The sequence below is a fragment of the Agrobacterium sp. YIC 4121 genome (genome assembly GCF_002008205.1).
GTDB classification, from domain to species: Bacteria; Pseudomonadota; Alphaproteobacteria; order Rhizobiales; family Rhizobiaceae; genus Agrobacterium; species Agrobacterium leguminum.
Map to the genome: position 1 here is coordinate 56,486 of NZ_MRDI01000027.1, position 55,314 is coordinate 111,799.

A 55,314-nucleotide genomic window follows, 5' to 3' on the forward strand; every position below is an offset into this window, starting at 1 on the left:
CGGGAATCGAAGGGCGCGATATCGCCCTGACGGTCCTTGGCTTCGGCCAGCGCCTGTTCCAGTCGCGGCTTCTCATTGTCATGAAGCACGGTCTCAAGCGCGACGCCGCGATCGATATCGTCGCGTCCGACAACGCCGGAGAACAATTTCAGGAAGGGCGCGTTGATGCGCAGGATGCGGCCTTCGCCGTCGAGCGAGGCAATCGCCATCGGCGTGTTGTTGAAAAAGCGGGTGAAACGCATGGCGGAGGAGGATTCCGTATCCTCCTGCCCCTTTGGGCGCATCAGGACGATGGTGCGGCTCTCGCCGGGCGCGCCATCCTTCGAGGTGACCTGATGCACGAGGCGGGCCGGCATGCTCTGGCCGTTCACCCGTCGCATGTCGAGATCGAGGATTTCAGTGCGCTTCGCCGTGCCCTGCGGATGCACCGATTCGATCAGCGCCATGCCCTCGCCGGCGACGATATCGGAAACGGTCATAGAACCGGGTGAGAACTGCGCCAGATCGATGCCGAGCCATTCCGACAGGGTGGCGTTCAGATAAACGATCTCGCCCTTGCGCCCGGCGGAAAAGAAACCGGCCGGGGCGTGATCGAGGTAATCGATGGCATTCTGCAATTCGCGGAAGAAGCGCTCCTGATCCTCGCGCTCCGGCGTGATGTCGGCGATCTGGAAGACGTGCAGCCCCTCGCCGCCCGCATCCTTCAGCACCCGGCCCTTCAGCCTGTACCAGTGCGGGCCTGCATTGGAATCCTCACCCAGCGGCTTCAGCAGCCGGAACTCTTCGTAACCGTCGCGGCCTTCGCGCAGCACGTTGATGAGCCGGTAAAGCGCTTCGGTTGATTCCCGACTGCGCGACAGAAGCGTTTCGAGGCTCTGGATATCGCTCGCCTTGGTGGTGCCGCTCATCCGGCAATAGGTGGCATTGGCATAGACCATATGCCCCTTGGCGTCGGTGATCAGCGTGCCTTCAGGGTGAGCAGAGAGAAACCGGCGGGCAAGCCCGTCGGATTGCGACTGCGGCATGACCTCGATGAAACCGATGATCGATGAGACCAGAAAGAAGATGCCCATCATGGCCAGCACGCCGAGAATGCCGAGCACGATTTCGTTTTCGAGCGAATCCTTGAAATAGACGAAGGCGGCAGCGGCGGCGATCAGAACCAGCGCCAGAAGCAGAATGCGCAAGACCGTGCCGGAACGGGCGCGCCTGTCCACCAGCGGAAGGTCGTTGTCGCTTGTCTCGCGCACCCGTGTCATCTTGGCCTCGCAGTCGTGCAGGTCGTCATTCGGTCAGCCCCATCTCCCTGACGGAATCGGGCAGTAAAATTTCTTGTAGCAACTCGCTTGACCGGCAAAAAGCTCCGCCAGGACACAAAGGCTTAAAAACGCACAGCGAAAACGGCCTGAAAGGTGTATAAATGCCTTAAAAGACTACGGCCTTGTACAGGTCAGCTCCTTCACCTGACATTGAATGCGCGGCGCGGAACAGACGATCTTGCCGTCAGCGACAGTGCAAACCGAGCATCCGTCCGTGAAGTCGACGCAGGAAGGATTGTCGCGCACGAACTCCGCCATGGTCGCGGCGTTGTCCAACACCTTGTCTTCGGCCCAGGCCATCGAATACGGAAACGCGAAAAACGGTGGCAACAGCAAAACAACACGCATCAAATGCCGTGCGGGGGAGCCGTTAATGCGCAATGACTGGAACATTCCGGAACGCTCCTTCGGCAAAAGAATTGCAACTTTCACTGTCTTTCAGCATTGAAGGACGAGATATGGCGCTTTGGTGGCGTCGTTACGGTTGAGGCGGCAATCCTGTGGGGCGAAATGAATAAACCTTGTATCGCGCCCAAAAAAATCGTCTTTTCCTGCTTGACGTTCACTTTATAAGAACCACGGCAATATTAATTGCCCAAGAAACGAAAAAGCCAAAAAATCTGAAGGGATGATCTCCATGATGGAAGATTTTATCGGCGCTTATGGAAACCGTCTCATCGTCGCGGTTGTCGGTGTGGGTGTGGCCCTGCTTGTTCTGGCGATTGCGCTGTGGCTTCTGCGCAGGCGCAGCGGTTCTGCCCCTTTCATCCGGGGCGGGCGCAACCGGCAGCCGCGACTGCAGGTTCTCGATGCAACGGCCGTGGACGCACGCCGCCGTCTGGTGCTGGTGCGCCGTGACAATGTCGAGCATCTCGTCATGATCGGCGGCCCAACGGATATCGTCATCGAAAGCGGTATAGGCGCGATCCCCATTGTCAGGGACGTGCAGGAGCCGGAATTGAAGGCGCTGCCGCGCCAGGAAAGCGAGCAGAAGAGAGCCGAGTCCGCGATCCAGCAGGAGCGTCGCTCCGCCCTGCCGCAACAGCAGCCCGTTGCAGCTGCGGCTCCCGTTTCCGTGCCTGAAGAACCCGTCAAGCAAGCACAGCGGCCGGAGCCGCCGGCACCTGTGGCGTCCCCGCGTCCAGCACCCATTGCGGCGGCCGCCGCTCAGGTTCCGCCACGCCCATCGACCCCGCCGCAACCCGTACCCACGCCTTCTACGGCGCGCGAAACCGCGCCGCCGGCAAGACAGGCGGCACCCGAGCGGGAGATAGCGCGCCCCACGCCACCGCCAATACCGGTTGCAGCGGCTCCGGTCGCTGCGGTCTTGCCCCTGGCGGCGGCATCGCTCGATATGGCTGCGGCCCGAACGGAACCCAGGCGTGCCGAGCCCGTCGTGCCCGCTCCGGCTCCGGCACCGGTCGCACCGCCGATCCCTGCACAGGCGCCGTTAGAGGCAAAGGCGGAAGAACGGACTGCGGAATTCGCTCCGCCGGTCTTTGCCGCGCGCGAGCCGGTGATCGACCAATCCATCGCCGCCGATTTTCTCGACGCCGCACGGGAGCGCGTTCTTCCCGACCTGAAGCCGGGACAGACAACGCCGCCCGCACCTTTCCCGCCCAAGCCTGAAAATCCGGCTGTGGCTTCGAACGACGCCGAGCCGAAATTTTCCGACGAGCTCGCCAGTGATTTCGAAAGCTTCCTTGAGGCGGAGATCGCCAAGAGCAAGGAGGCGGATAACGAACCGTCCATCGCCCCTGTCGCGGAAAAGCAGATCAAGCCGCAGCCAGCTTCCCCGCCTGTCACCGGCGCTTCACCGGATGGAGACATGCAGAAGGAAATGGCGCGTATTTTCGGAGAGCTTTCCGTGACCCGCGACCGCTGACGCGCGCGGGTCTTCCGACAAGAAATTAGAAATAGAATAAGGGCACGGAAACGATTTCCGTGCCCTTATTATTTGTCATGTGATTTGCCGACCTCTCGGCCGCAGCGCCTTATTCGTCGCGATAGACTTTTTCGCGACGCTCGTGGCGTTCCTGCGCCTCGATGGAAAGCGTTGCAATCGGGCGGGCGTCCAGACGCTTGAGGCCGATAGGCTCGCCCGTTTCCTCACAGTAACCGTAAGTACCGTCTTCGATCCGCTGAAGAGCCGCATCGATCTTGGAAATCAGCTTGCGCTGACGGTCGCGGGCGCGAAGTTCGATCGCCCGGTCCGTTTCGGAAGAAGCCCGATCGGCGAGATCGGGGTGGTTGGCGCTTTCTTCGGCGAGATGTCCGAGGGTCTCGCGCGCTTCTCTCAGGATGTCATTTTTCCAGGCGACCAGCTTCGCGCGGAAGTAAGCCCGCTGGCTGGCATTCATGAACTCATCGTCTTCCGAGAGCACATATTTGCTAAGATCGATCTTCTCACTCAACGCGATTCTCCTCGAAGAACATCTCAATGCGGCGGTGTATACTCCAATGATAGTGGCCGATTCAAGTCTGCAGATCAGTTTTCAGGCATTTTTAAAACTGACACAAAAATCATCTAAATGACTAATTTTTATCCTTTATTCGTATTGAAACGAACTCTTCTTCAATCACTTCAACGCGACTTACCAACAGGAAAGAGGACTTGCGGTCCTGCAACCCTATCCTGTAGCATTCAACCCGTGCCCTGACATTCGAACGCCGGTCCCCGCCCTTGACAGCATCTTCCCCGAGCCGAGTTTATCTTCTGCGCCACGCCAAGGCTGCCTGGGCGGCGCCGGGAGAACGGGATTTCGACCGGGGATTGAACGAAGCGGGTTTTGCCGAGGCGGAGGTCATCGCCGACCTTGCCGCCGACCGGCATTACCGCCCCGATCTGCTTCTGTCATCCACGGCTGCGCGTTGCCGGCAGACCACGCAGGCCTGGCAGCGGGCGTTCAACGAAGGCATAGACATCTTCTACGTCGATGAAATGTATAATGCGCGCAGCGAAACCTACCTCTCCCTCATCGCCGCGCAGGCGCAGGCGCAATCGGTGATGCTGGTGGGCCACAACCCCACCATGGAGGCGACGCTGGAAGCGATGATCGGCGAAGATTTGCTGCATGCCGCCCTGCCCTCGGGTTTTCCGACATCGGGCCTTGCGGTTCTCGACCATGATGACAGCGCCGCAAACGGTAAAAACAGCTGGCGGCTGGTCGATTTTCTCGCGCCGGGCAAATAATCGCTGCGGCCCTTCCTACGAATTTTGCAAAGCCGCCCTGCTGAAAATCCGCTGGAGCGCTTCTTTTTTGGGCAGCCATACCTTCCTATATTGCAGCCGTGACCGTTAAACACAGCCAGGAAACTGCCATTGCCGCCTTCTCTTACGTCCCTGACAGACAGCGCGCTTATCGCATTCGATAATCTGGCCGACCGTGCGAGCAACCTCACCCACCCGACATTGCGGCTTGGCGTCACCGGCCTTTCGCGGGCGGGCAAGACGGTTTTCATCTCTTCCCTCGTCCACAATCTCCTGAACGGCGGCCGGCTGCCGCTGTTCGAGGCGATGCGGTCCGGACGTGTCTCGAATGTGCGGCTGGAGCCGCAGCCGGATGACGCCATTCCGCGTTTTCAATATGAGGATCATATTCAGGCGCTGGTGCGCGACCGGCTGTGGCCGGATTCGACACGGGCGATCTCGGAACTCAGGATAACGCTGGATTATCAGAGCGCCAGCGGCTGGGGCCGATGGTTTTCGGCCGGTAAGCTCTCCATCGATATTGTCGATTATCCCGGCGAATGGCTGCTCGACCTGCCGCTTCTGTCGCAGGACTATAAACAGTTCAGCGACGCGACCGTCGCCCTTGCCGGAAGCGGCATCCGCGCCGAACTGGCGCAGGAATGGCTGGCGATCGCCTCTTCGCTCGATATCAACGCACCGGCCGACGAGATGACGGCCCGACGTCTGGCCGAAAGTTTCGCAGCCTATCTGAAGGCCTGCAAATCCGATGAAAGATCGCTTTCCACCCTGCCGCCCGGCCGTTTCCTGATGCCCGGCGATCTGGAAGGGTCGCCCGCGCTGACCTTCGCACCGCTTCCCGCCCTGACGGATGAGAAAGCGCCGAAAGGCTCGCTGCGCGCCATGATGGAACGGCGCTATGACGCCTACAAGTCGATTGTGGTCAAACCCTTCTTCCGCGAGCATTTCGCCCGCCTCGACCGGCAGATCGTTCTGATCGACACGCTGCAGGCGGTCAATCGCGGCCCTGAAGCCGTGCAGGATCTGGAGCGGGCGCTGGGCGATGTCCTTGCCTGTTTCCGCCCCGGCACCAACAGTCTGCTGTCGTCGCTAATTGGCAGGCGTATCGACAAGGTGCTGATTGCCGCCACCAAGGCCGATCACCTGCATCACGAAAGCCACGACCGGCTGGAGCGCCTGACCCGCCGTCTGGTGGACCGCGCCATCACCACCATCGGCATGAATGGCGCCGGCATCGAGGTCATGGCGCTCGCTTCCGTGCGCGCCACCAGAGAGGCGAGCGTGCGACAGGATGGCCACGAGCTGCCCGTTATCGTCGGCACGCCCATGGCCGGTGAAACCATCAATGGCGAGACCTTCGACGGCAATCGCAAGACGGCGATCTTTCCCGGCGATCTGCCCGAGGATCCGGAACCGCTTTTCCGCAGCATCGACAGGGATGGCGACAAGGCGTCGCTGCCGGACGTCAATGTCGTGCGCTTCCGCCCGCCGAATATAGACGAGCCGGGCGGCGGCGGCATCCGCCTTTCCGTTCCCCATATCAGGCTCGACCGCGCCATGCAGTTCCTGTTCGGAGACAAGCTCGCATGAAGCTTCCCACACAAAACGATCCGCAGGCGCGCCGCCCGGCCGCTTTCACGCTTGAAACCGAAGAGACGGCACGACCGTCCGCCGCACAGAAACGCGCGCCGCGCAGCTTCGACGCCGAGATTTCGCTGACGCCCGACGAGGACGATCCGTTTCTGGCGCCTGAGGAGATCGATGCCGCCGCGCTGCCGGTGGCGTCTCCGAAGAAAAGCCGCTTCTCCTTCGGCAAACTTGCGCTCGGCGCGCTTGGCGTCCTGTTCTCGCTCGCCTTCGGGCTCTGGGCGGATCAGCTCATCCGCAACCTGTTTTCCCGTTCCGACTGGCTGGGTTACACGGCCACTATCGCTCTTATTGTGGCGCTTTTCGCCGTTCTCGTTCTCGTCGGCCGGGAAGTCTTCGGCATCATGCGGCTTAACGCCGTGCAATCCTTGAAGGCCGATGCCGAGACGGCGAGCCTCGACAAGAGCCCGAAACCCGCACGCGCCATCGTCACCCGCCTGAATGCCGTTCTCTCCCACAGGGCCGAAACGGCCAAGGGGCGTGCGGCGCTGAAGGAAACGGAAAACGATGTGATCGACGGCCCGCATCTGATCGAGCTTGCCGAACGTGAGTTGCTCGTTCCGCTCGACAGGCAGGCCCGCGCCCTCATTCTCAATTCGTCCAAGCGCGTCTCAGTCGTCACCGCCGTCAGCCCGCGCGCGGTGGTCGATCTCGCTTATGTGCTGTTTGAAGTGACGCGGCTGGTGCGCGCCATGGCGGAGCTTTATGGCGGCCGTCCCGGCACACTCGGCATGCTGAAGCTGCTGCGCGATGTCGTCGCCCATCTTGCCGTCACGGGCTCGATCGCCGTTGGCGACGGGCTCGCCCAGCAGGTTCTCGGCCACGGTCTTGCCTCGAAACTCTCGGCGCGACTCGGCGAAGGCGTCATCAACGGCCTGATGACGGCGCGAATCGGCATTGCCGCGATGGATCTGTGCCGTCCGCTGCCGTTCAGGGCGGTGAAGCGGCCGGGGATCGGCGATTTCATGTCCGACCTCACACCCGATTTAAGCGGTGGAAAAACCGGTGAAAAAGCCTGATTACCCGGGCCTGGGCGGTTCAAAAGGTTACGAACGAAGCCGCAAATGAGAGCGAAATAAACCAAGCATTAACCATTCCGCCGGTAGATTGCAGCCTATCGAACAGGCATCTTCGCCGGGGAAAGTATCATGTATTCGCGCTTCTTTTCGCTTGTGGGCGGACTTGCCGCCATATTATCCGTCAGCGGCGGTTTCGGCATGTCTGACGTCCATGCCGCATCGCGCGATCGCGACGACGTGTTCTTCCGCTCCGTGGCCGGTGTGTGGAAAGGCCCGGGCGAAATCGTCGCTGGCAAATACAAGGGCACGAAGTTCACCTGCGATCTGACCGGCGAGCCACTCGACGACAAGCAGACCGGCATCAAGCTCGGCGGCACCTGCCGCGTCGGCGTCTTCAGCCAGCCCATGTCTGCCGTCATCAGCCAGAAGGGCAACTCTTACGAGGGCAAATTCCTCGACGGTGCTGAAGGCAAGGGACTGGACATCACCTCCGGACAGGTTAGCGGCGACAAGGTCGTCGTCGGCATCAACCGCGCCAAGCTCAACGGTGCAATGGTCGCCCGCGTCTCGAACGACAATTCGATGAACATCACCATTTCGGTAAAGGTCGCCGACCAGATGATCCCGGTCATCGGCGTGACGCTGGCGCGCGATATCGACCAGCTCGCCGTTGGTTCGATCAAGCCGTAAAAGCCATACTCTTCTCAGCCATCGCCAAGCGGGAGTGTCCACCACTCCCGTTTTTCGTTTGCGCTGACAATGCCGGTCTTGTCCGCCTGCTGAAGCCATTCCCGCACGGGCTTGCCTTTTACCTCAAGGTCGGGCGCGATATCGGCAAGCGGCATCAACACGAAAGCGCGCTCCGTCATGCGCGGATGCGGCACTTCGATGCTTTCCGTTACGAGAGATTCATTCCCATAGGTCAGCACATCGATATCGATGGTGCGCGGCCCCCAGCGCTCCGTGCGCACCCGCTTCATACCCTTTTCAATGTCGAGGCATAATTGCAGCAGCGCAGGCGCTGAAAGCGAGGTTTCGACCAAGGCGCAGCAATTGAAAAAATCCGCCTGATCCGTCTTACCCCAGGGCGGCGTGCGGTAAAGGTCGGAAACGGCCAGCAGGCGGCAATCGTCACGCGCATCGAGTTCGCGGAGCGCCCTTGACATGGCTGCGGCAGGATCGCCGATATTGCCGCCGAGCCCCAAGGCGGCGACGGTCAATTTTTCAGGCACGGTGTTCAACGCTCACCTGCGCATAATCGAGAATGCCCGGAACCGGTGCCGAAGGTTTGCGTACCGTTATCCTGAGCCAGACGATCTGCGGATAACGGGCGCGAAGCGCCTTGGCGATGTCGTTCGCCAGCGCCTCGATGAGATAACGGCGTTGGCCGACGACGATTTTTTCGATGACGGCGAACGCCACGCCATAATCGACGGTGTTTTCGATATCGTCGGTTTCCAGCGCATCACCCGCCTCAACTTCCATCTCGGCATCGACGAAAAAGCGCTGGCCCAGCACCTCCTCCTGCTCGAGAAGGCCATGACGGGCGAAAAAAGAACAGTTTTTCAGGATGATGGTATAGCGGCTCATCGCATCGCCTCCATGGCAGGACTGTTTCGCCAAAAAGCCGCGCCACCTTCCGGACACGGCATTCCGGCACTCGTTGATCTACGCATCGGCCTTTGCCGACGTTTTGGCAAGAACCGCATCGGCGATTGCCAGCGCATCGCGGGTTGCGGCGACATTGTGCACGCGAAAAATCGAAGCGCCGGCAAGCCGCAGGATCGCGGTTGTCGCAGCCGTTCCGATATCGCGTTCATGGGCCGCATCCCGGCCCGTCAGCGACCCGATGAAACGCTTGCGCGACGTACCGGCGAGAACCGGCAGGCCGAAGGCGGCAAGTTCGCCGAAACGCGCCATGAGCGCGACATTTTCGCTCTCGTCCTTGGCGAAACCAAAACCGGGATCGAGCACGACGGCGTCGCGGGCAATACCCGCATCCTCGGCGATCTCCAGCGAGCGATTGAGGAATTCGAACTGGTCGGCGATGACATCCGCAAGCTTCTGCCGGTCGCGGCCGGTATGCATGATGCACACGCCGGCGCGGGTGGCGGCGACCACACCGGCCATATCCGGGTCTTTCTGCAGGCCGAAGACATCATTGACGATATGTGCGCCTGCCCCGACCGCCAGTCGCGCTGTCGAGGCGCGATAGGTATCGACGGAAATCAGCACATCCGTCTCGCGGCGCAATTTTTCGATGACGGGAAGCACCCGGTCCTGTTCTTCGGCTTCCGTTACCGCAGCCGCTCCCGGCCGGGTGGATTCGCCGCCGATATCGATGATGTCAGCGCCCTCTTCCACACAGGTCAGCGCATGGGAAAAAGCCGCATCGACGGCGAGATAACGGCCGCCATCGGAAAAGGAATCGGGGGTTGCATTGACGATGGCCATAATACGGCCACGCCCATCAAGTTTCAGGGAGCGGCCATGGGCCGCTTGCCACGCGTTGCTGCCGGCTGTTATCACGTAACACGCGCCTTTCGGGAATAACGGAGTGTTATGCCAATTCTTATAAGTTCCGCTCCGCCTATGCAGCAAACCTTTTTCAAGTTCAACCGGAAGGCCGGGTCATGACCAAATCATCACGTGCTCTTTGCGCCGCTTTAGCGGCCGCGGTGGCACTTTCCCTACCCGGATCGGCTTTTTCCGAAACCATCGTCCGCAAGACCTATTCCTATTTTTCGATCAGCGGCAAAACCGCCGCCGACCTCGACCAGCAGCTTTCCAGGCACGGCCCGCTGACGCGCAATACCGGCGCGCGCCATCCAGGCGCCACCGAAATCAAATTCGGCGGCGAGCTCACCTATGTCGAGAAAAACGGCCTTTGCAGCGTCGGTACGGCCAAAGTGGTGCTGAATACCCGCATTCTCCTGCCGCAATGGAAAAACCGCCGCCGCACCACGGCGGAACTGGCCTTCATCTGGGATACGCTGCTTGCCGATATCAAGCGCCACGAGGAGCGCCACGCGGAAATCGCCCGCACCCACGCCCGCTCGCTTGAAAGACAGCTGACGTCGCTTCGCCCGCAGAAAAGCTGCGAGACGCTGCAGGAAATGGTCGGCAAGATCACCCAGGCGGTGATGGACGAGCACGACCGCGATCAGATGCGCTTCGATGTGGTGGAGTCGAAAAATTTCGATGCCCGCATGACACGGCTTTTGAAGAACCGGCTCGAGCAGGGCCAGAACCGCCGCTGAGCGGTCTTACACCCCATCTCATTCCCTTAACATCAAGCGCGGACATGACGTTACGTCATGTCCGATATCACCCGTGAATTCTCGTGATGGTGCCGTCGCCAAGACTCATTGTACGTTCTTCGTACGGTATCGGACCATTCGGCCAAGCGGCTTGAGGGCTCCAGCCGTCTCCGGTTCTCCCGGTGCGCACTTGAGGGCTCGCAGGTGTTTCCTCCCTCGCCTGCATGCTGCGTACCCGCCTCGCCCCGCTCCCCGCTACCAGGTGAGCGGGGCTTTTTCTGCGTTTAGCAATGACGAAAGATGTCAGCCCTGACGTTCGGGAACATGAACGACGAGACCATCGAGCTCATCGTTCATCTTGATCTGACAGGAAAGGCGCGAGGTGGGGCGCACGTCAAAGGCGAAGTCCAGCATATCTTCTTCCATCGGTTCCGGGCCGCCGACGCGCTCGGCCCAGGCGTCGTCGACATAGACATGACAGGTCGCACAGGCACAGGCGCCGCCGCATTCCGCATCGATGCCGGGAATGGAGTTGCGCACCGCATTCTCCATGACGGTGGAGCCGTTGCTCACGTCGAGTTCATGGGGCGTGCCATCAAAGGCAACGATGGTCAGTTTTGTCATGCCGGAAATCCAAAATGTGATCTAAGAACTGTTCTAAACACATAGAAAGGCCGGTCCGCCTTGGCAACCCGCTTCAAGGGCGCACAGACGCAACCGGCCTTGCAAAATGCCAAATTTGATGCGTTACGCCTCAGCGGCAGAGCTTGAGGATGAAATTTTCGGCCTCGACGATGGTCGCCGCGAGTTTTGCGATCGCCGCGCTGTCATTGCCCTTGTCCTCCACCACGGCTGCGGCCGCGGAGACGGCCGAGGCGCCGACGGCCTGCGCAGACCCCTTCAAACGATGGGCCGTCGCCATGACAGCCTTGTCGTCGGCGCCTGCCATTTCATGCAGAGCGGCGCGGGCGTTGCGGCTGAAGAGTTGCAGCACTTCGATCTCCAGATCCTTGTCGCCCATCGTCTGCCGGGCGAGATGATCGAAATCGATCGGTTTTTTACCGGCGGCGGGCGCACCGCCGCAATTGTCGGGAGCTTCGAAAGCAATACTGACCGCTGCCATGGCTGAAATTCCTGTCTCGCCGTTTCCTGTTTCGTGTCACATCTGTGTCGTATTCACGCATCCGGGCCGCTGCTATCGGCTTAAATTACGGCGTGACGCAGGCGAAAATCTTCTGCTATGGTTAATTTATGTTAAACTTATGCGAAACAAGGCGTTCAGCGTGAAACTGAGGTTTAAAAACTGTTAAAAAGCCGACACTTCGCCACCGCCGCAAATCCGCATTAATTGTTTCGAACACCTAAATGTGTCACTACGGTACTGCCGTTCCCACGAGGCTTAAGCTCAAGCTTTGTTATTGCGGCACAGTGATGTAATTTCGCCCGAAAGCTGGACCACCAGCAATTCGGGATTTGGTAAATGGCGGAATTGTTCTCTCTTCAAGGGATAATGTTCCGCTGGCATGATGGCGGCAGTCCGCTTGCGGAACGCAAGTGGTCAACGGCATGAAGCCGGGCGTATGTGTAACGAGGCGTAACCGCATGGCGAATAACAAGATCAGCGACTCTGTCGACGAGACTGCATTTCAGGCGTTGGAAGATGCCCTGCAGCTTGGTGCTTTCGAAGAAAAGCCGGAGACGCGGAAAACTGCAGCGCCGAAGCAGCCGGAGGCCAGATTGAAGGAAGCAAGCAGACCGACCCCTGCTCCCGAGGCCGCCCGCGCGCCTGCCGAACAGACGCCCAGATCGCCCAATCTCGAAGCGGCCAATGACGGCTCCAAGCGCAGCCCGGCCATGATCCTGAAATCGCTGGAAGGCGGCTCCATCGGCGGCGCGCTGCGCAACGCCACGATCATGTCGGTCATCTGGGCGCTCGGCGGTCTTGGCATCGCTCATCTTCTTTATGGCAACGCGCTGTGGAACATCGCTTCACTGGCCGATCTCACCGCGATCCCCGGCCTGATGGCTATCGTCGTCGGCATCCTCCTTCCCATCATGCTGTTCTTCGCCTTTGCGATCATGATGGCGCGCGCCCGCGATCTGCGCAACGCCGCCCGCTCCATGGCCGAAGTCGCCCTTCGCCTTGCCGAGCCGGAAACGGTCGCGTCCGATCGCATCATGTCCGTCGGCCAGGCGGTTCGCCGTGAAGTCTCGGCCATGAATGACGGTATCGAGCGCACGATCGCCCGCGCGACGGAACTCGAGACCCTCGTGCATTCCGAGGTCAACGCGCTTGAGCGCAGCTATGCCGACAACGAACTGCGCGTGCGCAGCCTCGTGCAGGAACTGACCGCCGAGCGTGACGCCATCGTCAATCACGCCGAGCGTATCCGCTCCTCCATCGTCGGTGCGCAGGAACAGATCAAGGAAGAGCTTTCCATCGTCGGTGAAGAGCTTTCGATGCGGATCGCCACGACCGGCGAGGCCTTCGCCTCGATGATCGACACCCGCTCGGCCGCGCTTTTGGAAAAATCGCGCGCCTCGACCGAAGCGATGGGCAGCCTGATCGCCGCCAAGACCGAAAATCTGCTTCAGGCGCTGAATTCCTCCGGCGCGACGCTGTCCAATGAATTCGACATGCGCCTGCACAACCTCACCTCGACGCTGGATGAGCGCGGTGAAGTTCTGCTCGAGCGTTTCGCAATCCATGCATCGACGCTGGATAGCGGTGCGGAAAGCCTCAACAGCGCGCTTGAAGAGCGCACCCGCCAGCTCAACGAGACGCTGTCCACGCGCACGCTCGAACTCAACCGCAATATCGACCGCGGCCAGCAGATCATCGGCGGTTCGCTGGATACCGTTCTCGACAAGCTGTCCACGACGCTTGAAGAAAAGGGCCTCTCCTTCCGCCAGAGCCTGCAGAGCACGGCGGACGATGCGATCATGGATCTCGACCTTCGCTCCGGCCTCTACGAAGAGCGCATGCAGGCGACGGTCGGCCAGGTCAACTCCGCCTTCGACGAGCATGTCGCGCAGTTCGCCAGCGCCTTCGACCAGCGCGCCGGCAGCCTCGACAGCAAGCTGATGGAAAGCCTCGCCCGCATCAACGAAACCGTTGCCGGCGGCTCCGAAGCGCTCGACACCATGCTGAGCGCCGGTCTGGAGCGCATCGGCACCACCATGACCGATCAATCGCTGGCGCTCGCAACCGCGCTCGGTACGGGTCAGGAAATGCTGGAAAGCGCCCTTGAAAGCCGGACACAGGCCTTCAGCGACGCAATCGGCCAGCGTACCGCCGAAATCACCGATGCCTTCACCAGTTCGCACGAGAAGATCGACGCCGTGCTGGCCGAACGCAGCAATGCCCTGTTCGGCGCGCTTTCGGCCAGCCAGAACCGTTTCGACGAAGCACTCGCCAGCCGTTCGATGGCGATTACCGGCTCCGTCTCCGGCACGGCCGAACGTCTCGCCGCCATGCTCGACGAACGTGCCGCCGCGATCAATAGCGTCGTCGCCGATGTCGAGCGCCGTCTTGCCGAAACGCTCGAAACCCGGGCAGCGGCCATCACCGGCGCGGTTTCCGGCATCGAGGACCGCATTTCCGACACGCTGGAAAGCCGCACGGCCGCCCTGCACGACGTCGTCTCCGGCGCGGAGAGCCGTATCGCCGATACGCTTGACGGCCGCACGGCCGCGCTTTCCAGCGCCATTTCCGGCGTCGAGGAACGTATTGCCGACACGATGGACAGCCGCACGCTGTCGCTCGACATGACCTTTGCCAATGTCGAGGAAAGACTTTCCGAGACGCTCGACAACCGCACCTCTGCCCTCACCGGCATTGTCGCAAGTGCTGAGGAAAAGATTGCCGGCGCGCTCGACAGCCGCACGGCCACCTTCGGAGACGTGGTCGCCGGTGCTGAAACCCGCATCGCGGAAACGCTGGATGGCCGCACCGCAGCCCTCAACGCCGTTGTCTCCGGTGCTGAAGAACGCATCGCCGATGCGCTCGACAGCCGTACCATGGCGCTCGACATGGCATTCTCCGGCGCGGAAGAAAAAATCGCCGAAGCGCTCGACACCCGCACCGCAGCCCTTGGCGAGCTGGTTGCCGGCGCCGAGACCCGTATTGCCGGGGCGCTCGACAGCCGAACCGAGTCGCTGAAGACCGTCGTTTCCGGCGCGGAAGAGCGCATCACCGATGTGCTCGACAGCCGCACCATGGCGCTCGATATGAGCTTCTCCGGTGTCGAGGAAAAGATCGCCGATATTCTCGACGGTCGCACCACAGCGCTGCAGAATGCCGTTTCCGGTGTCGAAGACCGCATTGCCGGCGCGCTTGACAGCCGTACTGCGGCCCTCTCGGGCATCGTCTCCGGTGCGGAGGAGCGCATCGCGGACGCGCTCGACAGCCGCACCATGGCGCTCGACATGGCGATTTCCGGCGTCGAGGACCGTATTGCCGAGGCCATGGATGCCAGAGCATCGTCGCTTTCGCTTGCGGCGGCCGGCGTCGGCCAGCGCCTAGAAGCCACCGCATTCACGCTTGAAAACGCGCTTGCCAGCGGCCACGAGCGGCTCGAAACCATGCTCGGTTCGCAGGCTGAACGCATTGCCGGATCGCTGGAGCGCAATAGCGGCCTGATCGAGCAGAGCGTCTCGGGTGCGGCCAACCGCATCGAAAGCGTCGTTGAAGACGGCAGCACCCGTTTTGCCCAGACGGTGGAAGAAGGTGTGTCCCGCCTCGAAAGCAATCTGTCGCAATCGCATGAGGATATTCGCACCGCGCTCGATCAGCGCCAGGCAGATCTTGCCGCGACGCTCAGCTCCGCCACGACCCAGATGGGCGACATGCTCTCCGAACAGGCGATGATGATCGGCACCACGGTCGCCTCCAGCGCCAGCATGCTCGAACTGTCTCTCGAAACCCAGCAGGAAGCGCTGCAGAAGGCGATCGACGGCAGTGCGCAGACGCTGGAAGAGCGCCTGCGCAACAGCGCCGGCGACATCGCCGTCAAGATCGGCGAGGCTGCCCGCGAAATCGGCGGTGCGACGGATGCCCTGTCCTCGAAAATCGAGACCTCCATCGGCAATGTCACCACCCGTCTCGACGAGACCGGCGCCCGTATCGAGACCTCGCTCGATACGCTGCAGGCTCGCGTCGGCGGCGATCTGGCCAATGTAAACACCTCGATCGAGGACGCCGGCCGCCGCTTTGCCGAAGCGCTGGAAGACAAGACGGCCGTGTTCGCCCGCGCCAGCGACGAGGCGGCCGAGCGTATCACGGGCATTCTGGACGAACAGACCACACGTGTCGCAGACACGTTCGAAAACCGGACCAGCCGCCTGGCAGAAACCTTCGATACCGGCACGGCCCGTATCGATGAACGCCTCGGCACCATGGACCGGGCGTTGACCATCGGTCTTGAAAACGTCAACCGCACCATTGAAGGCAAGGCGAGCGATCTCGCCGTCAGCCTGCGCGGCGCGGTCACCTCCGCCACCCAGAGCATCGGCGAAGAAGCCGTGCGCTCCACCTCCATTCTCGCCAAGTCCGGTTCGGAATTCGCAGAACAGGTGCAGGCGCAGAACGAAGCCTTCACCAAGGCCATCGAGGAACGCTCCGGCGAGATCGTCAACCGCATTTCGGATGCCCAGACCCGTCTCTCCGGTCAGGCCGCCGCCGTCGCCCAGACCTTCTCCGAGGCCGGCAACATCATCGTCAACAAGGTTGCCGAGGCTGAAGCCGTCGTTCGCTCTCAGGTCGGCGTCATTTCCGAGACACTCACCAGTGTCGAATCCGCCCTCGACGCACGCGGCGAATCCATCCGCTCGGCGCTGGACAACCGCACCCGCGAACTCAACTCGATGCTGGCCAGCCGCTCCGCCGAGCTTTCGCGCCTGATCGAAGAGAAAGCCAAGCCTGTCGTCGACGAATATGCCACCATCGGCCGCGAAGCCGCCGAAAAGATCGTTTCCGCAGCCCAGCAGAGCGCGGACCTTCTGTCGCAGAGCAACAGCGGCATGGTCGGCATGGTGGAACAGGCGATCAGCGATTATGCCGCTGCCGGAACGGATGCGGCAAGCAAGCTCGTCGCCGCGACCCGCCAGAGCACCGACATGCTGTCCGAAACGCATACGGCCATGGCGGACGCCGTCGAACAGGGCATCGACAAATATGCCCGCGCCGGCAGCGATGCGGCCAACAAGCTGGTGGCCGCCACCCGCCAGAGCACGGATATGCTGTCGCAGACCCATAACAGCATGGCGGAGATCGTCGAACAGTCGGCAACCAACTTCAACTCCGCTGTCGAGCGCGCCGCACAGGGCTTCGGCGCGGCAGACGAGGCATTGAACGCCTCGGCGACGCGCTTCTCCGAATCCGCCTCGCAGGCCGCCGACATGGTGTCCAGCTCCAGCCGTCTGCTCGAAGGAAAGATCGACCGCCTGTCGAATATTTCCGGCCAGACGCTGGCGCAGGTTGCCGGCATCGTCGGCCGTTTCGAGGAACATTCGAAGGTGCTGAGCCAGGCTTCCGAGCTCCTGAATGCCGCACAGTCGAGCCTCGTCGGCACGCTGGAAGAGCGCCAGGACGCGCTGCGCAGCCTGTCCGTCGGCCTCGTCAAGCGTTCCGAGGAAATCGAAAGCGCCATGCGCAACGTCATCGGCGTGGTGGAAACCACGCTCAACGAGGCCGAGGAGCGCTCGCAGAACGTCGCCGGCAATCTGCGCGACAATCTGCAGGCCTCCTTCTCCGATATCGGTCGCTCGCTCGATGAAACCGAACAGCGCGCCCGTTCGGCGGCACAGACCATGCGGGGCGCCCTGCTCTCCGCCGGTCAGGATGCCAGCCGCTCGATTGAAAGCACGCTGTCCGACGCGCAGAAATATTCCGACGAGCTGGTCAATCGCCTGCGTGGCGGTGTCGAATCCTCACTTTCGGAAGTCGACAATCTTCTCGGCAGCGCCTCGGAAAAATCGAATGCCGCCGCAGCCAGCCTCAAAGAGACGCTGCGTCAGGCCGTGGAAGAAGCGGTGAGCCGCTTCGCCGGCGCGACGGACGAAATCCGCCGCTCGAGCCACGATATCCGCCGCGAACTAGATGCGACCCGTGCGGAACTGAAGCGCGGCGCCTTCGACCTGCCGGAAGAAGCCAAGGAAAGCGCTGCCGCCATGCGTCGCGCCGTTTCCGAACAGATCAAGGCCCTGCAGGATATTTCCCAGCTCGTTGGTCGTTCGACCCACCAGATGGAAGTCTCCGAACCGGTTGCCCGCGCCATCGCCGCAACCCAGCCAGCGGCCGAGCGCCGTGTCGAAACGCGTCCTCAGCCGGCAGCTCCGGCTCCGGTTCAGCAGCAGCGCCCGGCTCAGCCGCAGCCCGCTCCCGCACCGGCCGCATTGCGCGGTACCCTGCCGCTTGAGAACCGTCAGGTCGAGAACCGTCAGGCGCCTGCCCCGGCTCAGCCGGGTGCTCCGGCCGGACGCCGCGACGAAGGCGGCGGCTGGATCAGCGATTTGCTGCGCGGCGCATCGCAGGAAACGCCAGCGGCATCCGCACCACGCGCCGGCGCGGAACAGCAGCCGACCCGTGCGGCCGACACCCGCAATCCACGCCACATGGTGGAATCGCTGAACTCGCTCTCGGTCGATATCGCCCGCGCCATCGATCACGACGCCTCCGTGGAGTTGTGGCGGCGCTACCAGCGCGGCGAGCGCGACGTCTTCACCCGTCGCCTCTATACGCTGAAGGGTCAGACCACCTTCGACGAAATCAAGCGCAAATATGAGCGGGAAGCGGAATTCCGCACCGCCGTGGACCGCTACATTACCGATTTCGAGAAGCTGCTTGCCGACGTGGCCCGCACCGACCGCGACCGGACCGTGACACAGTCCTACCTCACCTCCGATACCGGCAAGGTCTATACGATGCTTGCCCATGCGGCGGGCCGGTTCAACTGAGCCGAGTGACGCTGAAATGACAAAACCCCGGTCAAGACCGGGGTTTTTCTTTTGGCTCTGCTCGCTGTTTCATCGCTCCTCGAAGACAGCGAACTGAGCGGGTGACGCTGAAATCAAATCTCGAACGTGCCCGAAGCAACGCGCACCGCGTGGCCGCCGATGCGGGCGCGGGCGATTTCGCCGTCCTTGACGTCCATACGCAGGTGGATATGGGACGGTCGTTCCATCTCCACGCCCTGCTCGATCAGCAGAGGATAATGGCCATCAGTCAGGCCATCGAAATGGTGGATGGCACCGGAAAGGGCAGCGGCGGCGGAACCGGTGGCGGGGTCTTCCGAAATGCCCATATCCGGAGAGAACATGCGGGCGTGGAACTTCGCAGCGTGATTGACGCCGCCGCGACAGTAGATATAGGCCGCCGTCAGGCGTCCTTCCACCAGCGGCGCCGTGCGCAGCCAAAGATTGGCATCGAAATCCATGTCCCTGATGGCGGCGATATTGTGCAGCGGTACGATGAGGAACGGCACCCCGGCCGTCCAGATCGACGGCACATGGTTTTCAAAGCCGAGATGCGCCTCGCTGACGCCCAACGCATCGGCAAGCGCGGTATGATCGAGCGGTAGTTCCACGCGGGACGATTTGCGCGGCAGGTCGAATTCCGCGAAGCTGACCGCGCCGGCACGCATCTTCACCGCGCAACGCACCGGACCCACCTGCTCTTCCAGCACGCAGACCATATCGATATCGTCATCGCCCTCGCCGCGATTTCGCTCGGCGATGGCCACCGCCGCACCGACTGTCGGATGGCCGGCGAAGGGCAATTCACCCGATGGCGTGAAGATGCGCAGCGAAGCCGCATGGGCCGGATTGCTGGACCGGTTGACGAAAACCGTCTCGGAGAGGTTCATTTCCCGCGCAATCGCCTGCATCGTGGCCTGGGGAAGATCATCGGCGTCATACATGACCGCCAGCGGGTTTCCCGCCATTTTCGTCTCGGTAAAGACATCGTAGATATCGTAGTTCAGCGCCACATCCGTCTCCTGCCACTCGTCATTCCGACTGCCCTGGCAAACTGCATCAGGCCGTCCCGCATCGCAACCCTTGTCGGCGGGCGCAAATCAAGAAGCTGTGGACCGGAGCGGTGCGTTCCGCCATCAGGGAACGCCTGCGTCTTCGAAAGGCCTTGTCGCCAGCCGCCGTCTTCATGTACCAAGGGTGCGTCTGGCGGCTTGTTATCGACCTTCCTGTTGAGGTTTAAAGATTTCGAGCCGCTTCAACAGGTTACAGCGCCTTGCGTGGACGGTTTCCGGTCTGCGCCGTTGTCGAGGGAAGCGGATGTCGCATTCTACCTATTCACTGTCCTTCGTCGCCTCGGCAACCGAGGAGGCCCAGACGGCGCTGAAAGAGCTGAAAGGCATTTACGGCGATACGCCGTTCGAAGAGGCGGAAGTGATTGTCGCGCTCGGCGGCGACGGCTTCATGCTGCAGATTCTCAACGAGACGATGAATTCCGGCAAGCGGGTCTATGGCATGAACCGGGGGTCCGTCGGCTTCCTGATGAATGACTACCGGGTGGACGGCCTGCTGGAGCGCATCGCGGTGGCGAGCGGCAACGATTTCCATCCCCTGCGCATGACGACGACGGATTCCGACGGCGACGAATTCACGGCACTTGCCATGAACGAGGTCAGCCTGTTTCGCCAGTCGCATCAGGCAGCCAAGCTTCGTGTGGAGGTGGACGGCAAGGTGCGGCTGGAAGAATTGATCTGCGACGGCATGATGGTGGCGACCCCGGCAGGGTCGACAGCCTACAATTTCTCCGCCCATGGACCCATCCTGCCGCTGGAATCGCCGCTGCTTGCGCTCACCCCGGTCAGCGCTTTCCGGCCGCGGCGCTGGCGCGGCGCGCTTTTGCCGAATAAGGTAACGGTCGATATTCATGTTCTCGAACGGGACAAGCGCCCGGTGAATGCGGTGGCCGACCACACCGAGGTGAAATCCGTTCGTCACGTTCGGATCGCACAATCGCAGGACAGGACGGCCAGAATTCTCTCGGATCCGGATCGTTCATGGTCGGACCGGGTTCTCGCCGAACAGTTCAACAATTGACGCCCACAATCGACAATGGCCATGCAACTGACAAGACCTATCCTCGCTGCCTTTCTTTTCGCCGTCGCCGTGCTTCCCGCGCGGGCGCAGACGGAAGCGATTGACGCGCTGCCGGTTTCGGCAATCTTCGTCGTCAGCAGCGGCATGTGGGAAGATCGCAATCTTGAACCGGTGAAAGGCCCAGACGGACAGCTGCGGCCGCCGCCTGCCTCGCCCACGCGCGGCTATTACAAGGTCATCGCCATCCGCCAGGGTGACGGCACGGCGAAAATCTACCTGCAGCGAATCGTCTTTACCGCCGATGGGCCGAATCTCCTGGAAAACATCGAGCTGGAAGAATTCAGCCAGATGAAGTCCTATGTCACGGATATTCGTCCCGAAAGCTCGAATGGCGCACCCGCCTCGCCCGGCCTGTTCGTGACCGTCTACCTGAAGACGGACCCGATAGCCAAGGAAGCGGAAAGCTGGACGATCCTGATCGACGAGCTGGGCGAGATGAAGATCGAGAAAGCGTCCAACTGATCGGCCCGATGCGCGTGTCGGGCAAGTTTACGCTTGCAGCGCCTCCGGCCCGGCAAGAACCGCACCGAAATGATGTTTCCACAATCTCGCACCGAGTTCACCGCTGCGGTCGAGACTGGAGCCCACCGTAAGCCACGGCAACAGCGTGGGATGCAGCCCCGCATCGAAGAGCGCAAAACCGGCGGCCAGCACGCAGGTATCGGCCTGAATGCCGCAGACCAGCACCCTGTCGAGTTTCAGCGACAGGAGATGCTCGATGACCTCCCGGGGTGGCGCATAACCGTGTTTGATGAAAACGCGATCTGCCGCAACAAGCGACTCGTCGTCCCTGCCCGGTTTCCAGCCGAGTTGCCGCTCGAAGGGTGTTACGCTTTCGTCATGGCGCTCGACGGTGGCGATGCTGGGCATTGTCAGGGCGAGAGCGGATATTTCCGCCACCAGCGCAGCCGGCGGATTGAAGCTTGGCTGGACGTCAACGATATAGAGCGCCTGTTTCATGCTTGTCCTCCAACGAAAAACCCCTCGCAATGGGTTTGCGAGGGGTAATCTTTTTCAACCAACGCACTTGGCGCGTCAGTCGATATCCGCGACTTCCACATCCGCGCCGCCGCTGATGCGATGCGCGAGGGCCGCTTCCATGAACTCGTTCAGATCGCCGTCCAGCACGTTGCTGGGTGCGGTGCTTTCCACGCCCGTGCGCAGGTCCTTCACCAGCTGATAGGGCTGCAGAACGTAGGAACGGATCTGGTGGCCCCAGCCGATATCGGTCTTGGATGCGGCCTGCGCATTGGCCGCCTCTTCCCGCTTCTGCAGCTCCACCTCGTAGAGGCGGGCGCGCAGCATGTCCCACGCCTTGGCGCGGTTCTTGTGCTGGGAACGCTCCTGCTGGCAGGCAACGGCAATACCGGTCGGAATATGCGTGATACGCACCGCCGAGTCGGTGGTGTTGACGTGCTGGCCGCCTGCGCCGGACGAACGATAGGTATCGATGCGGCAATCGCTCTCGTTGATGTCGATCTGGATCGAATCGTCGACGACGGGGTAAACCCAGACGGAAGAGAACGATGTGTGGCGACGCGCATTGCTGTCATAGGGCGAAATACGCACGAGGCGATGTACGCCCGATTCCGTCTTCAGCCAGCCGAAGGCATTGTGGCCCTTGACGAGGATCGTCGCGGACTTGATGCCGGCTTCTTCGCCGTCGTGAACTTCGAGCACCTCGACCTTGAAACCTTCGCGGTCGGCCCAGCGGGTATACATGCGCAGAAGCATGTTCGCCCAGTCCTGACTTTCGGTGCCGCCGGCGCCGGAATGCACTTCGAGATAGGTATCGTTGGTATCGGCTTCGCCTGACAGCATGGCTTCCACCTGACGGCGGTTCGCCTCGCTCTTCAACGCCTTCAATGCGTCTTCGGCGTCCTTGACGATCTCGTCATCACCTTCCATCTCGCCGAGTTCGATCAGCTCGATATTGTCCTTGAGCTGCTGCTCGAGCGCCTTGACGCCATTGATGCTGTCGTCCAGCTGCTGGCGTTCGCGCATCAGCTTCTGGGCTTCAGTGGCATCGTTCCAGAGGGTCGGGTCCTCTGCCTTGTTATTCAACCAGTCCAGTCGTCTTATCGCCTGGTCCCAGTCAAAGATGCCTCCTCAGCAGGCTTATGGCCTGCTTGATTTCGTCGACTACGTTCACGATTTCATTGCGCATTTCGCTGGTTCTTCACCTTCATTGAAACTCGTTGCTCAAATAAATGCGGGGGGCGCGGATGTAAAGACCCGCGCCCCCGCCAAACGTCAGGAGTGATATCAATAAAGACCGCCGCCACCGCCGGTGATGGCCTGCTGCGCCTGCGGTGAGGTCTTGAGAATGTCTTCCTGCGACATGTATCCGTCATCGCCGATGACAGAGAAGGTGGAAGCAGGACCCGTGCCGGGCTTGAAGGCTTCCATGATGGTGTCGGGCTCGCCCTCGACCGCCGCCATGCCGGTCTTGCGGTTGACGGCGACGAAATTCATGCCGGCAGGTACGATGAACTTGCTTGGCTCCATGTGCTTGGCCGCATCGGAGATGAACTCACCGAATATCGGCGCCGACAGCGAGCCGCCGGTGCCGCCACGGCCGAGGGGCGCCGGCGAATCGAAACCGATATAGAGGCCGGCGACCATGTCCGGCGTGTAACCGACGAACCAGGCATCCTTTTCATCGTTGGTGGTGCCCGTCTTGCCGGCAACCGGCAGATCGACCTTGATCTTGCCCGCCGCCGTGCCGCGCTGCACGACGCCTTCCAGCATCGAGGTCGTCTGATAGGCGGTCATCGGGTCGAGAACCTGTTCGCGATTGTCGACGATGACGGGCTCATCCTGGTTCTGCCAGCTGGTGGCGTTGCAGCCTTCGCAGGCGCGCTCCTCATGCCGGAAGATCGTCTTGCCGTAACGGTCCTGAATGCGGTCGATCAGTGTCGGCTTGATCTGCTTGCCGCCATTGGCGATGACCGAATAGGCCGAGACCATGCGCATCACCGTCGTTTCACCGGAACCCAGCGACATGGACAGAAGCGGCGGCATCTTGTCGTAGATACCGAAGCGTTCGGCATATTCCGCAACCAGATTCATGCCCATATCCTGCGCCAGACGCACCGTCATGAGGTTACGGGATTTCTCGATACCGAGACGCAGGGTCGACGGGCCGGCGGAACCGCCGCCGTAATTCTGCGGCTTCCAGACCTGATTGCCGGAAACGACCTCGATCGGCGCATCGAGAATGACCGACGCCGGCGTATAGCCATTATCGAGTGCCGCCGCGTAGATGAACGGCTTGAAGGAGGAGCCCGGCTGGCGCATCGCCTGTGTCGAGCGGTTGAATTCCGACTGCGCATAGGAGAAACCGCCGACCATGGCCAGAACACGGCCGGTATGCGGGTCCATCACCACCATGCCGCCCTGCACTTTCGGCGGCTGGCGCAGGCGATACTCGTTACCGGAATTGGAAAGCGGCTGCGCATAAACCACGTCACCGGCGGAGAGGACGCCAACCGGAGACTTGGCGGTCGCCTTCTTGCCGGTCGCATCGCGGAAAGCCCAGCGCATGTTTTCAGCGGAGATGTGGCCGCGCGTGCGCTTGTCGCCATCTTCCGTTTCCGTGTCCGGCTGCACGCCGATGTCGACGCCATCGGCAGCGACAGCGAGGACCACAGCGACTTTCCATTCCGGAACGTCGCGCAGGCCCTTGACCTTGGCGAGCGCCGCCGTCCAGTCCCCCGCAGTCTCGATCTTTTCGACGGGTCCGCGGAAACCGCGACGCTCATCATATTGCACCAGACCGTCCTGAAGCGCCTTGCGGGCTTCCATCTGGATCTGCGGATCGAAAGAGGTGCGGACCGAGAGCCCGCCTTCGAGAAGCGCTTCCTCGCCGTATTTCTCGACGATCTGGCGGCGGACTTCCTCCGCGAAGTAGTCAGACGCGAAGATATGCGCGCCACCGCGACGCAGATTGACGCCAAGCGGCTGCTTTTTGGCGTCCGTGGCGTCGGCGACCGTGATGTAGCCATTTTCGGCCATGCGGTCGATCACCCAGTCGCGACGCTCAAGAGCCGCCTTTTCGCGGCGGATGGGATGGTAGTTGGCCGGACCCTTCGGTAGCGATGCGAGATAGGCGGTTTCCGCAATCGTCAGTTCCGTCACCGATTTGTTGAAATAGGTGAGCGCCGCGCCGGCAATGCCGTAGGAATTCAGGCCGAAGAAAATCTCGTTGAGATAAAGCTCGAGAATCTTGTCCTTGGAGTAGGTCTGCTCGATGCGGAAGGACAGAATGGCTTCCTTGAGCTTGCGGTCGATGGTCTGGTCGTTGGTGAGCAGAAAGTTCTTCGCCACCTGCTGGGTGATGGTGGAGGCGCCGACCGGACGGCGGCCGGAGCCAAAATTCTGGATATTGACGAGAATCGCGCGGCCGAGGCCGAAGACATCCACACCCGGATGGTTGTAGAAATTCTTGTCTTCCGCCGAAAGGAAAGCAGCCTTCACCCGGTCGGGAATGGCCTGGATCGGCAGGAACAGGCGTTTTTCATGCGCATATTCCGCCATCAGCGCGCCGTTGCCGGCATGCACGCGGGTCGTCACCGGCGGCTCATAGGTGCTCAAAACTGCGTAATCCGGCAGGTCCTTCGTCACGCCGTGCAAATAAATCGCACCGGCGGCGGCGGCGCACAGGAAGAGCACGCTGGCCAAGCCGAAAAAATATCCAATCAGTCTGATCATACCAAGCTACCGATAATTCGAATCGTAACCATCAACGCCCGACGATTTACGGGCGCATCCTTGCATATCGCGTGCCGTTTTGCACACCATACCTTCGATGACAAGCCGGATACGGCAGCATTCGCTGATATGTTACCGGGCGGTAGGCCCGCAATCGCGCTGCGGACGCTTTGCGGATCGCCACCGAATCCGCTTTCCGAGTAACGCGGCGAATGTGAGTAAAATAGGGCTTCGCCTTCGTAATCGTCCGCAAGACCCAAGAATTGAACAGCTTTTCGGCGGTCAATTGCAGGGCGGCAACAGCATTGCCGCTCCGCCGGCTGCCCTCTCAGCCGCCATTTGCCATGGCCTTGGCGCGGTATCGCCCAACGGCGGTTGCCAGCGTATCGGCCACCTTCTTGCGCCATTCCCCATCGAGAAGCAGCTTTTCGTCTTCCGGATTGGAGAGGAAACCGAGTTCCAGCAGCACCGACGGCACATCGTGGGCGCGCAGCACCATGAAACCGGCGTAACGGTGCGGATTGTTGATGAGCCCCACCTGCCCCTCAAAGGAGGAGACGATGTTTTCAGCCAGCGTCACCGAAAAGGCCTGCGTTTCACGGCGGGTGAAATCAAGAAGAATATCGGCCACTTCCGGCGGCTCGCTGGAAGCAGCGACGCCCGCGATTTGGTCAGACTTGTTTTCGCGCTCCGCCAGTTCCTGCGCCTGCCGGTCCGATGCCCGGTCCGACAATGTATAGACGGTCGCGCCCCGGATGCCCTTTTGCTTCAACGTATCCGCATGAAGGGAAATAAAGAGGTTGGCATTGTTCTGGCGGGCGATGGTCACCCGTTCCGACAAGGCGAGAAACGTATCGGAATCGCGCGTCAGGAAAGCCTTGATGCCTGGCTCGCGGTTCAGCCGCTCGGCAAGTTCCTTGGCGAAAGTCAGCGTAATGACCTTTTCCTCGGTGCCGGTGGTGCCGCCGGTGGCGCCCGCATCGATGCCGCCATGGCCGGCATCGACAGCGATGACGAATTCCGCTGGCCGCGACGTCTTGTCATCCGGCGTGATCGCGGCAGTCGTCACCGGGGCTGGCGCCTGCCACTGCTGATCCTTCACCAGTTCCGCGAACTTGCCCTTGGTGGTGATTTCCGTATCGAGCACGAAATGGAAAGATTGGCCGTTATCGGTCTTTTTGGTTTCGGCAACCGCCACCTGAACCGGCTTTTTCGCCGTCAGCACGATGCGGGCGCTGTTCTGCCCCATGCTGCCGAAACGGATATCCGAAAAAAGACCGGTCGGCTTCAGGTCGGATGCGGGAAAGCTGAAATTCACCGCCGGAAAGTCCACAACGATGCGGGCGGGCGAATCGAGATAGTGAACGTCGAATTCCGGCTCTTCGGCGAAGTCGAGAACGATGCGCGTGCGCGCCTCATCGCCGATGATCCGCGCCTGATGAACGACGAGCGGCTCCACGGCATGGGCTGCAGGCGCGGCGGAAACAGAGGCGACGGCGGAAAATGCCAGAGCCGCCGCAAGCCGCGCGATTCGCGCGCCAAGCCGCCCTCTCCCACCGAATATCGCTGCGTTGCGCGTGAAATTCATGGTCTTCAAGAAATTCCGTATTTCAGTCATTTTCGATAAACGGCGAGGAAAAACGCCGGCAACAGTGCCGTTTCGACCACGCCGTACGATAGTTTGCGCGTTTGCGCCCCACAATCGCAGGCCTTGGTGAACCAATTGTTAACCCGGAAATTCCACCAATAATATGGCATATTTAGCCAGCCTATTGCTATTATGACAGAGAAAACATACAACACGGATGAGGGTTAAAAGTGTTGACGGGATAGATGCCCGCCGGCTGCCAATCGAAAAAGACGCTGGCGCTGCAAATCGGGCAATCATCTGCCGTCGTTACATTTATCCTGAAACTCGATCAATTCCGGCCGTGGCCGGAGACCTACCCGGTGGCGCTGCCACCGCCGCTCTGAGGAGAGCAAATTCATCGGATCCCAAGGGGTCTATATATTATTGTCGTTCCGCCTGGCCAATGATGTCGCAGCAGTTTTCACATGAACCGGATACCAGGAGCAGGCCAAGCGCCTCGCCGTCGGTCCGGATGCTGCCAGTTTACAGACGCCCGGCAGGAGACTTCATTTCCGGCACATCCTTGCACTCATATGAAAGGCTCGTCCGTGTGGCGGGCCTGTTCTCGTATAAAACAAGGCTGCGCCGAGGAGCACAGCTTACATGGCAGACAAAATGCTTATCGACGCCTCCCACGAAGAGGAGACACGCGTAGTCGTTGTCCGTGGGAACCGGATCGAAGAATTCGATTTCGAATCGGAGCACAAGAAACAGATCCGCGGCAATATCTATCTTGCCAAGGTTACGCGCGTTGAGCCTTCCCTCCAGGCGGCCTTCGTCGACTACGGTGGAAACCGCCACGGCTTTCTCGCTTTTGCGGAAATCCATCCGGACTATTACCAGATTCCGCTCGCCGACCGTCAGGCCCTCCTGAAAGCGGAAGCCGAGGATCATCGCCGCAGCGACGATTTCGAATCCGCTGACGCACCCGAGCCCGGCGCCCCCATGATCGACCTTTCGCAGGTGGATCAGCCGGATGTCGGCATTGTTTCCGCCAGCGAAACCACTGAAACGGTCGTCGTCGAAGAGACTGCACCTGCCGCGGAAGAGGTTTCCGGAGAAGCGGCCGTCGAGGCCGTAGCCGAAGAAGCGCCCGCCGAGGAAGAAAAGCCGAAGAAGCGCACCCGCCGCCCCCGCGCCAAGAAGAAGACGGCAGAAGAAGAAGCCGCAGCGGCCGAGGCCGCCGAAGCGTCTTCCGAAGACGATGGCAGCGCCGGTGGTGAAATGGCCGCCATGGTCGATACCGACACGATTTCCGAGGAAGTCGAGGGTCTTCGCCGCGGCAATGACGATGATGACGACGACGATGACGATCACCACGAAAAGGAAGTGATCGAATCTGTCGGCGCCGAAGACGCCATGGAAGAGGTTCCGGACCGCGTCGCCCGCAAGCCGCGCAAGCAGTATCGCATTCAGGAAGTCATCAAGCGCCGCCAGATTCTTCTGGTGCAGGTGGCCAAGGAAGAGCGCGGCAACAAGGGCGCGGCGCTGACCACTTACCTGTCGCTCGCCGGCCGTTATTCCGTTCTGATGCCGAATACGGCGCGTGGCGGCGGTATTTCCCGCAAGATCACACAGCCGGCCGACCGCAAGCGCCTGAAGGAAATCGCGCGCGATCTGGAAGTGCCGCAGGGCATGGGCGTTATTCTGCGCACCGCCGGCGCAAACCGCACCCGCGTCGAAATCAAGCGCGACTTCGAATATCTGATGCGCCTGTGGGAAAATGTCCGCACGCTGACGCTGAATTCCACCGCCCCCTGCCTCGTTTACGAGGAAGGCTCGCTCATCAAGCGTTCGATCCGCGATCTTTACAACAAGGATATCGGCGAGATCATCGTTTCTGGTGAAGACGGCTATCGTGAAGCCAAAGACTTCATGAAGATGCTGATGCCGAGCCACGCGAAGGTGGTTCAGCCTTACCGCGACATTCACCCGATCTTCTCGCGCTCCGGTATCGAAGCCCAACTCGACCGGATGCTGCAGCCGCAGGTCACGCTGAAGTCGGGCGGTTACCTCATCATCAATCAGACGGAAGCGCTGGTTTCCATCGACGTCAACTCGGGCCGTTCGACCCGCGAGCATTCCATCGAGGAAACCGCGCTGACGACGAACCTCGAGGCGGCGGAAGAAGTGGCGCGCCAGCTGCGCCTGCGCGACCTTGCCGGCCTTGTCGTCATCGACTTCATCGACATGGAAGAAAAGCGCAACAACCGCGCTGTCGAGAAGAAGCTCAAGGATTGCCTGAAGAACGACCGCGCGCGCATCCAGGTCGGCCGTATCTCGCATTTCGGCCTACTGGAAATGTCGCGCCAGCGCATCCGCGCTTCGGTGCTGGAATCGACCACGCAGGTCTGCCAGCATTGCGGCGGCACGGGCCATGTTCGCTCGGAATCCTCCATCGCGCTGCATGTGCTGCGCGGCGTCGAGGAATATCTGCTGCGCAACACCACCCACAACATCACGGTGCGCTGCACGCCGGAAACGGCGCTCTACCTGCTCAACCACAAGCGCGGCACGATCGTCGATTATGAAGGCCGCTTCGGCGTGTCGATCATCATCGCTGCTGACGCCGGCGTCGGTGCGCAGCATTTCGCCATCGATCGCGGTGAAGCCGTCGAAAATCCGGTGAAGATCGAAAGCCTCATCCAGATGCTGCCGAACTTCGTGGAAGAGGAAGACGATTTCGTCGCCGAGGTGGAAGAGGACGAAGACGAGGAAGAAATCGTCAAGGCGCAGACCGCCGAGCCACGCCAGCAGCAGCAGGGCGACAATGGCGAGGAAGGCAAGCGCAAGCGCAAGCGTCGCCGCCGCCGTCGCGGCAAGGGCGGTCAGGGCGAGCAGAACGGCGCGCTCGACGCCCAGTCCGGCGATGCGGAAGGCGATGATGCCGAAGGTGATGACGATGGCGTCGAAACCGATGAAGCCGATGCTGAAACCGAAAACGGTGCAACGGAAGCCGTAACCTCCGAAGAGGACGGCAAGCGCAAGCGCCGCCGTCGCGGCAAGCGCGGCGGACGTCGCAACCGTGCGGAAGACGAGGCTCTCGATGCCGCCGGCTCGGAAGCCGAAGGTGAAAGCGAAGAGGCTTCCGCCGAAGCATCCGTAACCGAAGAGCCGACCGCCGCCGAGGTGGTGGAAGGTGCGGTTGCCGAGGTCGCGGAAGAGGACGTGCCGAAAAAGCCGCGCCGCACCCGCAAGGCGAAAGCCAAGACTGAAACCGAGGAAGCGCCGAAGGCCGAAGCCGTTGAAACGGTGGAGCCGGTGATCGTTGAGGAAACCGTGGTGGACGTCGCCATTGAAGAAGCGGGTGAGGCTTCGGCCGATCTGGCTTCGGAAGCGGAAGCACCGGCCACGGAAGAAAAGGTCCGCGCGAACCGGGGCAGCAATGTCTCGAGCTCGGAGCCGGTGGTCACCTCTTCCGGTTCCTCCACCCCCGCCGATGGCGAGGAGCCGAAGCCCCGCAAGGGTGGCTGGTGGCAGCGCAAGGGCTTCTTCTGAGAGAAGCCACATCCTGAATAAAAGACGCCCGCAACGATGTTGCGGGCGTTTTCTTTTATCGGCGCAAAGAACGGGCGTTTTTTTGAGCCGCTGACATTTCCTCATTCCTGCGCTTGTCACGGGAATGAGGAGTGGGAAAGGCCAACCCGTCAAACAGACCGCGTCAGCCCGCCATCAACGCGGATATTCTGACCGGTAATATAACCGGCCCCATCAGAGGCAAGGAATGCCACGGTGGCGGCGATTTCCTCGCTCTTGCCGTAACGCTGCATCGGCACGCTCTCGCGGCGCTCCTCCGTCGCCGGCAGGCTGTCGATCCAGCCGGGCAGAACATTGTTCATGCGCACATTGTCGGCCGCATAGGTATCGGCGAAAATCTTGGTGTAGGAGGCAAGGCCGGCACGGAACACGGCGGATGTCGGGAACATGCTGCTCGGTTCGAAAGCCCAGGCGGTCGAGATGTTGACGATGGCGCCCGCCTTCTGTTTCACCATAACGGGGGCAACGATCCGCGTCGGGCGGATGACGTTCATAAGGTAGACATCGAGGCCGGTGTGCCATTGCTCATCGGTAATATCGAGAATGGAGGCGCGCGGGCCATGGCCGGCGCTGTTGACCAGCACATCGATGCGGCCGAATTTTTCGAGTGTCAGATCCGTGAGCCGCTGGAGATCGTCATTGGACTGGTTGGAGCCGGTGACGCCGATGCCGCCCAGCTCCTGCGCCAGCGCCTCTCCCTTGCCGGAAGAAGACAGGATCGCGAGCTTGTAGCCATCCGCAGCCAGACGTTTCGCCACAGCAGCCCCCATGCCGCTGCCGCCTGCCGTTACAATCGCCACTTTTTCTGCCGACATCGCTTTTCTCCTTGTCCTAACCTTAAGGGTGTCCCGCACCACATTGGCCCATCTATAACGGGTTTCAAAGGCGAGTTCGAACCAGAAAGCCTTGCAGCGGCATGCAGAAAAACTGATGCTGGAAATATCAGCCTAAGCTGTTCCCTCTCCCGGATGGGCTTTCCGGCTGTCGGCTGGCGCTTCTTCCCTCTCCTCCAGGCCATAGTTGCGGATCACCTGCGCGATACGCAGCCGGTAATCGGAAAAAACACCGGACCGGCCCAGCGACTGCGCGGCGCGATGCGGCATGGTGTTGCGCCATGCCCTCACCGCCTCCTCATCCCGGAAGAAGGACAGAGAGAGCATCTTGTCCGGATTGCCGATGCTTTGAAACCGCTCGACGGACAGGAAGCCGTCGATGGTTTCCAGCTCAGCCCGCAGGCCTGCCGCGATGTCGAGATAATGCTGCTTCTCGCCTTGAGCCGGCCAGACCTCGAAGATAACGGCGATCATTGTCCGCCTCCGGCGTGCGGAGCGGAGGCGAGACCGAGGAAAAGCCGGTCCTCGCGACGGATGAATTGTTCGCGGCGGGCGAATTCGTAATTTTCCCGCCCTGCAGGATCGGCGGCGAGCCGTGCCCTGTAGGCTTCGTAAGCGGCGAGATTTTCGATGTTATAGACACCGTAGGCAATGGTGCTCGATCCCTCTTTCGGCGCGTAATAACCGATCAGACCAGCCCCGCAGCGCGGTATCGCCTCACCCCATGTGCGGGCATATCGCTCGAAGGCGTCGACCTTGAAAGGATCGATCTCGTAGCGGATGAAACAGGTCAGCATCGTTTGTCTCCTCGTGGTTTGCCTCTCTCTTTTAAGCCATTGCTTTGCATCAATGCTTCGGCTACCATCGAAGCATGAAAGACGGACCTCTGATCGCCAATGTTGCCGCGCTGATCGGCGACCCTGCCCGCGCCAACATCCTGACGGCGCTGATGGACGGACGCGCGCTGACCGCAAGCGAGCTTGCCGAAGCCGCCGGAGTGACGTTGCAGACCGCCAGCGGGCATCTATCGAAACTCTCCGAGGCGCAGCTCCTGAAAGCGGAAAAACAAGGGCGTCACCGCTATTTCCGTCTTTCCGACGAGGATGTGGCGCATGTTCTGGAAGCGTTGATGGGTCTTGCCCAGCGCACGGGCGCAGTCCGCGTCCGCACGGGACCGAAGGACAAGGCATTGCGGGAAGCGCGCATCTGCTACGATCATCTGGCCGGGGAAAGCGGCGTGGCGCTGCTTGCCGCCATCACCGCAAAAGGGCTCGTGACGTTAGGTGACGATCCTGCCCTAACCGAGAACGGACGCGACTTCTTCTCAAGCTTCGGCATCGACCTTTCGTCACTCGAAAAGGCCCGTCGCCCGGTCTGCCTGCATTGCCTGGACTGGAGCGAACGTCGCCATCATCTCGGCGGCGGGCTTGGTGCATCGCTTCTCGAAGCCATGCAGCAGCGCGACTGGCTGCGGCGCGGAAACGGCCGTGTGCTGACCTTCACTGCAAAGGGTGAAAAGGCGTTCAACAGCACCTTCGGCTGCACGCCCGCCTGATTTCCCTTACCTGATTTCCCCGAGCGGATGACCCCGGCTTATTTCAGCCAGCCGGCAATACGTCCAACGGCCTCGGCGATATCCGACACGGAACCCGCATAGGAAATGCGCAGCGCCCTGTGGCCTTCCTCGGGGTCGAAATCCATGCCCGGCGTCGCCGCCACATCGATTTCCGCCATCATGCGCTTGGCAAAATCCATGCTGTCATTAGAAAAACGGCTGGTATCGACATAGGCGTAAAAAGCGCCATCCATGGGGGATGCCAGCGGCAGGCCGATCTCCGGCAGGCGCGCCATCAGGAAATCGCGGTTGGTGCGATAGCTTTCCCGATAGACATCCAGCTCCTCCGCCGCCGAAAAGGCTGCGGTCGCCGCAAGCTGCGACAGTTCGGGCGCGGAAATATAAAGGCTCTGGGCCAGACACTCGACTGGGCGGACCAGATTTTCGGGCAGCACCATCCAGCCGATGCGCCAGCCGGTCATGCAATAATATTTGGAGAAGGAGTTGATGATCACGGCATTGTCGGTGATTTCGAGCGCACTCGTCTCTTCGCCGACAAAGGTAAGGCCGTGATAAATCTCGTCGGAAATGAAAGCCATGTCGCGGCTTTCGCAGTAGCTCGCCAACCGCTTCAGCGCCTCACGGCCGGTAACGGTGCCGGTCGGATTGGCCGGGCTTGCCAGAAGCACGCCCTTCAGCTTGCAGCCGGCCTTTGTCTCCGCCCGCTCCAGACTTGCCGGCGTCAGCGTATAGCCGGTTTCCGCCGTAACCGGCACTTCCACGACATTGAGGCCGAGAGCCTTCAGAATATTGCGATAGGCCGGATAGCCGGGCCTTGCGATGGCGACATAATCGCCCGCATCGAAAAGGCTGAGGAAAGCGAGATTAAAGGCGGCAGACGAGCCCGTGGTCACGGCGATGCGGGCCGGATCGATGGCGACCTGGTGGCGCAGCCGGTAATGGCCGGCAATCGCCTCGCGCAGCTCACGCAGACCCAGCGCGTCGGTATAACCGATCCGCCCATGCTTCAGCGCCGCCTCAGCCGCCGCAAGCGAGGCTTTCGGCGCGGGATGCGAGGGCTGGCCGACCGCCATGGAAATGACGGGGCGGCCCGCCTGCCTGCGCCGATTCGCTTCCGCCAGAATATCCATGGCGTGAAAGGGTTCGACTGCGCTCCGCTTCGACATCGTAATCAAGGGCATGCTCTTTCCTGAACCGTATTTCAGAGACTTGCCGCAGAATCACAATCTTCACAATCATGCGATCATAATGCGGACAAGTATTTTTGCCGTATGGCATTTGGCTTAAAGTAAGGTAATTGCCTTCATAAGATTTCAAGAGGCTCCGGCCGCACAGAATGAGGACCGATATGGCGCATTTTCTCCGTTCCACCCTTCTCGCCAGCGTGACGGCCCTTTCGACGGTATTCGCCTCCCTGCCCGCCCATGCGCTCGACGAGCAGCAGAAGAAGGAAATGGGCGAGTTCATCAAGCAATATCTGATCCAGAACCCGGAGATCATGCTTGAGGTTCAGGATGCGCTTGAGCGCAAGCAATATGCGGCGCGCAACGCCAAGGCGGCGGAAGCCGTCGCCGACAACAAGAAGGCCATCTTCGAATCGAAATTCGATCTGGCGCTCGGCAACCCGGATGGCGATGTCACGCTGGTCGAGTTCTTCGACTACAATTGCGGTTATTGCAAACGCGCCATGGGCGACATGGACAATATTCTGAAGAGCGACAAGAAGGTGCGTGTCGTCCTCAAGGAATTCCCGATCCTCGGACCGGAATCGGTTGCGGCGCACCGCGTTTCCAACGCCGTGAAGCTGCTTGCACCGGCGAAGTACCCCGAATTCCAGCGCACGCTGCTCGGCGGTCGCGGACGGGCGAATGAGGACAGCGCCATGGAAGTCGCGACCTCGCTCGGCCTCAAGGAAGCCGACATCCGCAAATCGATGGCGGAGAACCCCAATGACGAGCAGGTGCAGGAGACTTACAAGCTGGCAACCAGCCTCGGCATCACCGGAACGCCCTCCTATATCGTCGGCGACGAGGCGGTTTTCGGCGCCGTCGGCGCTGACCCGCTGAAGGAAAAAATCGCCAATATGCGCAGCTGTGGAAAAGCCACCTGCTCCTGATTGCTAAAAAAGCCACTGCATTCCCTGTGAGATGCTTGCCAAGCGGCCGGTTTAGGGCTTGCGGGGGCTTTTCCTTGACGGCTGCGCAGTCTATAGGTGTCGCTGATTTTCTTATGGAAACGTGAATGAGCAACATCATCATCGTCATCAACGGCCCCAATCTCAATATGCTGGGAAAAAGGGAACCGGGTATCTATGGTGGCAAGACGCTGAAGGACATCGAGAATGATTGCCTTCAAGCCGGTGCCGATCTCGGTTTCGCAGTGGAATTCCGCCAGTCCAACCACGAAGGCGTGCTGGTGGACTGGTTGCAGGAGGCGGGCGAGCGGGCGGCGGGCGTCGTCATCAATCCCGGCGCCTACAGCCACACATCCATCGCGTTGCATGACGCCATTCGCGCGATTTCCACGCCCGTCGTGGAAGTGCACATTTCCAACATCCACGCCCGCGAAGAGTTCCGTCACAAATCGATGGTATCACCCGCGGCAAAGGGCATGGTCTGCGGTTTCGGACCATATGGATACATCATGGCGCTTCACGCGCTGAAAAACATCACGGCATAAAAAGAAACAAAGAATAGGGTTTGTCATGTCTGAAAAGAAACAGGGTATCGACAAGGAACTGATCCGCGAACTCGCGAATATCCTCAACGATACCGACCTTTCGGAAATCGAAGTGGAGCAGGACGACCTGCGCATCCGCGTTTCCCGCGCCGCTCCCGCCGCCACGGTCTATGCCGCAGCGCCTGCTGCTTATGCGCCCGCACCGGCAGCAGCCCCCGTTGCTGCACCGGCCGCAGCCGCGCCGGCCGCCCCTGCGGCCTCCGCAGCGCCTGCCCGCAACCCGGCCAACACCGTGTCCTCGCCGATGGTCGGCACGGTCTATCTTTCGCCTGCCCCGGGCGCACGTCCCTTCATCGAAGTGGGTGCAACCGTCAAGGAAGGCCAGACCATCCTCATCGTCGAAGCCATGAAGACCATGAACCAGATCCCGGCTCCCAAGTCCGGCAAGGTCGTGGAAATCATCGTCAACGACGCTCAGCCCGTGGAGTATGGCGAAGCCCTCGTGGTCATCGAATAAAGGCGGTTCAGCATGGTTTCGAAGATCCTCATAGCCAACCGCGGCGAGATCGCGCTACGCGTCCTGCGCGCCGCCAAGGAACTTGGCATTCCGACGGTGGCCGTGCATTCCACGGCCGACGCGGATGCCATGCATGTGCGCCTTGCCGACGAAAGCGTGTGCATCGGCCCGCCGCCCTCGCGTGACAGCTACCTCAACATCCACCAGATCGTTGCGGCCTGCGAAATCACAGGTGCGGACGCCGTTCACCCGGGTTACGGCTTCCTGTCGGAAAATGCCAAGTTCGCAGACATTCTCGACGCGCACGGCATCACCTTCATCGGGCCGACCGCCGAACATATCCGCATCATGGGCGACAAGATCACCGCCAAGCAGACGGCGCAGGAACTCGGCATTCCCGTGGTTCCCGGTTCCGATGGCGAAGTGAAGCCTGAAAACGCGCTCGAAATCGCCCGGACGATCGGCTTCCCGGTCCTCATCAAGGCGACGGCGGGCGGCGGTGGTCGCGGTATGAAGGTGGCCAAGACCGAAGCCGATTTGGAAGAGGCCGTTGCGACGGCCCGATCCGAAGCGGCAGCAGCCTTCGGCAACGACGCCGTCTACATGGAAAAATACCTCGGCAAACCGCGCCATATCGAAGTGCAGGTTTTCGGCGATGGCGAAGGCAATGCCGTTCACCTTGGCGAACGCGATTGCTCGCTCCAGCGCCGCCACCAGAAGGTGCTGGAAGAAGCCAATTCGCCGGCTCTGACCGTCGAACAGCGCATGAAGATCGGCGAGATTTGCGCGAGCGCCATGCGCAAGCTGAAATATCGCGGCGCCGGCACCATCGAGTTCCTCTATGAAAACGGCGAGTTCTATTTCATCGAAATGAACACCCGTCTGCAGGTGGAGCATCCGGTGACGGAAGCCATCACCGGCATGGATCTCGTGCAGGAACAGATCCGGGTCGCTTCCGGTCAGGGCCTGTCGGTCACGCAGGCGGATATCGAATTCCATGGCCATGCCATCGAATGCCGTATCAATGCCGAGGACCCGCGCACCTTCGTTCCCTCACCGGGCACGCTGACCTATTTCCACACGCCGGGCGGTCTTGGTGTGCGTGTCGATTCCGGTGCCTATCAGGGCTACAAGATCCCGCCCTATTACGACAGCATGATCGGCAAACTGATCGTTCACGGCCGCGACCGTGACGAATGCATTCGTCGTCTGCGTCGGGCGCTCGACGAATTCGTCGTTGATGGCATCAAGACCACGCTGCCGCTTTTCCAGGATCTCCTTCAGAACGAGGATATCCTGAAGGGCGATTACGACATTCACTGGCTGGAAAAATATCTGGCCGGTGACGCGTCTCACTAAGACGATATGGTTGGGCGGCGCAGTAGAAATAACGGCATAACGGTCGATATCCTGCTGCGCGCCTATTCCGCCGGCCTGTTCCCAATGGCCGATTCGGCTGACGATCCCGAGCTTTTCTGGGTCGAGCCGGAAATTCGGGGAATCATCCCGCTCAATGGTTTTCACGTTTCCAAAAGCCTCGCCAAGGCGATGCGCAGGAAGCCGTTCGAGATTCGCTTCAACACCGCCTTCGAAGCGGTGATGGCCGGATGTGCGGCGGAAGCGCCGGACAGGCCAAGCACCTGGATCAATGCCACCATCCGCAGGCTCTATACCGAATTGCACCAGATCGGCCACGCCCATAGCGTCGAGGCGTGGGAGGGCGAGGAGCTCGTCGGCGGGCTGTACGGCGTCTCGCTGGGCGCCGCCTTCTTCGGCGAGAGCATGTTTTCCCGCCGCACCAATGCATCGAAGATTTGCCTCGTGCATCTGGTCGAGCGTTTGCGGCAGCAGGGGTTTACGCTGCTCGACACGCAATTTACGACCGAACATCTGAAGACATTCGGGGCAATCGATATTCCGAAGTCGGAATATGCCACGATACTTGAAGCGGCTGTCGACAGGCCGGACGTACCATTCGAAAAATCGTCGGCGCAAGAAAATCTACGCTGAAAACAACCTGAGATTTTGCTTGCAACCCTCGAAAACATGACCTATCCGATCATGATATATGGTTTGCCGGGGGATGGCCATGCGCTGGATTGCGGCCTTGTTATTGATGTTGACGCCGGCGGCGAATGTCACCGCTGCCGAACAGCGCCCCAACCCGCAGGCCGCCTGGCGAAGCGAAATTTCCCGAGCCTTGACGGGCGTAACCGGCCGCCCCGAATTCAAGGTCGTGCGGACGAACAAGAAGCAGGTACTCCTTGTTACTTTCCGCGTTGACCCGGCGGGAAAGATGCAGGCTGTTCAGGTCAAAAACATAAGGGATAGCACCTATCAGACAAGAACGGCCGTGAAGAGGGCATTTTCTGAAATCAGGTTCCCCTCACCTCCCGCCAGCGATCAGCCCAACAAGTTCACCGTTCCGATCGTGATCGAGCCTGAACTGACACGGGAGGAAATGATCGAACAACTGGAAAGCAAAAGCAAAGCCCTGGCCGATTTGGCCGAGAAGCTCAGACGCCAGAAATAGGCGCGGTCGTGGGTTAATTACTTGCTTGCCGTTGAGGGAGCGGGAACTTCCGAGTCCTGCTTGCAGCCCGTCAGCCACACGTCGTAGATGGGGTGTTCCACGGCGTTGAGGCCGGGGCTGTCGGCGAACATCCAGCCCGTGAAAATCCGCTTGATCTTGCGGTCGAGGGTGATTTCATCCACTTCGATGAAGGCATCGATCTTCTGCGCTTCCGTCTGGTCGCGGGAATAGCAGACTTTCGGCGTCACCTGAAGCGCGCCGAACTGCACCGTCTCATCGATATAAACATCGAAGGAAGTGATGCGGCCGGTGATCTTGTCGATGCCGGAAAACACCGCCACGCGGTTTTCAAGACGAGCAGCAGAAACGGGCGAAATGAGGATGACAGCAGAGACCGCTGCAAACAGCGAGACTGTCAGCGCACGCAAAGAACGATCCCGCGTGAATTTCCTCATACGATATGTCTCCAAATATTTGCCTGTGTCGAACCGCCGACCGGATCAACGCCTAAGGGCGGAATGTGGCAAAAACCGGTGAGGCCGGATGCAAGCGCGGTGTTTTACACAACACCGCGCATCGCAAGATGCTTAGTTGCCGGGGGTCCAGGCGTCGTAGTCGCCGGTCACGCGCGGGCGCTCGCCAGCCACGGCCAGCGACCCCTGCGGGCGATAGGCCTTGGAGGAACCGGTGAGGTTCGGCTGATGCGGCTTCTGCCAGTCGCGCGCAACATAGCTTTCCTGGCTCGGCGGCACGTCGGTGCGGTAATGCATCCAGCCATGCCAGCCGGGCGGAATGGCCGACGCTTCGGCATAACCATTGTAGATCACCCAGCGGCGCGGCATGCCCCAGGAAGTGGTGCCGCCTTCGTAATAGGTGTTGCCCAACTCGTCCTGTCCTACCTTCTTGCCGAAACGCCAGGTATGAAACCGCGTTCCGATCGTCTGGCCGTTCCACCAGGTGAAGATTTGCGTCAGGAGAGTCTTCATTTTACGTTCCTCGGGCTTGAATGCGCCGCAGCGATTTTCCGTGCACGGCACAAGACATGCTTATGCCGCCCCTCACGGCAATTGTCCAGCATTTCGAGATATATCCGCGCTATTTCAGCTTCATCCTGAAGCCTAAATGCCGCTTCTCGAAACCCAGCCGCTCATAGAAGCGGTGAGCGTCCAGCCGGGCCATGTTGGACGTCAGCTGCGCGGCGTTCAGGCCCTGCCGGCGGGCTTCTTCCAGGCAATGATTGATCATCACCGCACCGATGCCGCGGCCGCGCATGTCGGCACGCGTCTGCACCGCCTCGATCACCATGGACTTTGCCCCTCGCCCGACGAGCTTGGTCAGGATCGCCGTCTGGAAGGTGCCGACCACCTCGCCATCCAGTTCCGCCACATAGAGCGTTTCGCTCGGCGACGCTTCGATGGCGCGGAAAGCGGCGAGATAATCCGGCTGCGCCGATTCTTCCGCCGTATCGCCGTGGCCGCCGATCTCGTCGGCGGCAAAAATGGCGGCGAGTGCCGGAAGATCGTCTTCGCGCGCCGTGCGGATGATCAGTTGTTGAAGTTTCTCATTCATCGGGTCAGGCTCTTTTCCATAACGACGCCGGGCAGACCCTCGATGCCCGCCATGCGCTCGATTCGGTCGACCTCGACAAATCCGACGCCTTCATAAAAGGCGATTGCGACAGTATTTTTAGGCTCGACTTCCAGCCGCATGATTTCCGCATCCGGAAAACAGGTTTCCAGTTCGGCGAAGAGATCGCGGCCGACGCCCTGCCGCTGAAGGTCAGGCGCGACATAGAGCTGGTGCAGCAGGGCTGTCTTCGCCATCTTGGTGGACATGGAGCCATAGGCCATGCCGCCAATCCGCTTGCCGTCGTCAGCCACCAGAAACTCGCCGCCCTTTTTCTCGATGCGGTCCTTCATGGCCTGCGGCGAATGCCATGCGAGAATCAACTGGTTGACCTTGTCCACGCCATAGATCGCATCATAGGTCGCGTGCCACGTCGTGGCGAGCAGGGTGCGCACCGGCTCGATGTCACGCAGGCTTGCCGTGCGGATGAAGAACATGATTTGGCTCCGTCTTGAAACAGAAATGCCGGGCGTTGATCCCGGCAGAAGTGATGTCAGTCCCTCGTGCCCGACGTCGTCCTCGGGCCTGTCCCGAGGATCTGAGCACATTGGACCTTGTGGGTCGTTAGATCCTCGAGACAAGCCCGAGGATGACGGATGAGAGCTTTCTGCCTCGATACCTGTGAGCACAAGGCAGCGCCCGCTTACTCTTCCTCGATACCGAGCTTGGCCTTCACCAGCGCCTGCACCGCCTGCGGGTTGGCCTTGCCGCCCGTCGCTTTCATGACCTGACCGACGAACCAGCCGGCAAGCGTCGGCTTTGCCTTCACCTTCTCGACCTGATCCGGGTTGGCGGCGATGATCTCGTCGACGGCCTTTTCGATGGCGCCGGTATCGGTCACCTGCTTCATGCCGCGGGCTTCCACGATTTCCGCCGGGTTGCCGCCCTCGTTCCAGACGATTTCGAACAGGTCCTTGGCGATCTTGCCGGAAATGGTCTCGGCCTTGATGAGATCGATGATGCCACCGAGCTGTTCCGGCGAAACCGGTGTCGTCTCGATATCCTTGCCCGATTTGTTCAGCGCCCCGAGCAGATCGTTGATGACCCAGTTGGCGGCGGCCTTCGCATCGCGACCGGCGGCGACTGCCTCGTAATAATCGGCAATCGCCTTTTCCGAAACGAGGATCGAGGCGTCATAGACCGACAGGCCAAGATCGGCCACGAAACGGGCTTTCTTGTCGTCGGGCAGTTCCGGCAGGTCGACCTTCAGCGCCTCGACGAAAGCATCGTCGAATTCGAGCGGCAAGAGGTCCGGATCGGGGAAATAACGGTAATCATGCGCATCTTCCTTGGAGCGCATGGACCGCGTCTCGCCCTTGCCGGGGTCGAACAGGCGGGTTTCCTGATCGATCACGCCGCCATCTTCCAGAATGGCGATCTGGCGGCGCGCCTCATATTCGATGGCCTGACCGACGAAGCGGATGGAGTTGACGTTCTTGATTTCGCAGCGCGTGCCGAAACCTTCGCCCGGACGGCGCACGGAGACGTTGACGTCGGCGCGCATCGAGCCTTCATCCATGTTGCCGTCGCAGGTGCCGAGATAACGCACGATGGAACGCAGCTTGGTGAGATAGGCCTTGGCTTCGTCCGACGAGCGCATATCCGGCTTGGAGACGATTTCCATCAGCGCCACGCCCGAACGGTTCAAATCCACGAAGGACATGGTCGGGTGCTGGTCGTGCATGGACTTGCCGGCGTCCTGCTCCAGATGCAGACGCTCGATGCCGATTTCGATATCTTCGAAATTGCCCTGACGGTCCGGACCGAGCGAAATGGTGATGGTGCCCTCACCGACGATCGGGTCCTTGAACTGCGAAATCTGGTAGCCCTGCGGCAGGTCCGGATAGAAGTAATTCTTGCGGTCGAAGATCGAGCGATGGTTGATCTTGGCCTTCAGGCCAAGACCGGTGCGCACCGCCTGCTTCACGCATTCCTCGTTGATGACGGGCAGCATGCCGGGCATGGCGGCATCCACCAGCGACACGTTGGAATTCGGCGCATTGCCGAAGGTGGTCGATGCACCGGAAAACAGCTTGGAATTGGAGAGAACCTGCGCATGCACCTCCATGCCGATCACGATTTCCCAATCGCCGGTGGCGCCGGGAATGAAGCGTTTCGGGTCGGGGGTGCGCACGTCTACAAGGGTCATCTGAAGCTCACGATATACGGGTTCTTTGGCCTTGGTGGGTAGAACAAATGGAGCGCGGGCGCAAGACATCTTGCACCCTCTCACGCCAGGCCCGGGATTTTCGCCGATAGAGGATACGCGTTTTTTACGCTTCCCGGTTTCAATTCACATCATGGTGACGGTCGCTCTCTGTTTCATAACCTATATCGCCTTCAATCTTTTCGTCTTTCTTGTCTATTGGTGGGACAAGGAAGCGGCGAGAAATGGCGGATGGCGCATCCGGGAAAGCACGCTGTTATCGCTTGCGCTCATCGGCGGCAGCCTGGGCGCAATCTTGGCACAACGGCTGCTGCGGCATAAAACGCGCAAGGAACCGTTCCGCAGCATCCTGATATCGATTGTGATATTGCAGGTAGGCCTTGTCGCATCGCTCGCCATCATGCCGGACTGGCCGATGCGGCTGGTGGACGCTCTGCAAACTCTGTCTCAGAAAGCCGGCCCATAAAGACCGCTCTCGACCTCGGCCAATTGCTTCTGCAGGCCTACCGACTGCACTTCGCGGTCGAGTTTCGGCGCATAGGAGACGGAGAGCCAGCGGACGCTATAGCCATGGTGGCGGAAAAAGGCGACGGCCGGCTCATTCTGGGCATGGGTTTCAAGCCGGATGGTCTCGAACCCCCTGTCCTCAATCAGCCTTTCGACATCGCCCAGCAGGTGACTGCCGACACCTCTGCGCTGAAAATCAGGATCGATCCAGAAATCGGAAATCGTCTCGTCGAAATGCTCCCGCGCCGCCCATCCGGCAACCGAGCCGCCAAACTCCGCCACCCTGATCGCCAGCCATGACGAGCGGGTAAAATTGGAAAAGGCGCTGGCCGCATTGTCGTAAAGGGTCGGGGTGATGCCGAGAGCCGCGATTGCCTGTCGCCATGCCCTGAGGCCGATGGCCGCCAGAACCTCCGCTTCCTGCTCATGCGCATTGCGAATGACGATCAAGCCGCGCCCTCCATGGCCGTTGAAATTAAACCATTGCCAAGGCGATTCGACCAGCATGGTTTTCTCGCGCCTGGCGGGACTTGACCGCCTCGGCTTTGCCCGCTACCCAAAAGGAGCAAGAACGGAGTTTTTATGTTCGCTCAATCGGAGTCCCGGTAAAGGCCCTGCCCGCAAGTTTATTGCGCGCCGGGCCATGCTGAAACCGAGCCGGATGCCCTAACCGCACCCGGATTTGCTTTCACGCGTCTATATGACGCCGACCGGACTTCCAAAAATGGACATTTCCCGCGCCGAACAGCGCATTCTTCACCTGCTCGCCCAGGGCGGCAGAATTGAACTCGTTCGAGACGACGCCCACAAAATCGAAAAACTCGCGCTTTACACGCGTGACGGCTGGATTTTCAGCGGCCTCGATCTCCTCACCTTCCGCAAACTGAAACGGAAGAGAGCCATCGCCTCTTCCGGCGGCAAACCCTACCGCATCACGACGCGCGGGCTGGAACTCGTGCGGGGCGAGCTGGACAATCGATGAAAAACAAACGGGCGGCATTCAATGCCGCCCGTTTGTGTAGAGAGCTTGGTGAATCCGCTTACCACCACTTGGCAGGGGTGAACTTACCGGCTGCCTGCTCGATGGCATGCGCCGTCTTGAACAGCGTTTCCTCCTCGAAAGGCTTGCCGATGAGCTGGAGGCCAAGCGGCAGGCCCTTGCCGTCGAGGCCGGCCGGAACCGAGAGGCCAGGAAGACCGGCCATGTTGACCGTGATGGTGAAAACGTCCTGCAGGTACATCTTCACCGGATCGGAAGCGAGTTCCTCGTCACCGACTGCAAAGGCGGAAGACGGGGTGATCGGCGCCAGAATGGCGTCGACGCCTTCGTGGAAGACGTTTTCGAAATCGCGCTTGATGAGGGTGCGGACCTTCTGCGCCTTCAGGTAATAGGCGTCATAATAACCGGCGGACAGCACATAGGTGCCGACCATGATGCGGCGCTGCACTTCCTTACCGAAACCGGCGGCGCGGCTCTTTTCGTACATGTCGGCAATGTCCTTGCCGTCGACGCGCAGACCGTAACGGACGCCGTCATAACGGGCAAGGTTAGACGAGGCTTCCGCCGGCGCGACGATGTAATAAGCGGGCAGCGCGTATTTGGTGTGCGGCAGCGAGATATCGATGACCTCGGCACCGGCATCACGCAGCCACTCGACGCCCTTGGCCCAGAGCTTTTCGATTTCTTCCGGCATGCCGTCGACGCGATATTCCTTCGGAATACCGATCTTCAGGCCCTTGAGCGACTGACCGATGGCCTTTTCGTAGTCCGGCACCGGCAGGTCGACGGAGGTCGTGTCCTTGGCGTCGACGCTTGCCATCGTCTTCAGCAGGATCGCGGCATCACGCACGTCACGGGCAATCGGGCCTGCCTGATCGAGCGAGGAAGCATAAGCGACGATGCCGAAGCGCGAGCAGCGGCCATAGGTGGGCTTGATGCCGACGGTGCCGGTGAAGGCTGCCGGCTGGCGGATGGAGCCGCCGGTATCGGTTGCGGTCGCGCCGGCGCAGAGATGCGCGGCCACGGCTGCGGCCGAACCGCCCGAAGAGCCACCGGGCACCAGCTTCTGGTCGGAACCATTGGCGCGCCACGGGTTGATGGCCGGGCCGTACCAGGAGCTTTCATTGGACGAGCCCATGGCGAATTCGTCCATGTTGAGCTTGCCGAGCATGACGGCGCCCTGATCCCAGAGGTTCTGGGTAACGGTGGATTCATATTTCGGCTTGAAGCCATCGAGAACATGCGAACACGCCTGCGTGTGCACGTCACGGGTGGCGAAAAGGTCCTTCACGCCGAGCGGAACGCCTTCCAGCTCGCCAGCCTTGCCGGCGGCGATGCGTTCGTCGGAGGCTTTCGCCATGTCGCGCGCCTTTTCAGGCGTCGTCGCCACATAGGCGTTCAGCGCGCCGTTGGCCGCATCGATGGCGGAGAGATAGGCGTCGGTCAGCTCGAGGGCGGAAAATTCTTTGGCCTTCAGCTTTTCGCGGGCTTCGGCAATGGTCAGGCTCGTCAGGTCGGTCATGGTCGGCAACGGCTTTCGAAATCTTGGAAAAATCGGGCGGCAGAGGCGGTCGGCTTATTCGACCACTTTCGGGACCATGAAGAAGTCCCGGTCGGTCGCAGGCGCGTTGGCGACAATGTCTTCCGCCTTGTTGCCGTCGGTCACCACGTCGGCGCGTTTTTTCATGTCCACCGGGGTCACCGAGGTCATCGGCTCGACGCCGTCGACATTCACTTCCGAAAGCTGCTCCACGAAACCGAGTATGCCGTTCAGCTGGCCGAGCATATTCTGTGCTTCTTCTTCGCTGACTGCGATACGGGCAAGGCGCGCAACGCGCTTTACGGTGGCGAGATCGACGGACATGGTTCTACTCCGATGGGATATTTCCCATTCGCTATAATCACCATGTCCGTCATTCGCAACGGTAGAAAGCATGTCGCGCCAAACTGTATGGCGGTTTGCGGTCGCGACATGCACGGGCAAAATGTCAGAAGGACAGCGTATCGCCGGCCTTCGGCGTGTGGACGCGCGCTTGCGCCCCTTCCATGCCGGCCACGAACTTCTCCGGCGTCTGGTCGATGATCGGGAAGGAACCGTAATGGCAGGGAATGACATTGCCGAAATTGAAGAAGCGCTGGCATGCGAGCGCGGCGACGGCTCCGCCCATGGTGAAGCGGTCACCGATCGGCACAAGGCCGATATCCGGCTGATGCAGTTCATTGATGAGTTTCATGTCGGAAAAGATGTCGGTATCGCCCATGTGATAGACGGCCGGGCCATCTTCGAAATGCAGCATCAGACCGTTGGCATTGCCGAGCGAATGGGAGACGCCGTCTTCGGTGATCTGGGCGGAGGAATGCAGCGCATTGGTGAAGGTGACGGAAAAACCATCGAAATGCACCGTGCCGCCGGTATTGCCCATATCGACCTTCGCGACGCCCTTGGCGGAAAGCCAGGCGGCAAGATCGGCATTGGCAAGAACGGTCGCGCCGGTTTCGCGGGCAAGCTGGACGGTATCGCCGACATGGTCGCCATGGCCGTGGGTCAGGAGAATATGGGTGATGCCTTCGGCTGCCGACTTTCCATCCTGTCCGACAAAACCGGGGTTACCGGTGAAGAACGGATCGATGAGTATCTTCGCGCTGCCGTTTTCGAGGCGGAAGGCGGAATGGCCGAGCCAGGTGATTTTCATGGGAAGTTCTCCTTTGTATTGCCGGTATATTATGACATAGGACGGCCTGAACAACCGCACTACCAATATTTAAGAGAGGCGACCATGGCCGCAAATGATGACGAGTACGTGTATGACGAGGCGACCGGTGAATGGCGACCGGCCTCCGAGCTGGCAGCAGAAGCGGCGCGTACGAATGAAGTGCGCGATGCGGCGGGCAATGTGCTGGCGGATGGCGATTCCGTCACCCTCATCAAGGATTTGAAGGTCAAGGGCACCAGCACGGTCATCAAGCAGGGCACCGTCATCAAGTCGATCCGCCTGACCGATAATCCGGAAGAGATCGATTGCAAACATGATGCGGTGAAGGGGCTGGTGCTGCGCACCGAATTCGTCCGCAAACGATAAGGACAACACGCCACATGGCAACACTCACCATTGAGGAACTGGCGCAGGCGCTTCAGCCGGGACAGGCGATTGCCGGCCTCGACCTTGGCACGAAGACGATCGGGCTTGCCATGTCGGACCTGTCGCGGCGTTTCGCAACGCCGCGCCCCGTCATCAAACGGGTGAAATTCACGCAGGATGCGGAAGTGCTGCTGGCCTTTGCCGAAAAGGAAAAAGTTTTCGCCTTCATCATCGGCCTGCCGATGAACATGGATGGTTCGGCCGGTCCCCGCGTGCAGGCGACGCGCGCCTTTGTGCGGACGATGGGCGAAAAAACCGCCCTGCCCTTCATTTTCTGGGATGAGCGGCTTTCGACGGTCGCGGCCGAGCGCGCATTGCTGGAAATGGACGTCTCACGCGCAAAGCGGGCCGAACGCATCGATTCAGCCGCCGCGAGCTTCATTCTTCAGGGCGCGCTGGACAGGCTTTCCGCACTCACCCGCGCGGCCGACTGACGGCCCTGCCACCAGGCCGCAATCTGCTTTCTCTTGCGGAAGGCGAGAATCGCAAAAACGATCAGGCTGTCGACGGCAATGGCGCGTGCCACCAGGGGCGGCAGGCTTTCCGGCGGCAGGCCGAGAATATTGCCGTAAATCTCGAACACCAGATCATGGGTCTGGCGTGTGAGCATGTAGAAGCCGAAGCTCATGTCGTAATAGGAAAGCCAGTACCAGCTGCCCAGCAGCGCAACGGGACCGGCCCAGAGGATCAGAAACCACTTCATGCCGCCTGCCCCCGCACAAACATCGTATCGGGAACGCCGGCAAGCACCGCCCAGCGCACCACGGCCATAAGGCAGAGGTTCAGCGCCGGCGCGTCGATATCCAACGGCAGCATCACAAAAAACGTCATCATGACGCCTAAAGCTGTCCAGCGGCTCACTTGCGGCTCCCTTATGCGCAGTCATTGCGCATGGTTAACATTTCGTTAATCACACTGGACCGGCAGCCATGGCGAGGCAAATGAAAGCTGTCATTATGGTTAACGACGGCGGCCGGCATGTGGATAAAAACGTGATCGCGTGGACGGCCGGATGCGCCGCGCGTTTGCCGGCCCGATGAAAACATGACTGATTTTTCTTTAATGCGCAGGTCCAGGCGCGACTGTCTTCCGCCTGCGAAACCGGTTCAGCCGTAAACGCCGCGCACCAGCCTTTTGACGGCAGTGGCTATCTTGTCCCAGTCCCGGTCTGATTTCAGCGGTACGCCAGCGAACTGACCGCTGGTCGCAGCGGAAATGACGAGGTGCTGAATGGCAGCGAACAGTACGGCATTGACCGCCGCTGTATCCACACCCTTCGGCGCCGCCAGCGAACCGCGCATCCGCTCCAGCCACTTGCCCAGCGATTTGGCGCGGGCTTCGGCAAGCTGTCTCACCTGCGGTGAACCGTCAGACACTTCCCAGGCAATGATCTTGCAGACGAGAGGATCGCTGCGTAGCGCATCCATGAAATAAAGCGCCAGCTTTTCCATGAGGTCGCCATAGGTCAAAAGGAACATGCCGCCGGTATCTTCCGGAATGCGATCCTTCACCCAGGAACCGAGGTCCTCGCCGATCGCCTCGATCAGGCCATCGAGGCCGCCGAAATAACGGTAGATGAGCTGCTTGTCGCAGCCGGCGCGGCGGGCAACGGCATTGATGCCAAAACCCTGAAATCCCTCTTCGGCAAGCAGCGACCGCGCCGCATTAAAAATCGCCTTCTCGGTCTGAGCGCGATCCTTGATGCGCTTTTCCGGTCTGTCGGCTGAAATCGCCTCTGCGGTCGCCAGCATGATTCCCTACCCGTGTTTTGAAAGGCCTCTCTCAACGGGTTAACAAAGCATGAAGGGAAGAACAACGTGGCGGGGCGGATGGACGGAAGGTTTTTGTGGATGAAGGTGACACCATGCGTTTTCAGCCGCTGACATCTCCATAGTCAACCGGGAGATGCCGCTCGATCTCCATGGAATCATGAAGAATGCGACCGATGCCCACCAAATCGGGATTCAACACGCGATAAAGCAGCAGATGCCTCGGATATTTAACCAGGCCGGTTTCACCTCTCGCCCTCTCCCGGCTGTAACGGAGATGGTAGCTGCGTACATCGTCTGCCACTTCCGGGCGGAGACTTGTTCCGGTGCGAAACGGATCCCGCGCAACATCACGCAGCGCCGTGACAAGCAATTTTTCGTAGCGTTTTCTCGCTGCGACCCCAAATGTCGCGTGGGTCCATCCAAGAATTTCAATAATGTCCGATTGCGCGGCTTCGGACAGACGATACTTCGTCATGCCTTATCAGATTTGGCAAGGCGCGCTTCAGCGTCGCGCCCGAGAGCGGAAATGAAGTCGTCGAGATCATCCTCCGCCACATCCGTAAAACGGCCTTGATCAAGGTCTGCGAAGCCCTGTTGCGCCGCCACCCTCAAGGCTTCCAATCTGGTCACCTCAAGGCGCTCGCGCCTTTCAATCAATCGTAAGCCCTCGCGCAGCACTTCGCTGGCATTTTGATAGCGGCCAGATTTAACGAGTTCGTCTATGATCTCTTCGTGATGCTGTGTCAGAACGACGTTACGCGTCGGCATCAGAGCCTCCACCAGATATTAGCGACGTCCAACAATACCACCGATTGGCATAATCTGCCAATATTACTCCAGCGCCATGCCGAACCATACGCTGCCCGGCGTTTCGTGGCTTTCAAGGCGTTTGAACCCGCGGGTTTCCCAGAAGCGCATGCCCGCATGGTTGCGTTCGCTGGCGCCGAGGTGGATGCCGTAGACGTTGTTCTGTCTCGCCATATCGAGCCAGCGCGACAGAAGCCGGGTGCCGCCGCCCTTGCCCTGCGTGCGCGGCAGGAGGTTCATGTGGATATGGGCCGGAAACGGATCGGTGAGCCAGGCGGGTGTGCGGCGCGGATGGTGGATGAACTGGGCGCGGCGCTGGTCGGCGTCCCATGTCTGCTGGTCGCCGCCGGGATCGGGATAAAGGCTGCGCAGATGCGGCCACCATTCCCGCTCCAGCCGCTCTTCGTGCACCGCCGTATCGAGTGCGCCGACGATATAACCGCACACACCTTCCTCATCCTCCGCCACGAAAACGGCATCGGGCCAGAGATGCAGATAGGGGACGGAATAGATATGCCCGACCATGCGGCCGTCATTGTAAAGGGCGGTGGCGTCCTGCCCGGCATCGCCGGTTGCAAGGCTTATGGCGTAGAGCGCGTCTTCATCCTCGGCGCGGGCGGAACGGAAGGTCAGCATTGGCAGCCGCCTTCCCTTGCCGCGCATCGATGCGCGAAAGTGTCACGACAGATCAGAACACGCTTTACGCCATTGCTGTTTTTCAAATCCGAGACCCCTCCCGCCGGGACTGCAAAACCTTCATCCGCAAGCATCGGTCAAGATGCAGGCGGATAAAGAAGATCGATTATATAATTCGGATCGAAGCGGGAATCGAGCATGCCGTAAGTATGCCGCCAGCCGCCCGCGAGACGGGTCTCGAGGAAGGCATCGGCAATCTTGCCGGCGCCGAGACGGCAAAGCTCGGCGGCAGCGGCCGCAAGCGCGAACTGCTCCACCAGCAGGCGGGCCGCTCCCTCGTCACGTTCGGCAAGGGCGATTGCGGCGCGCAGCACGTCGGTGGTCTTTTTGCCGGCTGCACCCAGATCGCGCTCCAGCGTCTGGAAGACGAGATCGAACAGATCCTTGCCGCGCTGGAGAACCCGCAGCACATCCAGCGCCATGACGTTGCCGGAGCCTTCCCAGATGGCGTTGACGGGCGCTTCGCGATAGTGGCGGGCAATCGGCCGCTCTTCCACGTAACCGTTGCCGCCAAGGCACTCCATGGCCTCATAGATAAGCGCCGGCGCAATCTTGCAGCACCAGTATTTCACGATGGGCGTCATCACCCGCGCATAGGCGGCCTCGGCCGGATTGTTGCGGGCGGCGTCGAATGCGGTCGCCAGCCGGAAGGAGAGCGCAGTGGCCGCCGCCACATCCAGTGCCATGTCGGCGAGAACACGCGTCATGATCGGCTGTGTGACCAGCATCTTGCCGAAAACAGAACGGCCTCGGGCATAATGCACGGCTTCGGCTAGCGAGGCGCGCATCATGCCGGCGGAGGCAAGCGCGCAATCGAGCCGCGTCAGCGTCACCATGTCGAGGATCGTACGGATGCCGCTGCCGGGATCGCCCAGCAGATAACCGAAGGCATCGGTGAATTCGACTTCGGCGGATGCGTTGGAGCGGTTGCCGAGCTTGTCCTTGAGGCGCTGGAAATGCAGGCCGTTCTTTGAGCCATCCTCCAGATAACGCGGCACGAGGAAGCAGCCCATGCCGTCGCCCATCTGGGCGAGCATGACGAAACCGTCGCTCATCGGCGCGGAGAGGAACCACTTGTGACCGGACAGGCGATAGATGCCCTCGCCCACCCGCTCCGCCGTGGTGCGGTTGGCGCGCACATCCGTGCCGCCCTGTTTTTCCGTCATGCCCATGCCAATGGTGACGGCGGTTTTCTGCAGGGCCGGTTTCTGCGAGGAATCATATTTGCGCGAGAGAATCTTCGGCGCCCATTCCTTCTGCACGCGCGGCGAAGCCATGATGGCGGCGACGGAGGCGCTGGTCATGGTGAGCGGGCAAAGATGCCCGGCCTCAAGCTGCGAGGTCAGGTAGAATTTCGTGGCGCGGGCCTTGTGCTCATTGCCGCGCGTATCGGGAGAATTTTCCCAGACGCTGGAATGCAGGCCTGACGACATGGAACGGCGCATCAGCGCGTGCCAGGCGGGGTGGAACTCCACCTGATCCAGACGCTCGCCACGCGGGCCGTGGGTATGCAGCTGCGGCACGCCCCGATTGGCCATGCGCGCCAGCTCCTGCGCCTCATGCGACGTGACGTAGCGGCCGAGCTGGTCGAACTCATCCCTTAGATTGCGCGACAGTCCGGAAGTGAGGTCGACGATCAGCGGATCGGAACGATAGGCGTTGATACCGGACCAGAGGCTTGGCTGGTTCAGTTCGGCGAGCGTTTCTTCTGTCCGGGAATTCTGGGTCATCCGCTGCTTCTAGCTGTTTTGTACTGGCGTTGCATAGTGGGGTGATATTGCATAATTCCACCCGCAGGAAGCGATTGAGGCGATTAAACCGCCGCTTTCAGCATTTTTCGGGAATGTCCCTGATTTAGATATCCGGCCCGGCGAATAACAAACACGTTTCCGGCAAGATCAACGACAGTCCCCAAAAAAGCCGCGCAGAAGTTGCGGCAGCAACCGGCGGGCATGCGGATAAACGCATTCTCCATAATCTGCGACCTGACGTGGAACCTGCGGCATGCTTTTTCGGTTGGCGACTTTGCTGAACGGCTGCACAGGGAGGAGACCATGGAGGCCAGCGTAAGAAGGCTCTTCGAGCGATATGAGCGATTTTTCAATAAGTCTCTCAAGGGTGACATGGATATGGAGGAGGTCGCCTCCCTCTACGCCTCCGACTTCATCGCCGCCTCCCCCGCCGGGGTGATGACCGGAAAGAACGATGACCACTTGAAGCAGGTGATGATGAAGAGCTACGAGCGCTACCGGACGATCGGAACGAAGGAAATGCGGATACGCGACATCCGTATCTCGCCCATCGACGATCATCATTGCCTCGCCCATGTTGCCTGGACGGCGACCTTTGATCGCAAGCGGCAACCGGATGTCGCAATCGATTTCGATGTTCATTACTTCGTCCAGAGGCTGGACGGGGCGCCGAAAGTTTTCGGCTGGGCGTCAGGAGACGAGCAGGCGCTTTTGAAGGAGCATGGCATCGTCTGATGCCTGCGCCTTCCATCATCGGGCTGTTTGCCCTCGAGGGTTGGGGAAAGATCGCCATGTTTTCATTTCAGGAGTTGCGGGCGCTTGCCCCGCGACCATGCAGTCTCTATAGAGCGCAGGACCGAATTCCGCCGCACTCCTGAGGCGTGTTCACAGCGAATGGGAGCGCACGGATCAGCATTCGGGCGTTCCGGGCATTTTCACGGGAAAATGCGGCGCCCGTCAGGAGGCAAACCGCATGGTCTTCTTCCCCCATCGCCATCTCCTCGGCATCAAGGGGCTTTCCCATCAGGATATTACCCTGCTTCTCGACAAGGCCGACGAGGCGGTGAAAATCAGCCGCCAGCGCGAGAAAAAGACCTCGACGCTTCGGGGCCTGACGCAGATCAACCTGTTCTTCGAAGCCTCGACGCGCACGCAGTCCTCCTTCGAGCTTGCCGGAAAGCGCCTTGGTGCAGACGTGATGAACATGTCGGTCGGCAATTCCTCGGTGAAGAAGGGCGAAACGCTGATCGACACGGCGATGACGCTGAACGCCATGCGCCCGGACGTGCTGGTCGTGCGCCATTCTTCCGCCGGTGCGGCAGCGCTTCTAGCGCAAAAGGTCGCCTGCTCCGTCGTCAATGCCGGCGACGGCCAGCATGAGCATCCGACGCAGGCGTTGCTCGACGCACTGACCATCCGCCGCGCGAAGGGCGAACTGTCCGGCATTACGGTGGCGATCTGCGGGGACGTGCTGCATTCACGCGTCGCCCGCTCCAACATCATCCTGCTCAACCAGATGGGTGCGCGCGTTCGCGTCGTGGCCCCCGCCACGCTTCTTCCTTCCGGTATCCGCGACATGAGCGTCGAAGTATTCCACGACATGAAGGAAGGACTGAAGAACGCCGATGTGGTGATGATGCTGCGCCTGCAGCGCGAGCGTATGTCCGGCTCCTTCGTGCCTTCGGTGCGCGAATATTTCCATTATTACGGTCTGGATGCCGAAAAGCTGAAAGCGGCGAAGGAGGATGCGCTGGTCATGCATCCCGGCCCGATGAACCGCGGCGTGGAAATCGCCTCCGACGTGGCCGACGGTCCGCAGAGCGTGATCGAAAGCCAGGTGGAAATGGGGGTTGCCGTGCGCATGGCGGTCATGGAAACCCTGCTTGTCTCGCAAAATCAGGGTGAGCGCGTATGAGTGCCGTTACCGTTCTCAACAATCTCCGCATCGTCGATCCATCCCGGAATCTCGACGAGACCGGCAGTGTGATCATCGGCGCTGATGGCACCATTCTGGCGGCAGGTAAGGATGCGCATAATCAGGGCGCTCCCGAAGGGGCGACCGTTCGCGACTGCAAGGGTCTGCTGGCTGTTCCCGGTCTGGTGGACGCCCGTGTTTTCGTGGGTGAGCCTGGTGCCGAACACCGCGAAACCATCGAATCCGCCTCGCGCGCAGCAGCAGCCGGCGGCGTCACCAGCATCATCGTCATGCCCGATACCGATCCTGTTATCGATGACATCGCGCTGGTCGAATATGTGAAAAAGACGGCGCGCGACAAGGCGCTCGTCAACGTGCATCCTGCAGCAGCCCTGACCAAGGGTCTGAATGGCGAGGAAATGACCGAATTCGGCATGCTGAAGGAAGCCGGCGCGGTGGCCTTCACCAATGGCCGCAAGGCGCTTTCCGATACGCTGGTGCTACGCCGCGCCATGACCTATGCGCGCGAGCTGGGCGCAGTGATCGCGCTCGAGACACGCGACAAATATATCGGCGGCGGTGACATGAACGAGGGGCTTTTCGCAAGCTGGCTCGGGCTGTCGGGCGTTCCGAAGGAAGCCGAAATCATCCCGCTGGAGCGCGACCTGCGCATTTCCGGGCTGACACAGGCGATCTACCACGCCGCCAAGATTTCCGTGCCCGAATCCGCGGAAGCGATCCGCGTTGCGCGGCAGCGGGGCGTCAAAGCCACCTGCGGCATCTCGATCAACCATCTGACGCTCAACGAGAACGATATCGGCGAATACCGCACCTTCTTCAAGCTTTCGCCGCCGCTGCGCGCCGAAGATGACCGTAAGGCCATGGTGGAGGCACTGAAGGACGGCACCATCGACATTATTGTCTCCTCGCACGACCCGCAGGATGTCGACACCAAGCGGCTGCCGTTTTCGGATGCGGCGAGCGGCGCGGTCGGGCTTGAAACCCTGCTGGCGGCGGCGCTGCGCCTGCACCACAGCGACGAAGTTCCGCTGATGCGGCTGATCGATGCGCTCTCCACCCGCCCGGCCAAGATTTTCGGACTGGATGCCGGAACGCTGAAGGCGGGCGCGAAGGCGGATATCACGCTGATCGACCTCGACGAGCCATGGCTCGTGGCAAAGGAGCAGCTGGTCTCGAAATCCAAGAACACCCCGTTCGAGGATGCCCGTTTCAGCGGCCGCGCGGTTGCCACTTATGTGGCTGGCAAAGCCGTTCATTCCTTGGCATAAGATCACCGACAGAGATCACGCGGCCAGCGCGACAGAGGGGACGTT

General features: G+C 60.7%; 57 protein-coding genes (1 of these 57 running past the window's edge). 24 read left to right on the forward strand and 33 right to left on the reverse strand.

Annotated features, from left to right (window positions below):
• Positions 1-1,259 carry the beginning of a PAS domain-containing sensor histidine kinase gene (locus BTE54_RS21880; protein ID WP_078053980.1) on the reverse strand. It extends 1,327 nt beyond the left edge of the window, so the window shows 1,259 of its 2,586 coding nt (coding positions 1-1,259); its start codon is at positions 1,257-1,259; the stop codon falls past the left edge of the window.
• A gap of 174 nt (positions 1,260-1,433) precedes the next feature.
• Entirely contained in the window at positions 1,434-1,712 is a 279-nt protein-coding gene (locus tag BTE54_RS21885) for a hypothetical protein (protein WP_078053981.1), read from the reverse strand.
• A 235-nt stretch (positions 1,713-1,947) separates the two neighbouring features.
• On the opposite strand from BTE54_RS21885, the gene BTE54_RS21890 reads away from it, so the two are divergent.
• Entirely contained in the window at positions 1,948-3,204 is a 1,257-nt protein-coding gene (locus BTE54_RS21890; RefSeq protein ID WP_198939205.1) for a flagellar biosynthetic protein FliO, read from the forward strand.
• Between the two features lie 109 nt (positions 3,205-3,313).
• Here BTE54_RS21890 and dksA read toward each other — a convergent pair whose 3' ends face one another.
• Complete coding sequence (dksA, locus tag BTE54_RS21895) at positions 3,314-3,733, reverse strand: RNA polymerase-binding protein DksA (RefSeq protein WP_003496274.1); 420 nt, start codon at positions 3,731-3,733, stop codon at positions 3,314-3,316.
• A 302-nt stretch (positions 3,734-4,035) separates the two neighbouring features.
• Between dksA and BTE54_RS21900 the strand changes: the two genes are divergently transcribed.
• The 4 genes from BTE54_RS21900 to BTE54_RS21915 all read left to right on the forward strand — a co-directional run bounded on the left by BTE54_RS21900 (position 4,036) and on the right by BTE54_RS21915 (position 7,886).
• Positions 4,036-4,512 carry a histidine phosphatase family protein gene (locus tag BTE54_RS21900; protein ID WP_059753198.1) on the forward strand — a complete coding sequence of 159 codons (477 nt, stop codon included), beginning with the start codon at positions 4,036-4,038 and terminating at the stop codon, positions 4,510-4,512.
• A 129-nt stretch (positions 4,513-4,641) separates the two neighbouring features.
• On the forward strand, positions 4,642-6,120 hold the full coding sequence (locus BTE54_RS21905) for a YcjX family protein (RefSeq protein ID WP_078053983.1): 1,479 nt from the start codon (positions 4,642-4,644) through the stop codon (positions 6,118-6,120).
• Positions 6,117-7,196, forward strand: coding sequence for a YcjF family protein (locus BTE54_RS21910; RefSeq protein ID WP_078053984.1), 1,080 nt, complete (start codon positions 6,117-6,119; stop codon positions 7,194-7,196). The genes BTE54_RS21905 and BTE54_RS21910 overlap by 4 nt, the downstream gene beginning before the upstream one ends.
• A gap of 129 nt (positions 7,197-7,325) precedes the next feature.
• Complete coding sequence (locus BTE54_RS21915) at positions 7,326-7,886, forward strand: hypothetical protein (RefSeq protein WP_003521427.1); 561 nt, start codon at positions 7,326-7,328, stop codon at positions 7,884-7,886.
• Positions 7,887-7,900: 14 nt separating this feature from the next.
• On the opposite strand, the gene folK is transcribed toward BTE54_RS21915, so the two are convergent.
• From folK to folP, 3 genes are all read right to left on the reverse strand, one after another.
• The gene (gene folK, locus BTE54_RS21920) at positions 7,901-8,437 is read right to left on the reverse strand and encodes a 2-amino-4-hydroxy-6-hydroxymethyldihydropteridine diphosphokinase (RefSeq protein WP_245316677.1); all 537 of its coding nucleotides are present in this window, start codon (positions 8,435-8,437) and stop codon (positions 7,901-7,903) included.
• On the reverse strand, positions 8,421-8,786 hold the full coding sequence (gene folB, locus BTE54_RS21925; protein WP_003502532.1) for a dihydroneopterin aldolase: 366 nt from the start codon (positions 8,784-8,786) through the stop codon (positions 8,421-8,423). The genes folK and folB overlap by 17 nt, the downstream gene beginning before the upstream one ends.
• Before the next feature lie 78 nt (positions 8,787-8,864).
• Positions 8,865-9,650, reverse strand: a complete 786-nt coding sequence (gene folP / locus BTE54_RS21930; protein ID WP_078053985.1) for a dihydropteroate synthase — start codon at positions 9,648-9,650, stop codon at positions 8,865-8,867.
• Between the two features lie 179 nt (positions 9,651-9,829).
• Here folP and BTE54_RS21935 point away from each other — a divergent pair, with 179 nt between their 5' ends.
• Positions 9,830-10,456 (forward strand): DUF922 domain-containing Zn-dependent protease, encoded by a 627-nt coding sequence (locus tag BTE54_RS21935; protein ID WP_078053986.1) that lies wholly within the window; start codon positions 9,830-9,832, stop codon positions 10,454-10,456.
• Between the two features lie 303 nt (positions 10,457-10,759).
• Here BTE54_RS21935 and BTE54_RS21940 read toward each other — a convergent pair whose 3' ends face one another.
• The gene (locus tag BTE54_RS21940) at positions 10,760-11,080 is read right to left on the reverse strand and encodes a 2Fe-2S iron-sulfur cluster-binding protein (protein ID WP_003502527.1); all 321 of its coding nucleotides are present in this window, start codon (positions 11,078-11,080) and stop codon (positions 10,760-10,762) included.
• Between the two features lie 130 nt (positions 11,081-11,210).
• On the reverse strand, positions 11,211-11,579 hold the full coding sequence (locus BTE54_RS21945; RefSeq protein ID WP_020810827.1) for an Hpt domain-containing protein: 369 nt from the start codon (positions 11,577-11,579) through the stop codon (positions 11,211-11,213).
• A gap of 479 nt (positions 11,580-12,058) precedes the next feature.
• On the opposite strand from BTE54_RS21945, the gene BTE54_RS21950 reads away from it, so the two are divergent.
• On the forward strand, positions 12,059-18,412 hold the full coding sequence (locus tag BTE54_RS21950; RefSeq protein ID WP_078053987.1) for a hypothetical protein: 6,354 nt from the start codon (positions 12,059-12,061) through the stop codon (positions 18,410-18,412).
• 113 nt (positions 18,413-18,525) lie between these two features.
• On the opposite strand, the gene BTE54_RS21955 is transcribed toward BTE54_RS21950, so the two are convergent.
• Positions 18,526-19,443, reverse strand: a complete 918-nt coding sequence (locus BTE54_RS21955) for a PhzF family phenazine biosynthesis protein (protein WP_065653944.1) — start codon at positions 19,441-19,443, stop codon at positions 18,526-18,528.
• A 304-nt stretch (positions 19,444-19,747) separates the two neighbouring features.
• Here BTE54_RS21955 and BTE54_RS21960 point away from each other — a divergent pair, with 304 nt between their 5' ends.
• Positions 19,748-20,521 carry an NAD kinase gene (locus BTE54_RS21960; RefSeq protein ID WP_020810264.1) on the forward strand — a complete coding sequence of 258 codons (774 nt, stop codon included), beginning with the start codon at positions 19,748-19,750 and terminating at the stop codon, positions 20,519-20,521.
• A gap of 21 nt (positions 20,522-20,542) precedes the next feature.
• On the forward strand, positions 20,543-21,043 hold the full coding sequence (locus tag BTE54_RS21965; RefSeq protein ID WP_078054272.1) for a hypothetical protein: 501 nt from the start codon (positions 20,543-20,545) through the stop codon (positions 21,041-21,043).
• A 27-nt stretch (positions 21,044-21,070) separates the two neighbouring features.
• On the opposite strand, the gene BTE54_RS21970 is transcribed toward BTE54_RS21965, so the two are convergent.
• From BTE54_RS21970 to BTE54_RS21985, 4 genes are all read right to left on the reverse strand, one after another.
• Positions 21,071-21,541, reverse strand: a complete 471-nt coding sequence (locus BTE54_RS21970) for a cysteine hydrolase family protein (RefSeq protein ID WP_078053988.1) — start codon at positions 21,539-21,541, stop codon at positions 21,071-21,073.
• A 75-nt stretch (positions 21,542-21,616) separates the two neighbouring features.
• A protein-coding gene (gene prfB / locus BTE54_RS21975; RefSeq protein WP_173999815.1) for a peptide chain release factor 2 occupies positions 21,617-22,748 on the reverse strand; the annotation gives its coding sequence in 2 pieces (ribosomal slippage) (positions 21,617-22,678 and positions 22,680-22,748; 1,131 coding nt in all).
• Positions 22,749-22,846: 98 nt separating this feature from the next.
• Positions 22,847-25,294: a penicillin-binding protein 1A gene (locus tag BTE54_RS21980; protein WP_065653947.1), complete on the reverse strand. Its 2,448-nt coding sequence runs from the start codon at positions 25,292-25,294 to the stop codon at positions 22,847-22,849.
• 328 nt (positions 25,295-25,622) lie between these two features.
• Positions 25,623-26,882 carry an N-acetylmuramoyl-L-alanine amidase gene (locus BTE54_RS21985; RefSeq protein ID WP_065653948.1) on the reverse strand — a complete coding sequence of 420 codons (1,260 nt, stop codon included), beginning with the start codon at positions 26,880-26,882 and terminating at the stop codon, positions 25,623-25,625.
• A gap of 645 nt (positions 26,883-27,527) precedes the next feature.
• On the opposite strand from BTE54_RS21985, the gene BTE54_RS21995 reads away from it, so the two are divergent.
• On the forward strand, positions 27,528-30,422 hold the full coding sequence (locus BTE54_RS21995; RefSeq protein ID WP_078053989.1) for a ribonuclease E/G: 2,895 nt from the start codon (positions 27,528-27,530) through the stop codon (positions 30,420-30,422).
• A 149-nt stretch (positions 30,423-30,571) separates the two neighbouring features.
• On the opposite strand, the gene BTE54_RS22000 is transcribed toward BTE54_RS21995, so the two are convergent.
• From BTE54_RS22000 to BTE54_RS22010, 3 genes are all read right to left on the reverse strand, one after another.
• The gene (locus BTE54_RS22000) at positions 30,572-31,276 is read right to left on the reverse strand and encodes an SDR family oxidoreductase (protein ID WP_078053990.1); all 705 of its coding nucleotides are present in this window, start codon (positions 31,274-31,276) and stop codon (positions 30,572-30,574) included.
• A 132-nt stretch (positions 31,277-31,408) separates the two neighbouring features.
• Positions 31,409-31,768: an antibiotic biosynthesis monooxygenase gene (locus BTE54_RS22005; protein WP_078053991.1), complete on the reverse strand. Its 360-nt coding sequence runs from the start codon at positions 31,766-31,768 to the stop codon at positions 31,409-31,411.
• Entirely contained in the window at positions 31,765-32,091 is a 327-nt protein-coding gene (locus tag BTE54_RS22010) for an NIPSNAP family protein (protein WP_078053992.1), read from the reverse strand. Before BTE54_RS22010 ends, BTE54_RS22005 begins: the two co-directional genes overlap by 4 nt.
• 74 nt (positions 32,092-32,165) lie before the next feature.
• Between BTE54_RS22010 and BTE54_RS22015 the strand changes: the two genes are divergently transcribed.
• Positions 32,166-32,849, forward strand: coding sequence for a winged helix-turn-helix domain-containing protein (locus BTE54_RS22015; protein ID WP_078053993.1), 684 nt, complete (start codon positions 32,166-32,168; stop codon positions 32,847-32,849).
• Between the two features lie 38 nt (positions 32,850-32,887).
• On the opposite strand, the gene BTE54_RS22020 is transcribed toward BTE54_RS22015, so the two are convergent.
• Complete coding sequence (locus BTE54_RS22020; protein ID WP_198939227.1) at positions 32,888-34,045, reverse strand: aminotransferase class I/II-fold pyridoxal phosphate-dependent enzyme; 1,158 nt, start codon at positions 34,043-34,045, stop codon at positions 32,888-32,890.
• 173 nt (positions 34,046-34,218) lie between these two features.
• Here BTE54_RS22020 and BTE54_RS22025 point away from each other — a divergent pair, with 173 nt between their 5' ends.
• From BTE54_RS22025 to BTE54_RS22050, 6 genes are all read left to right on the forward strand, one after another.
• On the forward strand, positions 34,219-34,986 hold the full coding sequence (locus BTE54_RS22025; protein WP_078053995.1) for a DsbA family protein: 768 nt from the start codon (positions 34,219-34,221) through the stop codon (positions 34,984-34,986).
• A 125-nt stretch (positions 34,987-35,111) separates the two neighbouring features.
• Complete coding sequence (gene aroQ, locus BTE54_RS22030) at positions 35,112-35,549, forward strand: type II 3-dehydroquinate dehydratase (RefSeq protein ID WP_077982408.1); 438 nt, start codon at positions 35,112-35,114, stop codon at positions 35,547-35,549.
• A gap of 25 nt (positions 35,550-35,574) precedes the next feature.
• Complete coding sequence (gene accB / locus BTE54_RS22035; RefSeq protein ID WP_078053996.1) at positions 35,575-36,066, forward strand: acetyl-CoA carboxylase biotin carboxyl carrier protein; 492 nt, start codon at positions 35,575-35,577, stop codon at positions 36,064-36,066.
• A gap of 12 nt (positions 36,067-36,078) precedes the next feature.
• Complete coding sequence (gene accC, locus BTE54_RS22040; protein ID WP_063951155.1) at positions 36,079-37,425, forward strand: acetyl-CoA carboxylase biotin carboxylase subunit; 1,347 nt, start codon at positions 36,079-36,081, stop codon at positions 37,423-37,425.
• A gap of 6 nt (positions 37,426-37,431) precedes the next feature.
• Positions 37,432-38,076, forward strand: a complete 645-nt coding sequence (gene aat / locus BTE54_RS22045; protein WP_078053997.1) for a leucyl/phenylalanyl-tRNA--protein transferase — start codon at positions 37,432-37,434, stop codon at positions 38,074-38,076.
• A 79-nt stretch (positions 38,077-38,155) separates the two neighbouring features.
• A complete protein-coding gene (locus BTE54_RS22050; protein WP_245316680.1) occupies positions 38,156-38,599 on the forward strand; it encodes a hypothetical protein in 444 nt (147 codons plus the stop codon).
• Between the two features lie 17 nt (positions 38,600-38,616).
• On the opposite strand, the gene BTE54_RS22055 is transcribed toward BTE54_RS22050, so the two are convergent.
• From BTE54_RS22055 to gatB, 5 genes are all read right to left on the reverse strand, one after another.
• Positions 38,617-39,054: a DUF2155 domain-containing protein gene (locus tag BTE54_RS22055; RefSeq protein WP_065653957.1), complete on the reverse strand. Its 438-nt coding sequence runs from the start codon at positions 39,052-39,054 to the stop codon at positions 38,617-38,619.
• Between the two features lie 132 nt (positions 39,055-39,186).
• Positions 39,187-39,585 (reverse strand): NADH:ubiquinone oxidoreductase subunit NDUFA12, encoded by a 399-nt coding sequence (locus BTE54_RS22060; RefSeq protein ID WP_003521463.1) that lies wholly within the window; start codon positions 39,583-39,585, stop codon positions 39,187-39,189.
• Positions 39,586-39,694: 109 nt separating this feature from the next.
• The gene (locus BTE54_RS22065) at positions 39,695-40,168 is read right to left on the reverse strand and encodes a GNAT family N-acetyltransferase (RefSeq protein WP_078053999.1); all 474 of its coding nucleotides are present in this window, start codon (positions 40,166-40,168) and stop codon (positions 39,695-39,697) included.
• Positions 40,165-40,662 (reverse strand): GNAT family N-acetyltransferase, encoded by a 498-nt coding sequence (locus BTE54_RS22070; RefSeq protein WP_065653959.1) that lies wholly within the window; start codon positions 40,660-40,662, stop codon positions 40,165-40,167. Before BTE54_RS22070 ends, BTE54_RS22065 begins: the two co-directional genes overlap by 4 nt.
• A gap of 206 nt (positions 40,663-40,868) precedes the next feature.
• Positions 40,869-42,374 (reverse strand): Asp-tRNA(Asn)/Glu-tRNA(Gln) amidotransferase subunit GatB, encoded by a 1,506-nt coding sequence (gene gatB / locus BTE54_RS22075; RefSeq protein WP_078054000.1) that lies wholly within the window; start codon positions 42,372-42,374, stop codon positions 40,869-40,871.
• Positions 42,375-42,525: 151 nt separating this feature from the next.
• Between gatB and BTE54_RS22080 the strand changes: the two genes are divergently transcribed.
• Positions 42,526-42,858 carry a DUF1294 domain-containing protein gene (locus BTE54_RS22080; RefSeq protein WP_198939228.1) on the forward strand — a complete coding sequence of 111 codons (333 nt, stop codon included), beginning with the start codon at positions 42,526-42,528 and terminating at the stop codon, positions 42,856-42,858.
• Here the strand turns inward: BTE54_RS22080 and BTE54_RS22085 are convergent.
• Positions 42,840-43,349, reverse strand: a complete 510-nt coding sequence (locus tag BTE54_RS22085) for a GNAT family N-acetyltransferase (protein WP_078054273.1) — start codon at positions 43,347-43,349, stop codon at positions 42,840-42,842. The two genes, BTE54_RS22080 and BTE54_RS22085, sit on opposite strands and share 19 nt — an antisense overlap.
• A gap of 274 nt (positions 43,350-43,623) precedes the next feature.
• On the opposite strand from BTE54_RS22085, the gene BTE54_RS22090 reads away from it, so the two are divergent.
• Positions 43,624-43,881: a YjhX family toxin gene (locus BTE54_RS22090; protein ID WP_003521470.1), complete on the forward strand. Its 258-nt coding sequence runs from the start codon at positions 43,624-43,626 to the stop codon at positions 43,879-43,881.
• Positions 43,882-43,939: 58 nt separating this feature from the next.
• On the opposite strand, the gene gatA is transcribed toward BTE54_RS22090, so the two are convergent.
• The 3 genes from gatA to BTE54_RS22105 form a co-directional block, all read right to left on the reverse strand.
• Positions 43,940-45,421 carry an Asp-tRNA(Asn)/Glu-tRNA(Gln) amidotransferase subunit GatA gene (gene gatA / locus BTE54_RS22095; protein ID WP_065653962.1) on the reverse strand — a complete coding sequence of 494 codons (1,482 nt, stop codon included), beginning with the start codon at positions 45,419-45,421 and terminating at the stop codon, positions 43,940-43,942.
• Between the two features lie 54 nt (positions 45,422-45,475).
• A complete protein-coding gene (gene gatC / locus BTE54_RS22100) occupies positions 45,476-45,763 on the reverse strand; it encodes an Asp-tRNA(Asn)/Glu-tRNA(Gln) amidotransferase subunit GatC (RefSeq protein WP_003521472.1) in 288 nt (95 codons plus the stop codon).
• Between the two features lie 124 nt (positions 45,764-45,887).
• Complete coding sequence (locus tag BTE54_RS22105) at positions 45,888-46,592, reverse strand: metal-dependent hydrolase (protein ID WP_065653963.1); 705 nt, start codon at positions 46,590-46,592, stop codon at positions 45,888-45,890.
• 84 nt (positions 46,593-46,676) lie between these two features.
• Here BTE54_RS22105 and BTE54_RS22110 point away from each other — a divergent pair, with 84 nt between their 5' ends.
• Both BTE54_RS22110 and ruvX read left to right on the forward strand, forming a co-directional pair.
• A complete protein-coding gene (locus BTE54_RS22110; RefSeq protein WP_065653964.1) occupies positions 46,677-46,979 on the forward strand; it encodes an alkylphosphonate utilization protein in 303 nt (100 codons plus the stop codon).
• 14 nt (positions 46,980-46,993) lie between these two features.
• A complete protein-coding gene (ruvX, locus tag BTE54_RS22115) occupies positions 46,994-47,473 on the forward strand; it encodes a Holliday junction resolvase RuvX (RefSeq protein ID WP_003521476.1) in 480 nt (159 codons plus the stop codon).
• On the opposite strand, the gene BTE54_RS22120 is transcribed toward ruvX, so the two are convergent.
• From BTE54_RS22120 to BTE54_RS22145, 7 genes are all read right to left on the reverse strand, one after another.
• The gene (locus BTE54_RS22120; RefSeq protein WP_003521478.1) at positions 47,425-47,742 is read right to left on the reverse strand and encodes a DUF6105 family protein; all 318 of its coding nucleotides are present in this window, start codon (positions 47,740-47,742) and stop codon (positions 47,425-47,427) included. The two genes, ruvX and BTE54_RS22120, sit on opposite strands and share 49 nt — an antisense overlap.
• A complete protein-coding gene (locus tag BTE54_RS25460) occupies positions 47,739-47,873 on the reverse strand; it encodes a hypothetical protein (protein WP_256366667.1) in 135 nt (44 codons plus the stop codon). Before BTE54_RS25460 ends, BTE54_RS22120 begins: the two co-directional genes overlap by 4 nt.
• A gap of 272 nt (positions 47,874-48,145) precedes the next feature.
• The gene (locus BTE54_RS22125) at positions 48,146-48,790 is read right to left on the reverse strand and encodes a TetR/AcrR family transcriptional regulator (protein WP_003521480.1); all 645 of its coding nucleotides are present in this window, start codon (positions 48,788-48,790) and stop codon (positions 48,146-48,148) included.
• Between the two features lie 121 nt (positions 48,791-48,911).
• Positions 48,912-49,286: a type II toxin-antitoxin system RelE/ParE family toxin gene (locus tag BTE54_RS22130; protein ID WP_078054002.1), complete on the reverse strand. Its 375-nt coding sequence runs from the start codon at positions 49,284-49,286 to the stop codon at positions 48,912-48,914.
• A complete protein-coding gene (locus BTE54_RS22135) occupies positions 49,283-49,579 on the reverse strand; it encodes a type II toxin-antitoxin system ParD family antitoxin (RefSeq protein WP_059752717.1) in 297 nt (98 codons plus the stop codon). Before BTE54_RS22135 ends, BTE54_RS22130 begins: the two co-directional genes overlap by 4 nt.
• A 63-nt stretch (positions 49,580-49,642) precedes the next feature.
• Positions 49,643-50,254, reverse strand: a complete 612-nt coding sequence (locus BTE54_RS22140) for a GNAT family N-acetyltransferase (RefSeq protein ID WP_020808933.1) — start codon at positions 50,252-50,254, stop codon at positions 49,643-49,645.
• A 137-nt stretch (positions 50,255-50,391) separates the two neighbouring features.
• Positions 50,392-52,044, reverse strand: coding sequence for an acyl-CoA dehydrogenase family protein (locus BTE54_RS22145; RefSeq protein ID WP_078054003.1), 1,653 nt, complete (start codon positions 52,042-52,044; stop codon positions 50,392-50,394).
• 324 nt (positions 52,045-52,368) lie between these two features.
• Between BTE54_RS22145 and BTE54_RS22150 the strand changes: the two genes are divergently transcribed.
• The 3 genes from BTE54_RS22150 (at position 52,369) to BTE54_RS22160 (ending at position 55,269) form a co-directional block, all read left to right on the forward strand.
• Complete coding sequence (locus tag BTE54_RS22150; RefSeq protein ID WP_065654794.1) at positions 52,369-52,800, forward strand: hypothetical protein; 432 nt, start codon at positions 52,369-52,371, stop codon at positions 52,798-52,800.
• Positions 52,801-53,038: 238 nt separating this feature from the next.
• Positions 53,039-53,980 (forward strand): aspartate carbamoyltransferase catalytic subunit, encoded by a 942-nt coding sequence (locus BTE54_RS22155; RefSeq protein ID WP_003521487.1) that lies wholly within the window; start codon positions 53,039-53,041, stop codon positions 53,978-53,980.
• A complete protein-coding gene (locus BTE54_RS22160) occupies positions 53,977-55,269 on the forward strand; it encodes a dihydroorotase (RefSeq protein ID WP_078054004.1) in 1,293 nt (430 codons plus the stop codon). The genes BTE54_RS22155 and BTE54_RS22160 overlap by 4 nt, the downstream gene beginning before the upstream one ends.
• Positions 55,270-55,314 lie beyond the last annotated feature (45 nt).

Bases quoted from the DNA above. Each gene is read 5' to 3' on its own strand.
- accC (WP_063951155.1), top strand. From the start codon at position 36,079: ATGGTTTCGAAGATCCTCATAGCCAACCGCGGCGAGATCGCGCTACGC.
- BTE54_RS21980 (WP_065653947.1), bottom strand. From the start codon at position 25,294: ATGATCAGACTGATTGGATATTTTTTCGGCTTGGCCAGCGTGCTCTTC.
- BTE54_RS21970 (WP_078053988.1), bottom strand. From the start codon at position 21,541: ATGAAACAGGCGCTCTATATCGTTGACGTCCAGCCAAGCTTCAATCCG.
- BTE54_RS21960 (WP_020810264.1), top strand. From the start codon at position 19,748: ATGTCGCATTCTACCTATTCACTGTCCTTCGTCGCCTCGGCAACCGAG.
- BTE54_RS22105 (WP_065653963.1), bottom strand. From the start codon at position 46,592: ATGAAAATCACCTGGCTCGGCCATTCCGCCTTCCGCCTCGAAAACGGC.
- BTE54_RS21940 (WP_003502527.1), bottom strand. From the start codon at position 11,080: ATGACAAAACTGACCATCGTTGCCTTTGATGGCACGCCCCATGAACTC.
- BTE54_RS22080 (WP_198939228.1), top strand. From the start codon at position 42,526: ATGGTGACGGTCGCTCTCTGTTTCATAACCTATATCGCCTTCAATCTT.
- BTE54_RS22160 (WP_078054004.1), top strand. From the start codon at position 53,977: ATGAGTGCCGTTACCGTTCTCAACAATCTCCGCATCGTCGATCCATCC.
- BTE54_RS22110 (WP_065653964.1), top strand. From the start codon at position 46,677: ATGGCCGCAAATGATGACGAGTACGTGTATGACGAGGCGACCGGTGAA.
- BTE54_RS22070 (WP_065653959.1), bottom strand. From the start codon at position 40,662: ATGTTCTTCATCCGCACGGCAAGCCTGCGTGACATCGAGCCGGTGCGC.
- BTE54_RS22025 (WP_078053995.1), top strand. From the start codon at position 34,219: ATGGCGCATTTTCTCCGTTCCACCCTTCTCGCCAGCGTGACGGCCCTT.
- BTE54_RS21915 (WP_003521427.1), top strand. From the start codon at position 7,326: ATGTATTCGCGCTTCTTTTCGCTTGTGGGCGGACTTGCCGCCATATTA.
- BTE54_RS22010 (WP_078053992.1), bottom strand. From the start codon at position 32,091: ATGCTGACCTGTTTCATCCGCTACGAGATCGATCCTTTCAAGGTCGAC.
- BTE54_RS22140 (WP_020808933.1), bottom strand. From the start codon at position 50,254: ATGCTGACCTTCCGTTCCGCCCGCGCCGAGGATGAAGACGCGCTCTAC.
- BTE54_RS21965 (WP_078054272.1), top strand. From the start codon at position 20,543: ATGCAACTGACAAGACCTATCCTCGCTGCCTTTCTTTTCGCCGTCGCC.
- aroQ (WP_077982408.1), top strand. From the start codon at position 35,112: ATGAGCAACATCATCATCGTCATCAACGGCCCCAATCTCAATATGCTG.
- BTE54_RS25460 (WP_256366667.1), bottom strand. From the start codon at position 47,873: ATGATGACGTTTTTTGTGATGCTGCCGTTGGATATCGACGCGCCGGCG.
- BTE54_RS21985 (WP_065653948.1), bottom strand. From the start codon at position 26,882: ATGAATTTCACGCGCAACGCAGCGATATTCGGTGGGAGAGGGCGGCTT.
- ruvX (WP_003521476.1), top strand. From the start codon at position 46,994: ATGGCAACACTCACCATTGAGGAACTGGCGCAGGCGCTTCAGCCGGGA.
- gatC (WP_003521472.1), bottom strand. From the start codon at position 45,763: ATGTCCGTCGATCTCGCCACCGTAAAGCGCGTTGCGCGCCTTGCCCGT.
- BTE54_RS21885 (WP_078053981.1), bottom strand. From the start codon at position 1,712: ATGTTCCAGTCATTGCGCATTAACGGCTCCCCCGCACGGCATTTGATG.
- BTE54_RS22135 (WP_059752717.1), bottom strand. From the start codon at position 49,579: ATGCCGACGCGTAACGTCGTTCTGACACAGCATCACGAAGAGATCATA.
- BTE54_RS22065 (WP_078053999.1), bottom strand. From the start codon at position 40,168: ATGAATGAGAAACTTCAACAACTGATCATCCGCACGGCGCGCGAAGAC.
- BTE54_RS22145 (WP_078054003.1), bottom strand. From the start codon at position 52,044: ATGACCCAGAATTCCCGGACAGAAGAAACGCTCGCCGAACTGAACCAG.
- BTE54_RS22125 (WP_003521480.1), bottom strand. From the start codon at position 48,790: ATGCTGGCGACCGCAGAGGCGATTTCAGCCGACAGACCGGAAAAGCGC.
- BTE54_RS21890 (WP_198939205.1), top strand. From the start codon at position 1,948: ATGATCTCCATGATGGAAGATTTTATCGGCGCTTATGGAAACCGTCTC.
- folP (WP_078053985.1), bottom strand. From the start codon at position 9,650: ATGGCCATCGTCAATGCAACCCCCGATTCCTTTTCCGATGGCGGCCGT.
- BTE54_RS21935 (WP_078053986.1), top strand. From the start codon at position 9,830: ATGACCAAATCATCACGTGCTCTTTGCGCCGCTTTAGCGGCCGCGGTG.
- BTE54_RS22130 (WP_078054002.1), bottom strand. From the start codon at position 49,286: ATGACGAAGTATCGTCTGTCCGAAGCCGCGCAATCGGACATTATTGAA.
- gatA (WP_065653962.1), bottom strand. From the start codon at position 45,421: ATGACCGACCTGACGAGCCTGACCATTGCCGAAGCCCGCGAAAAGCTG.
- BTE54_RS22000 (WP_078053990.1), bottom strand. From the start codon at position 31,276: ATGTCGGCAGAAAAAGTGGCGATTGTAACGGCAGGCGGCAGCGGCATG.
- aat (WP_078053997.1), top strand. From the start codon at position 37,432: ATGGTTGGGCGGCGCAGTAGAAATAACGGCATAACGGTCGATATCCTG.
- BTE54_RS22090 (WP_003521470.1), top strand. From the start codon at position 43,624: ATGGACATTTCCCGCGCCGAACAGCGCATTCTTCACCTGCTCGCCCAG.
- folB (WP_003502532.1), bottom strand. From the start codon at position 8,786: ATGAGCCGCTATACCATCATCCTGAAAAACTGTTCTTTTTTCGCCCGT.
- BTE54_RS22015 (WP_078053993.1), top strand. From the start codon at position 32,166: ATGAAAGACGGACCTCTGATCGCCAATGTTGCCGCGCTGATCGGCGAC.
- BTE54_RS22155 (WP_003521487.1), top strand. From the start codon at position 53,039: ATGGTCTTCTTCCCCCATCGCCATCTCCTCGGCATCAAGGGGCTTTCC.
- BTE54_RS21945 (WP_020810827.1), bottom strand. From the start codon at position 11,579: ATGGCAGCGGTCAGTATTGCTTTCGAAGCTCCCGACAATTGCGGCGGT.
- gatB (WP_078054000.1), bottom strand. From the start codon at position 42,374: ATGACCCTTGTAGACGTGCGCACCCCCGACCCGAAACGCTTCATTCCC.
- BTE54_RS22055 (WP_065653957.1), bottom strand. From the start codon at position 39,054: ATGAGGAAATTCACGCGGGATCGTTCTTTGCGTGCGCTGACAGTCTCG.
- BTE54_RS21995 (WP_078053989.1), top strand. From the start codon at position 27,528: ATGGCAGACAAAATGCTTATCGACGCCTCCCACGAAGAGGAGACACGC.
- BTE54_RS21950 (WP_078053987.1), top strand. From the start codon at position 12,059: ATGGCGAATAACAAGATCAGCGACTCTGTCGACGAGACTGCATTTCAG.
- BTE54_RS22005 (WP_078053991.1), bottom strand. From the start codon at position 31,768: ATGATCGCCGTTATCTTCGAGGTCTGGCCGGCTCAAGGCGAGAAGCAG.
- BTE54_RS22050 (WP_245316680.1), top strand. From the start codon at position 38,156: ATGCGCTGGATTGCGGCCTTGTTATTGATGTTGACGCCGGCGGCGAAT.
- accB (WP_078053996.1), top strand. From the start codon at position 35,575: ATGTCTGAAAAGAAACAGGGTATCGACAAGGAACTGATCCGCGAACTC.
- BTE54_RS22120 (WP_003521478.1), bottom strand. From the start codon at position 47,742: ATGAAGTGGTTTCTGATCCTCTGGGCCGGTCCCGTTGCGCTGCTGGGC.
- BTE54_RS22150 (WP_065654794.1), top strand. From the start codon at position 52,369: ATGGAGGCCAGCGTAAGAAGGCTCTTCGAGCGATATGAGCGATTTTTC.
- BTE54_RS22060 (WP_003521463.1), bottom strand. From the start codon at position 39,585: ATGAAGACTCTCCTGACGCAAATCTTCACCTGGTGGAACGGCCAGACG.
- BTE54_RS21910 (WP_078053984.1), top strand. From the start codon at position 6,117: ATGAAGCTTCCCACACAAAACGATCCGCAGGCGCGCCGCCCGGCCGCT.